61 protein-coding genes, 1 tRNA gene, 1 other RNA gene and 2 pseudogenes (1 of these 65 only partly in view) are annotated in these 56404 nt (G+C 49.2%); 6 read left to right on the top strand and 59 right to left on the bottom strand.

Annotation, left to right across the window (positions count from 1 at the left end):
- Positions 1-194 precede the first annotated feature (194 nt).
- The 7 genes from KNQ15_RS03585 to KNQ15_RS03555 form a co-directional block, all read right to left on the bottom strand.
- Positions 195-476 carry a thioredoxin family protein gene (locus tag KNQ15_RS03585; RefSeq protein WP_023469167.1) on the bottom strand — a complete coding sequence of 94 codons (282 nt, stop codon included), beginning with the start codon at positions 474-476 and terminating at the stop codon, positions 195-197.
- Between the two features lie 98 nt (positions 477-574).
- The gene (gene gcvH, locus KNQ15_RS03580) at positions 575-958 is read right to left on the bottom strand and encodes a glycine cleavage system protein GcvH (RefSeq protein ID WP_029342437.1); all 384 of its coding nucleotides are present in this window, start codon (positions 956-958) and stop codon (positions 575-577) included.
- A 64-nt stretch (positions 959-1022) separates the two neighbouring features.
- The gene (locus tag KNQ15_RS03575) at positions 1023-1385 is read right to left on the bottom strand and encodes an arsenate reductase family protein (protein WP_023469169.1); all 363 of its coding nucleotides are present in this window, start codon (positions 1383-1385) and stop codon (positions 1023-1025) included.
- 34 nt (positions 1386-1419) lie between these two features.
- Positions 1420-1872 (bottom strand): DinB family protein, encoded by a 453-nt coding sequence (locus KNQ15_RS03570; protein WP_047393402.1) that lies wholly within the window; start codon positions 1870-1872, stop codon positions 1420-1422.
- Positions 1873-1947: 75 nt separating this feature from the next.
- A complete protein-coding gene (locus KNQ15_RS03565) occupies positions 1948-3732 on the bottom strand; it encodes an acyl-CoA dehydrogenase family protein (RefSeq protein WP_214727827.1) in 1785 nt (594 codons plus the stop codon).
- Positions 3729-4919 carry an acetyl-CoA C-acetyltransferase gene (locus KNQ15_RS03560; protein WP_087681307.1) on the bottom strand — a complete coding sequence of 397 codons (1191 nt, stop codon included), beginning with the start codon at positions 4917-4919 and terminating at the stop codon, positions 3729-3731. The genes KNQ15_RS03565 and KNQ15_RS03560 overlap by 4 nt, the downstream gene beginning before the upstream one ends.
- 17 nt (positions 4920-4936) lie before the next feature.
- Positions 4937-7354 carry a 3-hydroxyacyl-CoA dehydrogenase/enoyl-CoA hydratase family protein gene (locus tag KNQ15_RS03555; RefSeq protein ID WP_214727825.1) on the bottom strand — a complete coding sequence of 806 codons (2418 nt, stop codon included), beginning with the start codon at positions 7352-7354 and terminating at the stop codon, positions 4937-4939.
- A gap of 183 nt (positions 7355-7537) precedes the next feature.
- Here KNQ15_RS03555 and KNQ15_RS03550 point away from each other — a divergent pair, with 183 nt between their 5' ends.
- Positions 7538-8185 (top strand): class I SAM-dependent methyltransferase, encoded by a 648-nt coding sequence (locus tag KNQ15_RS03550; RefSeq protein WP_214727823.1) that lies wholly within the window; start codon positions 7538-7540, stop codon positions 8183-8185.
- A gap of 722 nt (positions 8186-8907) precedes the next feature.
- Here the strand turns inward: KNQ15_RS03550 and KNQ15_RS03545 are convergent.
- The 12 genes and pseudogenes from KNQ15_RS03545 to KNQ15_RS03485 form a co-directional block, all read right to left on the bottom strand.
- Complete coding sequence (locus KNQ15_RS03545) at positions 8908-9825, bottom strand: proline dehydrogenase family protein (RefSeq protein WP_029342446.1); 918 nt, start codon at positions 9823-9825, stop codon at positions 8908-8910.
- An 84-nt stretch (positions 9826-9909) separates the two neighbouring features.
- Positions 9910-10584 carry a TVP38/TMEM64 family protein gene (locus KNQ15_RS03540; protein WP_214727821.1) on the bottom strand — a complete coding sequence of 225 codons (675 nt, stop codon included), beginning with the start codon at positions 10582-10584 and terminating at the stop codon, positions 9910-9912.
- Entirely contained in the window at positions 10581-11240 is a 660-nt protein-coding gene (gene trhA / locus KNQ15_RS03535) for a PAQR family membrane homeostasis protein TrhA (RefSeq protein WP_214727855.1), read from the bottom strand. The genes KNQ15_RS03540 and trhA overlap by 4 nt, the downstream gene beginning before the upstream one ends.
- 218 nt (positions 11241-11458) lie before the next feature.
- A pseudogene (gene hisIE, locus KNQ15_RS16730) lies at positions 11459-12074 on the bottom strand (bifunctional phosphoribosyl-AMP cyclohydrolase/phosphoribosyl-ATP diphosphatase HisIE).
- Entirely contained in the window at positions 12071-12820 is a 750-nt protein-coding gene (hisF, locus tag KNQ15_RS03520) for an imidazole glycerol phosphate synthase subunit HisF (RefSeq protein WP_023469183.1), read from the bottom strand. Before hisF ends, hisIE begins: the two are co-directional and overlap by 4 nt.
- Positions 12814-13518: a 1-(5-phosphoribosyl)-5-[(5-phosphoribosylamino)methylideneamino]imidazole-4-carboxamide isomerase gene (hisA, locus tag KNQ15_RS03515; RefSeq protein ID WP_029342450.1), complete on the bottom strand. Its 705-nt coding sequence runs from the start codon at positions 13516-13518 to the stop codon at positions 12814-12816. Before hisA ends, hisF begins: the two co-directional genes overlap by 7 nt.
- Entirely contained in the window at positions 13491-14078 is a 588-nt protein-coding gene (gene hisH, locus KNQ15_RS03510) for an imidazole glycerol phosphate synthase subunit HisH (protein ID WP_047393374.1), read from the bottom strand. Before hisH ends, hisA begins: the two co-directional genes overlap by 28 nt.
- A complete protein-coding gene (gene hisB / locus KNQ15_RS03505; RefSeq protein WP_047393370.1) occupies positions 14075-14656 on the bottom strand; it encodes an imidazoleglycerol-phosphate dehydratase HisB in 582 nt (193 codons plus the stop codon). Before hisB ends, hisH begins: the two co-directional genes overlap by 4 nt.
- Positions 14629-15600, bottom strand: a complete 972-nt coding sequence (locus tag KNQ15_RS03500; RefSeq protein ID WP_047393367.1) for a pyridoxal phosphate-dependent aminotransferase — start codon at positions 15598-15600, stop codon at positions 14629-14631. Before KNQ15_RS03500 ends, hisB begins: the two co-directional genes overlap by 28 nt.
- On the bottom strand, positions 15600-16817 hold the full coding sequence (gene hisD, locus KNQ15_RS03495; protein WP_035405944.1) for a histidinol dehydrogenase: 1218 nt from the start codon (positions 16815-16817) through the stop codon (positions 15600-15602). The genes KNQ15_RS03500 and hisD overlap by 1 nt, the downstream gene beginning before the upstream one ends.
- Positions 16814-17425: an ATP phosphoribosyltransferase gene (gene hisG / locus KNQ15_RS03490; protein WP_023469189.1), complete on the bottom strand. Its 612-nt coding sequence runs from the start codon at positions 17423-17425 to the stop codon at positions 16814-16816. The genes hisD and hisG overlap by 4 nt, the downstream gene beginning before the upstream one ends.
- Positions 17426-18247, bottom strand: coding sequence for an ATP phosphoribosyltransferase regulatory subunit (locus KNQ15_RS03485; RefSeq protein ID WP_047393357.1), 822 nt, complete (start codon positions 18245-18247; stop codon positions 17426-17428). It lies immediately after the preceding gene.
- Positions 18248-18368: 121 nt separating this feature from the next.
- Between KNQ15_RS03485 and hisJ the strand changes: the two genes are divergently transcribed.
- Positions 18369-19163, top strand: a complete 795-nt coding sequence (hisJ, locus tag KNQ15_RS03480; protein WP_214727817.1) for a histidinol-phosphatase HisJ — start codon at positions 18369-18371, stop codon at positions 19161-19163.
- Positions 19164-19199: 36 nt separating this feature from the next.
- Here hisJ and KNQ15_RS03475 read toward each other — a convergent pair whose 3' ends face one another.
- From KNQ15_RS03475 to hxlA, 3 genes are all read right to left on the bottom strand, one after another.
- Complete coding sequence (locus KNQ15_RS03475) at positions 19200-19973, bottom strand: hypothetical protein (RefSeq protein ID WP_214727815.1); 774 nt, start codon at positions 19971-19973, stop codon at positions 19200-19202.
- Positions 19974-20160: 187 nt separating this feature from the next.
- The gene (gene hxlB, locus KNQ15_RS03470; protein WP_214727813.1) at positions 20161-20709 is read right to left on the bottom strand and encodes a 6-phospho-3-hexuloisomerase; all 549 of its coding nucleotides are present in this window, start codon (positions 20707-20709) and stop codon (positions 20161-20163) included.
- Positions 20710-21345, bottom strand: coding sequence for a 3-hexulose-6-phosphate synthase (gene hxlA, locus KNQ15_RS03465; RefSeq protein ID WP_214727811.1), 636 nt, complete (start codon positions 21343-21345; stop codon positions 20710-20712).
- 204 nt (positions 21346-21549) lie between these two features.
- On the opposite strand from hxlA, the gene hxlR reads away from it, so the two are divergent.
- The gene (gene hxlR / locus KNQ15_RS03460; protein WP_214727809.1) at positions 21550-21915 is read left to right on the top strand and encodes a transcriptional activator HxlR; all 366 of its coding nucleotides are present in this window, start codon (positions 21550-21552) and stop codon (positions 21913-21915) included.
- A 55-nt stretch (positions 21916-21970) separates the two neighbouring features.
- Here the strand turns inward: hxlR and KNQ15_RS03455 are convergent, their stop codons facing one another.
- The 16 genes from KNQ15_RS03455 to KNQ15_RS03385 form a co-directional block, all read right to left on the bottom strand.
- The gene (locus tag KNQ15_RS03455) at positions 21971-22480 is read right to left on the bottom strand and encodes a GNAT family N-acetyltransferase (protein WP_214727808.1); all 510 of its coding nucleotides are present in this window, start codon (positions 22478-22480) and stop codon (positions 21971-21973) included.
- A 44-nt stretch (positions 22481-22524) separates the two neighbouring features.
- A complete protein-coding gene (locus KNQ15_RS16725) occupies positions 22525-23226 on the bottom strand; it encodes an RNA-dependent RNA polymerase family protein (protein WP_251137576.1) in 702 nt (233 codons plus the stop codon).
- A gap of 143 nt (positions 23227-23369) precedes the next feature.
- The gene (locus KNQ15_RS16720) at positions 23370-23921 is read right to left on the bottom strand and encodes an RNA-dependent RNA polymerase family protein (RefSeq protein ID WP_251137575.1); all 552 of its coding nucleotides are present in this window, start codon (positions 23919-23921) and stop codon (positions 23370-23372) included.
- 381 nt (positions 23922-24302) lie between these two features.
- Positions 24303-24661, bottom strand: a transfer-messenger RNA (tmRNA) gene (gene ssrA, locus KNQ15_RS03445).
- A 58-nt stretch (positions 24662-24719) separates the two neighbouring features.
- A complete protein-coding gene (smpB, locus tag KNQ15_RS03440) occupies positions 24720-25190 on the bottom strand; it encodes an SsrA-binding protein SmpB (RefSeq protein WP_029342464.1) in 471 nt (156 codons plus the stop codon).
- 32 nt (positions 25191-25222) lie between these two features.
- The gene (gene rnr / locus KNQ15_RS03435) at positions 25223-27580 is read right to left on the bottom strand and encodes a ribonuclease R (protein ID WP_214727806.1); all 2358 of its coding nucleotides are present in this window, start codon (positions 27578-27580) and stop codon (positions 25223-25225) included.
- Positions 27581-27594: 14 nt separating this feature from the next.
- Complete coding sequence (locus KNQ15_RS03430; RefSeq protein ID WP_023469200.1) at positions 27595-28335, bottom strand: alpha/beta hydrolase; 741 nt, start codon at positions 28333-28335, stop codon at positions 27595-27597.
- A gap of 101 nt (positions 28336-28436) precedes the next feature.
- The gene (gene secG, locus KNQ15_RS03425; protein WP_023469201.1) at positions 28437-28670 is read right to left on the bottom strand and encodes a preprotein translocase subunit SecG; all 234 of its coding nucleotides are present in this window, start codon (positions 28668-28670) and stop codon (positions 28437-28439) included.
- Positions 28671-28807: 137 nt separating this feature from the next.
- Positions 28808-29725 (bottom strand): ribose ABC transporter substrate-binding protein RbsB, encoded by a 918-nt coding sequence (rbsB, locus tag KNQ15_RS03420; protein WP_214727804.1) that lies wholly within the window; start codon positions 29723-29725, stop codon positions 28808-28810.
- Between the two features lie 27 nt (positions 29726-29752).
- Positions 29753-30721, bottom strand: coding sequence for a ribose ABC transporter permease (rbsC, locus tag KNQ15_RS03415; protein WP_050678685.1), 969 nt, complete (start codon positions 30719-30721; stop codon positions 29753-29755).
- Between the two features lies 1 nt (position 30722).
- The gene (locus tag KNQ15_RS03410; RefSeq protein ID WP_214727802.1) at positions 30723-32201 is read right to left on the bottom strand and encodes a sugar ABC transporter ATP-binding protein; all 1479 of its coding nucleotides are present in this window, start codon (positions 32199-32201) and stop codon (positions 30723-30725) included.
- 12 nt (positions 32202-32213) lie between these two features.
- Positions 32214-32603, bottom strand: coding sequence for a D-ribose pyranase (gene rbsD / locus KNQ15_RS03405; protein WP_214727800.1), 390 nt, complete (start codon positions 32601-32603; stop codon positions 32214-32216).
- Entirely contained in the window at positions 32600-33478 is an 879-nt protein-coding gene (gene rbsK, locus KNQ15_RS03400) for a ribokinase (protein ID WP_214727798.1), read from the bottom strand. The genes rbsD and rbsK overlap by 4 nt, the downstream gene beginning before the upstream one ends.
- Positions 33475-34455, bottom strand: a complete 981-nt coding sequence (locus tag KNQ15_RS03395; RefSeq protein ID WP_214727796.1) for a LacI family DNA-binding transcriptional regulator — start codon at positions 34453-34455, stop codon at positions 33475-33477. The genes rbsK and KNQ15_RS03395 overlap by 4 nt, the downstream gene beginning before the upstream one ends.
- 188 nt (positions 34456-34643) lie before the next feature.
- Complete coding sequence (locus KNQ15_RS03390) at positions 34644-34883, bottom strand: hypothetical protein (RefSeq protein WP_214727794.1); 240 nt, start codon at positions 34881-34883, stop codon at positions 34644-34646.
- Positions 34884-35188: 305 nt separating this feature from the next.
- Positions 35189-35533 (bottom strand): hypothetical protein, encoded by a 345-nt coding sequence (locus KNQ15_RS03385; RefSeq protein ID WP_214727792.1) that lies wholly within the window; start codon positions 35531-35533, stop codon positions 35189-35191.
- A gap of 135 nt (positions 35534-35668) precedes the next feature.
- Here KNQ15_RS03385 and KNQ15_RS03380 point away from each other — a divergent pair, with 135 nt between their 5' ends.
- Positions 35669-35989, top strand: coding sequence for a hypothetical protein (locus KNQ15_RS03380; protein ID WP_029342474.1), 321 nt, complete (start codon positions 35669-35671; stop codon positions 35987-35989).
- 136 nt (positions 35990-36125) lie between these two features.
- Here the strand turns inward: KNQ15_RS03380 and KNQ15_RS03375 are convergent, their stop codons facing one another.
- The 10 genes from KNQ15_RS03375 to KNQ15_RS03330 form a co-directional block, all read right to left on the bottom strand.
- Entirely contained in the window at positions 36126-36374 is a 249-nt protein-coding gene (locus KNQ15_RS03375) for a hypothetical protein (protein ID WP_231925650.1), read from the bottom strand.
- Between the two features lie 13 nt (positions 36375-36387).
- The gene (locus KNQ15_RS03370) at positions 36388-37299 is read right to left on the bottom strand and encodes an acyl-ACP desaturase (RefSeq protein ID WP_214727790.1); all 912 of its coding nucleotides are present in this window, start codon (positions 37297-37299) and stop codon (positions 36388-36390) included.
- Between the two features lie 269 nt (positions 37300-37568).
- Positions 37569-38861: a phosphopyruvate hydratase gene (eno, locus tag KNQ15_RS03365; protein WP_087681330.1), complete on the bottom strand. Its 1293-nt coding sequence runs from the start codon at positions 38859-38861 to the stop codon at positions 37569-37571.
- 59 nt (positions 38862-38920) lie between these two features.
- Positions 38921-40468 (bottom strand): 2,3-bisphosphoglycerate-independent phosphoglycerate mutase, encoded by a 1548-nt coding sequence (gene gpmI, locus KNQ15_RS03360; RefSeq protein ID WP_069940925.1) that lies wholly within the window; start codon positions 40466-40468, stop codon positions 38921-38923.
- Positions 40469-41221 (bottom strand): triose-phosphate isomerase, encoded by a 753-nt coding sequence (gene tpiA, locus KNQ15_RS03355; RefSeq protein ID WP_023469215.1) that lies wholly within the window; start codon positions 41219-41221, stop codon positions 40469-40471. It abuts the gene before it with no gap.
- A 27-nt stretch (positions 41222-41248) separates the two neighbouring features.
- On the bottom strand, positions 41249-42433 hold the full coding sequence (locus KNQ15_RS03350; protein ID WP_214727788.1) for a phosphoglycerate kinase: 1185 nt from the start codon (positions 42431-42433) through the stop codon (positions 41249-41251).
- A gap of 121 nt (positions 42434-42554) precedes the next feature.
- Positions 42555-43562, bottom strand: a complete 1008-nt coding sequence (gene gap / locus KNQ15_RS03345) for a type I glyceraldehyde-3-phosphate dehydrogenase (RefSeq protein ID WP_023469217.1) — start codon at positions 43560-43562, stop codon at positions 42555-42557.
- A gap of 53 nt (positions 43563-43615) precedes the next feature.
- Positions 43616-44641, bottom strand: coding sequence for a sugar-binding transcriptional regulator (locus KNQ15_RS03340; protein ID WP_029342479.1), 1026 nt, complete (start codon positions 44639-44641; stop codon positions 43616-43618).
- A 118-nt stretch (positions 44642-44759) separates the two neighbouring features.
- Positions 44760-45020 carry a glutaredoxin family protein gene (locus tag KNQ15_RS03335; protein ID WP_029342480.1) on the bottom strand — a complete coding sequence of 87 codons (261 nt, stop codon included), beginning with the start codon at positions 45018-45020 and terminating at the stop codon, positions 44760-44762.
- Positions 45011-46153 (bottom strand): RNA polymerase factor sigma-54, encoded by a 1143-nt coding sequence (locus KNQ15_RS03330; protein ID WP_214727786.1) that lies wholly within the window; start codon positions 46151-46153, stop codon positions 45011-45013. Before KNQ15_RS03330 ends, KNQ15_RS03335 begins: the two co-directional genes overlap by 10 nt.
- A 154-nt stretch (positions 46154-46307) precedes the next feature.
- Here KNQ15_RS03330 and KNQ15_RS03325 point away from each other — a divergent pair.
- Positions 46308-46383: transfer RNA gene (locus KNQ15_RS03325), tRNA-Arg, on the top strand.
- Positions 46384-46565: 182 nt separating this feature from the next.
- Positions 46566-47150: pseudogene (gene clpP, locus KNQ15_RS03320) on the top strand (ATP-dependent Clp endopeptidase proteolytic subunit ClpP); the annotation flags it as partial.
- Positions 47151-47270: 120 nt separating this feature from the next.
- Here the strand turns inward: clpP and KNQ15_RS03315 are convergent.
- The 11 genes from KNQ15_RS03315 to hprK form a co-directional block, all read right to left on the bottom strand.
- Positions 47271-47507 (bottom strand): hypothetical protein, encoded by a 237-nt coding sequence (locus KNQ15_RS03315; RefSeq protein ID WP_023469221.1) that lies wholly within the window; start codon positions 47505-47507, stop codon positions 47271-47273.
- Positions 47508-47589: 82 nt separating this feature from the next.
- Complete coding sequence (whiA, locus tag KNQ15_RS03310; protein WP_023469222.1) at positions 47590-48546, bottom strand: DNA-binding protein WhiA; 957 nt, start codon at positions 48544-48546, stop codon at positions 47590-47592.
- A complete protein-coding gene (locus KNQ15_RS03305; RefSeq protein WP_029342482.1) occupies positions 48543-49541 on the bottom strand; it encodes a gluconeogenesis factor YvcK family protein in 999 nt (332 codons plus the stop codon). The genes whiA and KNQ15_RS03305 overlap by 4 nt, the downstream gene beginning before the upstream one ends.
- The gene (rapZ, locus tag KNQ15_RS03300) at positions 49541-50410 is read right to left on the bottom strand and encodes an RNase adapter RapZ (protein ID WP_029342483.1); all 870 of its coding nucleotides are present in this window, start codon (positions 50408-50410) and stop codon (positions 49541-49543) included. Before rapZ ends, KNQ15_RS03305 begins: the two co-directional genes overlap by 1 nt.
- Before the next feature lie 111 nt (positions 50411-50521).
- Positions 50522-51484 (bottom strand): thioredoxin-disulfide reductase, encoded by a 963-nt coding sequence (gene trxB / locus KNQ15_RS03295; protein WP_023469225.1) that lies wholly within the window; start codon positions 51482-51484, stop codon positions 50522-50524.
- 61 nt (positions 51485-51545) lie between these two features.
- On the bottom strand, positions 51546-53030 hold the full coding sequence (locus tag KNQ15_RS03290; protein ID WP_214727784.1) for a tetratricopeptide repeat protein: 1485 nt from the start codon (positions 53028-53030) through the stop codon (positions 51546-51548).
- Between the two features lie 96 nt (positions 53031-53126).
- Positions 53127-53507: a sporulation phosphorelay system protein KapB gene (gene kapB / locus KNQ15_RS03285; protein WP_023469227.1), complete on the bottom strand. Its 381-nt coding sequence runs from the start codon at positions 53505-53507 to the stop codon at positions 53127-53129.
- Between the two features lie 30 nt (positions 53508-53537).
- Entirely contained in the window at positions 53538-54020 is a 483-nt protein-coding gene (locus KNQ15_RS03280) for an acyltransferase (protein WP_029342485.1), read from the bottom strand.
- Positions 54004-54660, bottom strand: coding sequence for a pyrophosphatase PpaX (gene ppaX / locus KNQ15_RS03275; protein WP_029342486.1), 657 nt, complete (start codon positions 54658-54660; stop codon positions 54004-54006). The genes KNQ15_RS03280 and ppaX overlap by 17 nt, the downstream gene beginning before the upstream one ends.
- Before the next feature lie 3 nt (positions 54661-54663).
- On the bottom strand, positions 54664-55497 hold the full coding sequence (gene lgt / locus KNQ15_RS03270) for a prolipoprotein diacylglyceryl transferase (protein ID WP_029342487.1): 834 nt from the start codon (positions 55495-55497) through the stop codon (positions 54664-54666).
- Positions 55497-56404: the 3' portion of an HPr(Ser) kinase/phosphatase gene (gene hprK / locus KNQ15_RS03265; RefSeq protein ID WP_023469231.1), read on the bottom strand. The gene runs 28 nt beyond the window's last position; the window shows 908 of its 936 coding nt (coding positions 29-936); its start codon lies off the right edge, out of view — the gene reads right to left on this strand; its stop codon occupies positions 55497-55499. The genes lgt and hprK overlap by 1 nt, the downstream gene beginning before the upstream one ends.

Here is a 56404-nt window from a genome sequence, read left to right as displayed (position 1 = left end):
GGAACAATACACCGGCTTAGGATGGGAGAAAGGGTTCAGGACTTGAATCGTATTGAACAATCATCTCTGCTAGACTTCCTATAATGCATTTCTAGAAGTTGTTATGAATATACCATTCATATTTCTGCGTTGTCAACGGATTATTGTAAATATTTCGACAATTTAACAAAAAGAAAAATCCAGTCGGACTTTTCTTACCGTTCTTGACAGAAAGCAAAGACGTTTTGAACGGACTGGAAAGCATAAAGTCGCTCTACGACTTGGTTTTCTTCAATTCGCAACAACGCAGGAACACTCATGACACGGGCTTCTTCTAAGAAATCCGGAATGAAATTCCCGTTCGCCTTCTGAATCGATTGACCTGATTCCGTCGCTTCGACGATATCGAGCATACGTTCCGCAATGGCGCATGTCCCGCACATCGGTGCATAGACATACAATAGCCCGTTTTCTGGGACGGTCGTGACCTCTTGCATGACGGTCGCTCCTTTCTTCGTGGTATCTGTCGTCAGTATACAAAAAAAAGAGAGCGGACGAAACGCAAGCGCCTCGTTCACTCTCTTTTCGTTAAGTATTACTCGTTGATCATCGATTTGTACGCTGCAGCGTCCATCAATGCCTCGACTTGTGAAGCATCTTCGATTTCGATGTCGACCATCCAAGCGCCTTCGAATGGTGACTCGTTGACGAGTTCTGGGGAATCCGAAAGGTTTTCGTTGATGGCAACGACTTTACCAGAGATCGGTGCGTATAATTCCGAGACTGTCTTGACCGACTCGACTGAACCGAATGGCTCGTTTGCTGAGATCGTATCCCCGACTTCAGGCAATTCGACGAAGACGATATCCCCGAGTTCGTGTTGCGCGAAATCCGTGATTCCGATGCGCGCCTTGTTTCCTGATACTTCGACCCATTCATGTTCTTCCGAATAGCGTAAGTTGTCTTTTACTTGACTCATTTCCGATTCCCCCTGTGGACTAATTTGGACTAACGTGTTCAGTATACCAAAATCGACTCTGAACTTAATACCATTTTCCTTGATACATTTCTTCCTTGAAACCGATCGTAACGTCTTTCCCGTCTGTGACGATTGGACGCTTCAGCAACATGCCGTCACTTGCGAGCAACTTGTATTGCTCGTCTTCCGATAACTCTGGAAGTTTATCCTTGATTCCTTGCGAACGGTACGATTGACCACTCGTGTTGAAGAATTTCTTCAACGGCTCTCCACTTTTTTGATGGAGTTCCTGGATCGTCGTTGCAGATGGTGTCTCCTCGACGATATGTTTGTAGTCCACTTCGACACCGTGCTGTTCGAGTGCTTTTTTCGCTTTGACACACGTACTACATTTCGGGTAGCCGTACATCGTGACTGTTTTTGTCATGTTCATCACCTCACCTTAAAGAGTAGCAGATGGATCACTTCTGCTTCAAGCGTGCGAGCGCCCCGTCAATCTGATCTTGGTGATGGGCGTCATGGGCAACGAACGACTCGACGAATGTAAGTGGTCGGAAATCCTCATAGGTTGCTTCAAACTGCTCGTCAGACAGACGGTCAAGGTGATTGACGATGTCACGCCGGACACTGATCGCTTTTTTCAACAAAGCAAGCGGATCGATATGATGCGCATATTCGACCGCCAGTCGATTGAACTGATCAAAATCCGTCTCGACGAGTGTCAACGGTTCGTCCGGTAATTTCGAGATGGCATGATCGTAATAAAACCGGTCCCATAAATACAGATGACTGACGCACTCAAGGACGGTCCACTTGTTAAGGGCGAGCGGCAGATCCCACTCTTCCGGCGTCAAACGTTCAAGGGATTGATAGTAGGCAATCGCAAATTGCAGTTCAACCAATTCTTGGCGCATCTCGTTTTCCTCCTCCAACCAAAAACTTCGCCTTTACAGAGATTTTCCCTGCAAAGGCGAAGCGGTAAACCTGACTTAGACCGTATATTTGTTTGACTCGATGAGGCGTTTCGCGATGTCACGTTTCGTACCGATGACGTTGATTGGCTGATAACGGCTGAATTTTTTCAGCGCTGAGAGCAACATCCGGAGTTCGTCGCCACTCGCTGCCGCGTAGAGTGTCTCTTTCGCGTCACGCTCGACAGCTTCGAACGCTTGTTGCGCGAAGACTTCCGTGTAACGGACTTTCAGTTCGCTCTTCTCGATCCCTTTGTCGGCAATCGCTTTGTCCGTCCGAACGATTGCTGACTCCAGCGCATAAATCGCACTCATGATGTCGGCTGTGTTCGCTAAGATTTCTTGCTCACCTTGGAGTTTGTCCTGGTATTTCTGGACCGCTGTTCCGGCAGTCAACAAGAAGATTTTCTTCATCATCGCGAGTAAGTGGCGTTCGCGATCAAGTGGTGCTGTTCCGATTTCTGTCGGCATGAAGCTCATCACTTCTTGTTGCAGACGCTGTGCTTCCGCAAGCAACGGCAACTCGCCTTTCATCGCCTTCTTCAGCAATGTCCCAGGCACCAGGAGACGGTTGATCTCGTTCGTTCCTTCGAAGATTCGGTTGATCCGCGAATCGCGGTACATGTTCTCGACTTCATATTCTGCCATGAAGCCATAACCACCGTGAATCTGGACCGCTTCATCGATGACGTAATCAAATGTTTCCGAAGCAAAGACTTTGTTCATCGAGCACTCGATCGCGTACTCCGCGATTGCATCGGCGATTTTCTTACCGTCCTTGCTCTCTTCTTCAGACAACTGATCGAGACTGTCTTGGAACAGACCACCCGTCCGGTAGACCGAACTCTCCATCGCATACGTCTGTGCTGCCATCGTCGCGAGTTTTTCTTGAATCAATGGGAACGAGCTGATTGGTGTCTTGAACTGTTTCCGTTCGTTCGAGTACTGGACTGCGAGATCGATCGCCCGTTTTGACGAACCGACAGCACCGACAGCTAATTTGTAACGACCGACGTTCAAGATGTTGAAAGCGATGACGTGACCGCGTCCGATCTCACCAAGGACGTTATCGACTGGTACTTCTGCATCTTGTAAGATCAACGTCCGTGTCGATGATCCTTTGATTCCCATCTTCTGTTCCTCGACGCCTGTCGAGACGCCTGGATACGATCCTTCGACGAGGAAGGCTGTGAACTTGTCACCGTCGATTTTTGCGTAGACGACGAACAAGCTTGCGAAACCAGCGTTCGTGATCCATTGTTTTTCACCGTTCAAGATGTAGTGCGTACCAGCTTCGTTCAAGACAGCCGTCGTTTTGGCACCAAGAGCATCCGAACCAGAGCCTGGTTCCGTTAACGCGTACGAAGCGATCCACTCCCCTGAAGCGAGCTTCGGCAAGTATTTATGCTTTTGCTCTTCGTTTCCGAAGAAGACGATTGGCAACGAACCGATTCCGACGTGTGCGCCGTAGCTGAGGGCGAATGAACGACCACGTGCGAACTTCTCCGTGATGATCGAAGACGAAATCTTATCCATCTGATAACCGCCGTATGCTTCCGGAACGTCTGCTCCGAGTAGACCAAGCTCGCCTGCTTCGCGGAGGAGACCGACGGACAATTCGAACTCATGTTTTTCGATCCGGTCAAGAACTGGAACGACACGATCTTCAACGAACTTCGCTGTCATGTCACCGACCATTTTGTGTTCTTCCGAGAAATCCTCTGGTGTGAAGAGACGTTCTGGTACTAACTCATCTAATACGAAACTGCCACCTTTGATTAATTCGTTTGTCGTTTGGCTCATTGTCCTGTTCCTCCTTCAACTAGTTCGAATACACCTGCTGCGCCCATTCCGCCACCGATACACATCGAGACGACACCATACTGGACATTCCGGCGTTTCATTTCATGCAAGAGCGTCAATGTGAGTTTTGTTCCTGTACAACCGAGTGGGTGACCGAGGGCGATCGCTCCACCATTAACGTTGACGATGTCTTCGTTTAATCCAAGTTCGCGGATGACACCGAGTGACTGCGAAGCGAACGCTTCGTTCAACTCGATCAACCCGACGTCCTCAAGCGTGATACCTGCGAGGTCAAGTGCCTTCGGAATCGCGACGACTGGTCCGATCCCCATCACTTCCGGACGGACACCACCGACCGCGAACGATTTGAACTTACCGAGAATCGGTAACCCTTGCCGTTCTGCTTCTTCTCGTTCCATGACGAGGACGGCAGCGGCACCGTCTGACGTCTGCGAAGAGTTCCCTGCCGTGACGCTACCGCCAAGACGGAACGCTGGGCGAAGTTTCGCGAGACCTTCCGGTGACGAATCCGGACGAACACCTTCATCGTGCTCGACGACGAATGTCTTCTCTTCGATTTTCAGTTCATCGTTGACGAATTGTTCCGTCACCGTTACCGGGACGATCTCGTCAGCAAACTTACCCGCCGCGATGGCTGCTGCTGCTTTTTGGTGACTCTTCAGGGCAAAGGCATCTTGATCTTCCCGTGAGACATTATAGGTTGCAGCGACTTGCTCTGCTGTATGCCCCATGCTCATGTAGTACTCTGGTGCCGTGTCGACGATCGACGGATTAGGTCGGACGACGTGACCCGGCATCGGAACTTGACTCATCGATTCAAGTCCACCAGCGACGACCGCAGTTGCTTGCCCTGTCATGATCTTCATCGCCGCGTCAGCGATCGATTGTAGTCCACTTGAGCAATACCGGTTGATTGTGATCGCCGGTACCTCATGTGATAATCCACCGAGGACGGAAGCGTAGCGGGCGATGTTCATCCCTTGCTCTGCTTCCGGTAAGGCACATCCGAGGATGACGTCATCAACCGCTCCCGTATAACCGGACCGTTTCAACGTTTCCTGGATGGCGATGCCTGCTAATTCATCCGAGCGCATCGACTTGAATGCGCCCTTTTTTGCTTTTCCGACCGGTGTCCGTGCACCGGCGACGATTACTGCTTCCTTCATCCGAATCCCCCCAGTCCTCAGTTACGAAGCGGCTTGCCTTTGACGAGCATGTGCTGCATCCGTTGTTGTGTCTTCAACTCACCGATTAGGCTCAAGAATGCTTCCCGTTCGATGTCGAGCATATATTGTTCATCGACGTGGCTACCGAAGGCGACGTTTCCGCCGGCGATGACGTGTGCGAGTTTACTTGCGATTTTCAAATCGTGTTCCGAGATATAACCACCGTAGAACATTTCGCGTGTTGCGAGTTCAAGCGTCGCTTTCCCAGCACGACCGACGACTGGAATCTTCGCTTTTGCTGGTGCCGTGTAGCCAGTCCGGTCGAGGTCAAGAACGAGTTGTTTCGCATCATACGTCAAGTGATCCCGGTTCATCGAGATTTGATCAACGGAGCGGACATATCCGAGTTCGCGTGCTTCAAAGGCTGATTTTGAGACTTTTGCCATCGCGACGTTCTCGAACGTTTTTTGCGCCGCTTTCTCGATATTAACGAGTCCGTCCGGTGTGTTTTCTAGCAGTCGACGGTACGTGTTGACGTTTCCGCCACCTCCCGGAATCAGACCGACACCGACTTCGACGAGACCCATGTACGTTTCAAGTCCGGCTTGCAGACGAGCTGCCGGAAGCGAGATCTCCGTACCGCCACCGAGCGTCATTCCTTGCGGTGCAACAACGATTGGACGCGATGCGTAGCGAATCTTTTGAATCGATTGTTGGAACTTGTTGATGATCCAGTCGAGCTCGAACCAGTTCTCATCTTCCGCTTCCATCAGCATCATCGCTAGGTTCGCACCGACACAGAAGTTCTTGCCATCGTTCGCGATGACGAGACCACGGTGGTTTTTCTCAACGAGATCGACCGACTGTTCGATCATCTGCATGATGTCGACACCGATCGCATTGCTCTTCGATGTGAACTCGAGGACTGCGACGTCGTCGCCGATATCAAGCAAGCGCGCCCCGTTGTTCTCTAGTAAAACACCGTTTGACTTCCGGACGTCGCGGAGGCGGATTTCCTTCGGATTGACCGTTGCTCCGACGTAGTCTTGTGTCGTTGCGTCATAATGACGACCGGACGCATCATAGAAACTCGTCTTTCCTGCTGCGAGCATCTCATCCACCCATGCCGGTACTGCGTAACCGTCTTGTTTCATCTTCGCGACCGTTTTCTCGACGCCGAGTGCGTCCCATGTCTCGAACGGTCCCATCTTCCAACCGAAGCCCCATTTCATTGCTTCGTCGATCGCTTTGATATCGTCTGCGATCTCTCCAGTCAGCTGAGCCGAGTAGAGCAATGTTTTCGCGTGGATCGGCCAGAGTAAGGCGCCGACACGATCTTGCGCGAAGACGACGGCTTTCAGTTTGTTTTTTGCGCCCGGAAGTGCTTTGGCTTGCCCGATCGACGGTTCAGTAAGCGCTTTCTTTTCAACGTACTCGAATGTTTCGAGATCGAGTTCAAGGATCTGTTTTCCGACTTTCTTATAGAAGCCTTGACCCGTCTTCGCACCGAGTGCACCTTGTTCGACAAGGCGACGCATCTCAGACGGAACCGCGAACGTCTCCTTCTCTTCGCCTTCTGGCAACAAGTCATAGACGTTGTTTGCGACATGGACGAACGTGTCAATGCCGACGACGTCGAGTGTCCGGAACGTCGCTGACCCTGGGCGACCAAGGAGTGGACCTGTGACCGAATCGACCTCCCCGATCGAATAGCCACCTTTTTTCATCTCATCCATCGTCACGAGGAGACCGTATGTCCCGATTCGGTTGCCGATGAAGTTCGGTGTGTCCTTCGCAATGACGACACCTTTCCCGAGTCGTTCCTCTGCAAATTGTTTCATGAAGTCAACGACACTCGGATCCGTGTCTGACGTCGGAATCAACTCAAGCAACTTCAGATAACGTGGTGGGTTAAAGAAGTGTGTTCCGAGGAAACGACGATTGAACGATTCCGAGCGCCCTTCGCGCATCGCTTCGATCGAGATGCCTGATGTGTTCGAACTGACGATCGCGTCTTCTCGAATGAATGGTTCGATCGTTTTAAACAATTGCTGTTTGACGTCGAGTCGTTCGACGACGACTTCAACGATCCAGTCTGCTTCCTTCAGACGTTCTAAGTCGTCTTCTAAGTTTCCGACCTCGATGAAGTCGATCAATTTCTTCGACGCGAGTGGTGCTGGGTTTTGTTTCAAGAGTTTTTCGCGGTTATCGCGCGCGATGCGGGAACGGACGCGCGGATCACTCAGCGTCAAGCCCTGCTTCTCTTCTTGTGCCGTAAGTTCTTTTGGTACGATATCAAGCATCAATGTCCGTATGCCAGCATTCGCAAGATGTGCCGCGATGCCCGCACCCATCACCCCTGAACCGATGATGACGGCGAATTGGATGTGTTTCGTCAACTGGATTGTGGTCGGCTGACCGATTTGACTCGCCATGATATACCCCCTGATTTTAAATTGAATGAACAACCATTCATTATACTGACAAAAAAAGAAGCCGAACGACTTTGGTGTGCTTCTTCTACATCTTCATCATAAATGAATAATGATTCAGTAGCAATAAAAAATCAGTCAATGGACAAATTTTCCTGTTAGACTGATAAAAAGGAGTGGATGCAAATGAGTCAAACCGAGCATGTATGGAATCAAAAAGCCGCTGACTGGGCGGATCGCGCTGACGATATGTGGACGAACGGCAGTCGGAAAACCATTTTGCCGTTCTTACGAAAAACGATCACCGGTGGTCGTTTGCTTGATCTCGGTTGCGGTGATGGCGCAGCCTGTCGCTTGCTGACACCGGACTTTCAGACAGTCGGACTTGATGTCTCAGACGAGATGATCCGGATTGCCCGTGAGAAGTCACCCGAGCAGACGTTCATCGTTGGAACGGGTGAAGCATTGCCGTTCGCCGATCATGCGTTTGATGTCATCCTTGCCGTCAACTCACTCGAATGGTCGACACGTCCCGTTCAAGTGCTGCAAGAAATCGAACGCGTCGCCCCACTTGTCGTCATCAGTCTACTCGGTCCGACAGCCGCTCCGCGTCAACTTGCTTATCGTCGTCTCTACGGTGAGGAAGTCGCGATGGGAAATACGATGATGCCGTGGGAACTGTTGCAATTAGCGAAAGAACGTGGCTGGATGTTACTCGATGAAGCGGTCATCCAAAAGGAAGGTGCCGTCATGACGGGGCACCGCTTACTTGATCAAGCACATTCTTTCTCATGTTTATTTGCTTTTCAGACGACAGCTGTGAGGGAGAGATAAAAATGTCACACAGTACCTTTTATACGTCTATATTAATAGCTTTATGTATTGTTTTTTTATTTTACATTGATGCTCTCGATGTTCTAGAAAGATGGCAATTCTTCCTACTCTTTATTGGTCTCTTATTCTGTATACAGGCATTGGGGGACCGTTTATTTCGACGTTATCGGGAGAAACGTTTCCAACCACAAACTACTGTCTTCTTAATGATTGGTTTATTTGCTGGGATGGTGTTTCTAGGTAATATCATTTGGCCATGATGCGAAATGATCGATGTAACGCACTATTCACCTCACTGTCTTCTCACCCGCTTTCCCCAGGCGAGACACAAGCCAGTCTTCCTCATCCCTCGGATGACGAATCCGGGTCTTGTTTGTCTCTGACAGCGCGATAAAACGTCGCGCTTTTTCCTGTAGGAGTCGGGTGAAGACATGTGAGGAGGGTGAACGTATTCAATACTAAAAGCGATCGATTTCCGTCAATGGAATCGATCGCTTTTAAGTTTAGTTCATTTAGGACGAACCGGGCATCTTCGACTCCTAAAGGAAAAGGAAGCATGAACCATGCTTCCGTCAGGGAATAGGAAGACCCGGCAAATCACATGGAATGTGAGATGCCGCGGCTTACTTCCCGCCTGAGGAAAGCGAAGATGCTGGGAACGTCCGGTATACTATGCATTCTGCATACAAAAAAGACGATGCAGCGTGCATCGCCTTCTCCACTTATCCTTTGACCATTCCCTTAAGAACGAAGGCAACGTTTGCCGGTCGTTCTGCTAAGCGGCGCATGAAGTAACCGTACCAGTCACGTCCATAAGGGACGTAGACACGGACTTTATAGCCTTGTTTGACGAGTTCGAGTTGACGCTCGACCCGGATACCGAATAACATCTGGAATTCGAACTGGTCTTTTTCAATCCCGTTTTCTTTAGCGTAACGGATAACTTGCTCAATCATCGCATCGTCATGCGTTGCGACGGCAGCATAGTTTCCGAGTGATAATTGTAATTTCACGAGCTTGATGTAATTGTGGTCGACGTCTTCTTTTTCTGGGAACGCCACCGTTGCCGGCTCTTTGTATGCTCCTTTGACGATTCGGAGATTCGTTTCGAAACGTCCGACACGTTTGATATCATCTTCCGACCGGTAGAGGTACGACTGGATGACCGTTCCGATGTTATCGAAAGATTGGCGCAATTCTTCAAACAATTGAATCGTCTTTTCACAACGTGGCTCATCTTCCATGTCGATCGTGACGAAGACACCAAGTTCTTTCGCTCGTGTTAAGATCCGTTCCATGTTCGAGCGGATCAAGTCGTCCGAAATATCGAGTCCGAGTGATGTCAGTTTCAACGAGAGTTGCGAGTCTAATTTTTCTTCCGCAATCATCTCAACCGCACGAATACATTCTTGTGTCATCATCTCTGCTTCAGCCACCGTCGAGATGAACTCCCCTAAATGGTCCATCGTGACGCATAACCCTTTTGCGTTCAATTCCTGGATCGCCCGTTTCGATGCTTCCAATGAATCCCCTGCCACGAAGCGACTTGCTCCGAATTTAAGCCCGTATCGCTTGGCGAGACCGTTCAATGTCTTGTTTTGCGATAAGAAGATAAAACCATCCCGTAGTACTTTTTCCATCACTCATGATTCCCCCTAAATAAATGCTAGGCTGTTTTACCGTATCGGTTCACATCTCTGCATTCATATTATGCCATAAAGCGCTTACATACGCTCTTTATTTCGTTTATTTTTGAGAATCCGTTGAGCAACAAGTCCTATAGCAAAGAATAGGACGTACAGCCCGATGGCAACGAAGAATTGCCAGGAAAACGGATCACGAAGGCTTGAGCCGATATTGTTGTAAACGAACGCACCGGGGATGATCCCGATGTAGTTGGCGATCGCGAACTGTTTAAAGCGAATTTTCGATAATCCGGACGCGTAGCTGATCGCGTCAAACGGGAATAGCGGAATCAACCGGACGACGAGCACGACGAGGAAACCGTTCGTCGCAATCCGTTCGTCAAGCACGTTCAGCTTCCCTTTGCCAATCAACTTCTCGACCCCACGGCGACCGAGCAACCGGGCGATCCAAAAGCTGAGCAAACCGCCGGTACCAGCACCAATGACGTCGAGTAATGTCCCGAGCCACGGACCATACGTATAGCCGCCGAACAACGTCAGTAAACTAGCGGGGAAAAAGACGAGTGGTCGAATGGTGTAGGCGAGCACGTAAAGCAACATCCCGGTCAGACCTTGATCCCGTACCCAGTCCGATAATGCTTGAATGTCGAATTGCTCCAGCATTCCAGACATCCGGAAGTACAGGAGCAACCCAAGACCAAACATAAAATACAGCGTAAGCGGGAGCCAGTCCCGGAGCCGTAATTTCTTCATGACATCGTCGCCGGAGCAACGTAATAGAAAATCGATAGGAAGATCAAGACACTGCCAGCAAGGACGAACAGATGCCAAATCGCGTGGTTATACGGCAAGCGTGCCCAAACGTAGAAGATGACGCCGAGGGAGTACGCGAGTCCACCACCGAGAAGGAGTAAGAAACCTTGTAACCCGAGTGCTTCATAAATCGGCTTGATCGCAAATAGACAACACCAGCCGAGAATCAGATAAGACGCATTCGAAATCCAGACGTATTTACCGGTTGAATAGAGCTTCCAGATGATGCCAAGCGTCCCAACACCCCAGACGATCCCAAGTAACGTCCAACCGAGCGGACCACGGAGTGTGATCAAAGCGAACGGTGTATAACTACCGGCAATCAACAGATAGATACCGGCGTGATCTAAAATTTGCAAGACCTTATTCGCCCGTGTATGCATCAGCGAGTGCATCAAGGTCGAGAACAGGTAGAGCAGAATCATCGTCGCCCCAAAGATACTGACGGCGGTGACGTTCCAAGCGCTCCCAGACTTCGTCGCCTGCAGGATCAACAGCACGAGCGCAACGATACTGAAAATGACACCCAATCCGTGTGTAATGGCACTGGCGATTTCCTCTTTCAAGGAATCACCTTTTGCGAGCAGCTCTTCGATCGTTTCCTTGGATTGTTCCTTGATCGTTTGCTTGATTTCTTTTTTCGTAACCAATCGAACACCTACTTTCTAAAAACAAAGGACTATGCTTTTGATTATACGCCCTCATGCGACAGCGTGCCTATCGAAACATTCTGTCGATTTGATGACAACTGTCATCTGTTTGTCTTTTCCCGCTCATACAAAAATCCACACCGCCTAAGCGATGTGGATATGCTTTACCATTGTTCAATATCTGGGCGATCCTTGAACGTCGACTTTGTTCCGTGACGTTCGTTCAGGACAGCTTCGACTTCTTTGAAGGAGACACCGCGTTCAGCGAGCAAGACTGTTAAGTGGTACAACAAGTCTGCGGTCTCTTCGGCTAACGTATCGTTCCCGGCGAGGACGACTTCAAATGCCTCTTCACCGAATTTCTTCGCGATCTTCTCATACCCGGAAGCAATCAAATAATTCGTATAGGATTCTGCTTCCTTGGCGTCAATCTTCGCTTTGACGGTCTGTTCCAGTTCGTATAACATCGGGCACCTCCACTTCTGTATAGAAACAACTGCGATTTCCGGTATGGCATGTCGGACCGTTCGCTTTGACTGCGATCAAAAGACTATCCTGATCACAATCGATCCACATCCGTTTGAGTTCAAGCGTGTTTCCGCTTGTCTCCCCTTTCGTCCAAAGACGATTCTTCGTTCGTGAGAAGAAGGTGACAAGACCGGTCGCAAGCGTCTTATCATAGGCGGATTGGTCCATGAAGCCGACCATCAGGACATCGTTCGTCTGCTCGTCGACGACGACAGCAGCGACGAGTCCTTTTGAAAAATTCAATGTCGTCATCGGACTTCGACTCCCCGTTCTTTGAGGTAGGCTTTCGTTTCCGGCATCGTGTACGTCGCTTCATGGAAGATCGAAGCAGCTAAGGCTGCGTCAGCTCCTGCTTCCAACCCTTCCGCCAAGTGATCGAGTGTTCCGACACCACCAGAAGCAATGATCGGCACGTTGACGACTTCACGCAGACGACGAATCAAGGCAAGATCATACCCGTCCTTCGTGCCGTCAGCATCCATCGACGTGACGAGTAACTCACCGGCACCAAGCGCGACCGCTTCCTGTGCCCATTCGATTGCGTCACGTCCGACCGGTTGTGTGCCACCGTGTGAGAAGACTCCCCATGAGTCGCCGGTCTGCTTGGCATCGATCGCGACGACCGTCGCTTGGACACCGAACAGGCGGCTGACTTCTTGAATCAGTTGCGGATTTTGAAGCGCCGACGAGTTGAGCGAGACTTTATCAGCCCCGGCACGAATCAACCGTTTTGCGTCTTCGATCGTCTTGATTCCGCCACCAACCGTAAACGGCATGTAAATGACTTCCGCAACGCGTTCGACGATATCAAGCATCGTCTCGCGCCCTTCTTGCGTTGCTGAGATATCGAGCAGGACGAGTTCGTCCGCCCCTTGCTCGTAATAGTACTTTGCGACGGCGACCGGGTCACCAAGATCGCGTAAGTTCTGGAATTTAACCCCTTTGACGACACGTCCTTCCTTGACGTCAAGACAGGGAATGATCCGTTTCATCAACATACGCGTAACACCTCTTTTAAGGCGAGTGATCCGTCAAGTAACGCCCGACCGACGACGGCTCCGTCCATCCCGATTTCTTTCAGACGCGCGACGTCGTCAACTGTCGTCACACCACCGGAAGCGATCAATTCGACCCCTTCCCGTTTCAACCGATCGAGTCCATCAACGTCTGGTCCCATCATCATTCCGTCACGCGAAATATCCGTATACAGGAACGTCTTGATGCCTTTACCAATCAAGTGCGTCATTGCCTCTTCGAGCGTCCAACCACTCGCTTCAAGCCAGCCGCGTGTCTGGACGATGCCTTCTTTTGCATCCAAGGCTACAGCCAGTTTATCACCAGCGAGGGCAATCATCTGCTCAAGTAACGCTTCGTCTTCAAGAGCGACCGTGCCGACGAGAATCCGGTCGATTCCGGCACCGACGTACGCTTCGACGGTCTCGATGTTACGGACACCACCACCGGCTTCCACGAACAACCCGGTTTCTTTTTTGATGTCGGCGATCAAGTTCAAGTGCAACGGCTCACCGGCTTTCGCACCGTCAAGATCGATCAGGTGAATCGCCGTCGCCCCGTCTTCCTTGAAGCGCTTCGCGATCGTCAACGCATCACCGAAGAATGTCTGTTGATCAAAATCTCCTTGCTTCAGGCGCACCGCCTGTCCGCTCATTAAATCGATTGCTGGGTAGAGTTGCATGTCGTCTCTCTCCATTCCTTCAGTAGTTTCAATCCGACTTCGCCACTCTTTTCCGGGTGGAACTGCATCCCCGTGACTTGTCCTTTTTGGACGATCGCTGGGACGAGGCGTCCGTATTCGACCGAATCGACGATCCATTCTGCATCACAGACGGCACCGTACGAGTGGACGAAATAGACGGCTTCGCCATGGTTCGTCAGCTGGTGCCAACCCATGTGCGGCAAGCGGACGTCGCTCGGTAATTTTTCAATCGTTCCCGGTAAGATGCCGAGACCTTCCGTCAGTCCATCTTCGTCACTCGATTCAAAGAGCAGTTGCATCCCGAGGCAAATCCCGAGGAACGGCTTCTTTTCGGCTTGTTCTTTTAAGAAGTCGACCAGTCCCGTTTCTTTCAAGCGCTCCATTGCCGGTGCATAAGCACCGACACCCGGTAAGACAAGTGCTTCCGCTTGGTCGAGCAACTCCGTGTCACTCGTAACGATGACTGCTTCGCCGAGCTCCTTTAACGCCCGCTCGACGTTCGCGATATTTCCGACGCCATAATCGACGATTGCTATCATTGATCAATCAACCCTTTCGTAGACGGTACGCCTTCGCTCGTCACGGCAACTGCCTGACGGACGGCCCGACCGAGTGCTTTGAACAACCCTTCGATCATGTGGTGTGTGTTTGAACCATATAACACTTCGGCATGAATCGTCATCCGGGCACTCCGGGATAAGCCTTGGAAGAACTCTTCTGCGAGTTCCGTATCAAAGTCACCGAGCTTCGGATTCTTGAAACTAGCACGGAAGACTGTGAACGGACGACCGCTGAAGTCGAGCACGACCGACGCGAGTGCCTCGTCCATCGGTACACGCGATTCACCGTAGCGTTCAATCCCGGCTTTATCGCCGAGCGCTTCCGTCAATGCTGCCCCGAGGACGATCGCTGTATCTTCGACCGTGTGATGGGCATCGATCCACGTATCACCTTTGGCTGTTACCTTCAGACCAATCCGGGCCTGGAAGGCGAATAACGTCAACATATGATCAAAGAAACCGACACCCGTCTTAATCTCAACCGGACCTCCTGCGAGATCGACCTCAACCTTGATGTCTGACTCTGCACTTACTCGTTCGCTTGCGCCACGCCGCATCGTAATTCCTCCTCTACACACGTTTCTAATACTTGCATTGCTTCTGGTGATCCACAACTGACACGGAATGCCTGGTTAAACAGACGGATCCGTAATCCGGCGTCAGCACAACGCTGCGTAAAGCGTTCGGCTTCCGGATACTCGACGTAGACGAAATTCGCCGCACTGGGATATGTCTTGCCAATTGGCGCGAGAATTCGTTCGATTGCTTCACGGCTCGCATACGTTTCGTCTAAGACCCGATCGAGTTCCGGTTCTGCCATGATGGTGATGCCGACAGCTGCTGATAGACCAGAGACGTTATACGGTGATTTAATCTGTTCGATTTCTTCGATGATCTGTTCACTCGCGATGACAAAACCAAGTCGAAGCGATGCGAGTCCGAACGCTTTTGAGAGTGTCCGTAAGATGATCGCTTTCGGATACTCTTCTAATAGATGAAGCATCGACTGCTCGAGCGCAAAGTCGATATACGCCTCATCGATGACGACGTATTTGCCACTGTCGAGCAAACGACGGATGTCTGCTTCCTTGCGAAGGACTCCGGACGGATTGTGCGGGTGACTCAAGAAGATGATTTCACCCGGTGCTGCGATCAATCCCTCAACGTCAAGCGCCATCTCGTCCAGTAACGGCACGCGTTCAAACGGTGCCCGTGCCCGATCAGCATAGAACTGATACATGACGAAGTCAGGTTCCGAGGCGATGACCGGCATCCCAGGTCCGCCGTAGCGGGCACATAAGTAGCCGATCAGCTCATCCGAGCCGTTTCCGGCGACGAGTTGCGTCGGACGGACACCGGCGTACGTCGCGTACGATGCCTTGACTTGGTCGATGATCTCGACAGGATATTCATTTAAAGGGAACGTTGCGATCAATTCCTGGATCGCTTCAATCCCGACTGGACTGTGGGTCGTGAATCGTTCGTTTTGGTGTAATCGCATTAGTCTTCCCTCACTTCGATGGCTTGTGCGTGTGCTTCGAGTCCTTCGACTCGGGCAACGGTCTTCGCTGCGTTCGCGAGACGTTGTACGCCTGCGCGTGTGGCTTCGAGCATCGTCTGGTGACGCAGGAACGTCCGCGCTGATAATCCAGACGCAAAACGGGCTGTGCCGGATGTCGGCAAGACGTGGTTCGTTCCGGCGACATAATCGCCGAGCGTTTCCGGTGTCTCGTGACCGAGGAAGATCATCCCGGCGTGACGGATCGATTTGACGACTTCTTGTGGATTGGCAACGGCAAGTTCCAAGTGCTCCGCTGCGAGGCGATTCGCTTCTTCGATTGCTGTCTCGAGTGGAGCAACGAAGACGCCACCGTTTTCCATCGCACGACGGGCAATCTCTTGACGCGGCAATTGCTGTAAGCGTCGCTCGATCTCTGCATCCACAGCTTGTTTCATTTCTTCCGTTGGCACGAAGGCGATCGCGACAGCGTCACGGTCGTGTTCGGCTTGGGCAAGTAAATCGGCTGCGATCCGGTCCGGATGCGCTGTTTCGTCCGCGATGACGACAACTTCCGATGGACCAGCAACTGAGTCGATGCCAACGATCCCGTAGACTTGGCGTTTGGCTTCAGCGACGAAGCGGTTCCCTGGTCCGACGATCAAATCGACGGCTTGGATACTTTCTGTTCCGAATGTCAGCGCGGCGACAGCTTGCGCTCCACCAATCGTATAAATTTCTGTCACACCAGCGATGCGTGCCGCAACAAGAACCTCGTCACTTAAGTTCGTCATCGGCGTTACCATGACGACGCGTTCGACTCCGGCAACTTTCGCTGGAATCGCGTTCATCAAGACCGTCGATGGATAACTTGCCGCACCACCTGGTACATAGATCCCAACCGAATCAACAGGAACGAAGCGTTGACGTCGTGTCACGTCTGCTTCGACGAGTTCGATGTCAGACGGCAGTTCTTGTTCATGCCACTCGACGAGCCGTGTCGCCATCAACTTCAACGAGTCGATCAAGTTGGCGTCTGCCTGTTCGAACGCTTGCGTGATCCGTGTTTCACTGAGACGGAAATCTTCGAGATCGACCTGATCGAATTGGTTCGTGTAATCGCGGACAGCAGCGTCACCGTCTGTTGCGACGCGTTCGAGAATCGCACGGACCGCGAGTTCCGTGTCGCGATCGATGCTGAAAGGTTTTGTCGGTGTCATGATCGTGTCACTCCTTCTGTCAATTGCTCGAGCAAGCGGATGACTTCAACCCGCTTCCGTTTTAACGTCCATTCGCTCGTAAAGAACCGAGCGCTAATATCGATGATTTTTTCGTATTCGTTTAGTCCGTTCGCCCGTAACGTCTCACCCGTCTCGACGATATCGACGATTGCGTCAGCAAGTCCGAGTAACGGTGCCAACTCGACCGAACCGTTCAACGGTACGATGTCGACGTCGACACCGAGTTCGCTGAAGTAGCGTTTTGCGATGACCGGATACTTCGTCGCAATCCGGACGCGGCGTCCGCCTTCAAATTGCAAAGGCTCCTTCGCACAGACGGACATCCGGCAGACTCCGAACGGTAATTCTGCGAGTTCCGATAGTTCTTGATCCGATTCGAGTAAGATGTCACTGCCGGTGATTGCAACATCGAGAACTCCTTGAGCGACGTACGGGATCAAGTCCGATCCTTTCATAAAGACGAATTCGTGCTCGCCCCGTTTGACGATTAGTTCGCGTTCGATGGCTCCCCATGTCTCGACGCCAGCTTCTTTTAAATAACGTTCTGTCGCTTTCGACAGCCGTCCTTTCGTAATTCCGATTCGCATTTAGAGCACCTCCGCCAACCGTTCGACCGAGAATCCGATGCCGAACGCCTGTTGTTCTTGTCCGAATTGTTCATAGAGCCGGTCGTAGCGTCCACCGACGAGGACGGGTTCCGTCACACCTTCGATGAAACCATGAATCGTGATCCCGTCGTAGTACGTCTGTAAGCCCATTTGACCGAAGTCGAGATCGGCATTAACGGCTTCCGCGAGATCAAGCACGGCATTGAGTCGTGTTTCGTCGACGTACGGTAAGATCGTTTCTGCCCCTTCACGTCCGAATAATAAAGGAAGTTTCGCAAGTAAGGCATCATCGAGTTGACCCGCGATTCGCTTCAGTTCGATGACGTTACGTAAACGGAGCATCTGCGTCACTTGGTCGCGTAAGTGGTGATCACCGACACGCGTCTCAATCAAATGCTCGATTAGACCGGCATCGCCGATTGAGAGTGTGACTTCTTTTCCTGTCAGTTCTTCGACGAGTCGGACCGCGAGTTGAATTGCTTCGACTTCTGCGATTTGTCCCCGTTCTTCGAACCCGACTTGGAACTTCTCTTCCGGTTGAAAGACCGAGCCGCTGTAGAAGACACGTTTATATTGTTCGCGACCACGTTCGCTGAGGGCACGCGCGACACTAGTCGTAAAATCCATCCGAATCTGTTCCCGTCCACCGATTTCCTCAATTAAGGGGGTGATTAATCGGGTATAGTTAGATTGTTCGAGTCCATCTTCGAGCTGACGGATGACCCGTTGAAGCCGCGTTGCTGAGGCACCGACGTAATCCGTCGCTCCATCCTTGAGTCGAATCGTAGAAAATGATTGCATACTCCCACTCCTTTATCTTATTATCACTGTACCACGCTAAATTATTTAACGATAAGATACCGCGTTTCGGGCACATTGTCAATCGCTTTGCTTGCCAATTCTAAAAATCGGAGGGTTTATCATGCAATTATTGAAATGGGACGGTCACGTCCACAGTCCATATTGTCCACACGGTACGAAGGATCCACTTGAAGCCTACATCGAGCGTGCCTTAGAGCAAGGCTTAGAACGGATCAGCTTCACGGAACATGCCCCTTTACCTGAAGGTGTGACGGATCCTGCGCCAGATAATGATTCCGGGATGTCGTTCGCGACAGCCGATGCCTACCTGAAGGAATTGACGCAACTCCGCGAGACATACAAGAATGAGATTGATATCCGAATCGGGATGGAATTCGACTATTGGGAAGGGCATGTCGACGGCACGCGTGACATCATCGCCCGTTACGCTGACGTCTTGACCGACGGCATTCTCTCACTGCATTACTTATATATTGATGACAAGTACTACATGGTCGACTTCAGTAAGGAAAGCTTCGGTGAGATCGTCACGAAACTCGGAAGCGTCACGGCGGTCCATGAACGGTATTATGAAGGCATCCAAGCCCTCGTCATGACGGACCTCGGTGCACATCAACCGAAACGTCTCGGTCACTTGACGTTACCGACGAAGTTCATCCAAGCCTATCCGCTCGAATCGAATCCAACGAACCTCGACGACACGTTACGGAAGATCCGTCAGGCAAACTTCACGCTCGACGTCAACACGGCAGGACTCCGGAAGCCGTTATGTGGTCTTTCCTATCCTTACCCGGAACTCTTGCAAGTCACGCAGTCGTTATCGATTCCGCTCGTCTATGGATCAGATGCCCATCTCGCAAAAGATGTCGGTGCTGATTTCGATTTCAAATGGTAAACAAAAATCCGGATGCCGCAGCGTCCGGATTTTTGTTTAAGAATATGGAAAATCAGCAGAGTCGACAGGAGCAATCGATCGTGCAAATTTTTTTAATTGTGCTAGCGACACGTTACCGGACAGGAGGACGATTTGATTGTCCTCGACGTAATAGAGGTTCGTTCTCTTTTGTTTCTGCTCGAAATAAGCTGTCTGTCCGTTTGCAAGTGTTGTTTCCTTCCAGTCTTTGCTTTGAACGTCTTGCTTCGGAACAACGGTTAGCAGAATCGTTTGGGACTTCGTGTGGAAGAACCAGACACTATCGTCCCCATTAAGAGTTGAACTACTCATAATCGCTTGGAATGTTGAGAACGGTAAATTCAAACCGCGAGTCGAACCATCATCTTTTTTTATATTTTGAACGTCGTCATGTAAACCGCCTTTTAAAATCCAGTTCTTCTCTTGCTTGGTATACTCTAATACAGCAAGACGATCTGCTCCTTTTGGGTAATGCAGCGTCACGTAAGCATGATTCCCGAGGGCGACACTACTCCAGATATCGCCTTCAGTCGGATGCGCTTTTGTTCCATCTTTAAAGTAAAACGTCACGTGACGACGGAAATCCGCTTCAAACGAATCCTTTTCTGAAAAGTCTTCTGCTTTAATACGTTGTACGATGGCATTAGGTTCAGCACCATCCTCAGCAGTGTTATCATCAATCCATCGCGTTTGAAGTTGATTCAAAGGCGGAACTTTGTCCGGTTCTGCACAACCGGTCAAAATACTTGCAGCGAGTAATGCACTGATTACACCAATCCGTTGAAATCGCATAACAATCTCCTTTTCCTCTTTTTTCCTTTCTTTGAGTATCTCACGTTGCGGGACTAAGTCTTTAAGGAAATTACGAAAAGAGGGAAAGGAGAATTTCTGATTAATACGCATTCATACATGAAAAGATCTACAGACAAAAACAGACTAGCCCTCTTCTATTGAAGAGAACTAATCTGTTTCATATGCATCACTCTAAGTTGGCATGTTTCCCGTACATCGTTTGCGAATCAAGCTGCTTATCTTCCATGATCTGCAGAATCAAGGCATCATAGAACAACAACATCGTCTGTTCAAACAACGAGCCCATCGGTTGAACCGTCTCGTCCGCTGATGCCGTTTGTTCTTTCGGAACTCCGGGCAGTTTGACGACTAAGTCTGCTAACCGTGCTAACGTCGACGTCGAATTAATCGTGACGACGGCAACCGTTCCACCGAGTTGCTGTGCTTTCTCGACGATTGGTACCAACGTTTTCGTCTCACCTGATCCGGATCCGACAATCAACAAGTCACCCTCGCGTAAATTCGCCGTGACCGTCTCGCCGACGACATAAGCATCGAGTCCCATGTGCATCAGCCGCATGACAAACGCTTTTCCCATCAAGCCGGAGCGACCTGCTCCTGCGAGAAAGATTCGGTTCGCTTGAAGGACAGCATCTGCCAGTTCTTTCGTCTCGGTCGCATCGATTGCTTTGACCGTCGAAGTCAGCTCTTCGATAATCGTTTGAATGTGTGTCATTTACGCCTCTTGTAGCATCCGGTGCATCGTTGACGCTGTCTCTTGTTTATCATCTTGTCCCGTGATCCCACCACCGACGATGATCAGATCAGGACGTGCTGCGATGACTTCCGGTAACGTCTCCATCTTGATACCACCCGCAACAGCCGTTTTTGCGTTTGTCACAACCGATTTGATTGTCGCGAGATCTTCGAATGAGTTTTGACCGACTGCTTGGAGATCGTACCCTGTGTGGACACAGATGTAGTCGACGCCTAACGCATCAAGTTCTTTCGCACGTGTTGCGATATCTTTAACAGCAATCATGTCGACGAGAATCTGTTTACCTGATTTTTTCGCTTCTTCGACTGCTCCTTTGATTGACATGTCTTCCGCCGCACCAAGGATTGTCACGATGTCGGCACCATGTGCGACAGCTTGGCTGACTTCGTACCCAGCAGCATCCATGATTTTCAAGTCAGCGAGGACTGTTAAGTTCGGGAACGCGGCTTTCATTTCTTTAACGGCGCGGAGCCCTTCGTTGATGACGACCGGTGTGCCGATCTCAACGATATCTATATTGTCTTCCCCGATTTCTTTGACTAAAGCAATCGCACCTGCTGTATCGACTAAATCAATTGCGAGTTGTAATTTCATTTTATATCTCTCCCATTCTTCTCTGTATTGTCGTACCTGACACTTCCTTCGGACGTTCATGAAGGAACAGGACTAAATATAATCCTGATAGACGAACTTGAGAAGTACGCACTTTTAATTTACATAGTGCGGTTTTTCATACATAGTGCGGAAAAGTATACTGTCGACCGAAAGAAAGACTATACTAGAGCAGGAGGTGGATCAATGCCACATTTTGAAGACCGTCAGTTTAACTGTGAGAAGGAATTGACCCTCTCGATCATCGGGGGCAAATGGAAGATGCTCATTCTTTGGCACTTAGGCAAGGAAGGAACGAAACGCTTCGGGGAACTGAAAAGTCTGATGCCTGGGATCACGCAACGGATGCTCGTCAATCAACTGCGCGAACTCGAGGAACACCATATCATTCATCGGGAAGTCTATCCGGTCGTACCACCGAAGGTTGAATACTCGTTGACACCGCACGGTCATAGCTTAATGCCGATTTTAGATGCGATGTATGACTGGGGTAAGGATTATGCGAAAAACGTCCTGGAGATTGATTTCGAACAACATAAAATATCGCCATAAAAAAGATGCTCATGGGCTCGTCTCTTTTCAGAGATAAGTCCACGGAGCATCTTTTTTAGGATTCTTCCGTCGTATAGATTTTCGACATCGCCAGTTCATCGACGTATTCCCCATCGATGAAGAGTGACGCGATGCGTGTTCCTTCGATGTTAAAGCCAAACTTATGATAGAGCTCGATTGCCCGCAAGTTATCCTTGCGAACCGTCAACTCGAGTCGGATAAGTCCTGCTTCAATCGCAAAGGCATCCACCGCTTCAAGTAGACCTGCACCGAGTCCACGACCTGTGTAGGCGTCAAGCATGCCAATGACAAGATTCGCCCGGTGACGAATCCGACTCGGCTCACCACCAACGACGAGCACATAACCGACGAGTTGCTCGTCGACATCCACGACGAAGATGTCCGAGTTCGCAGCCTGACCGAACTTCTCGATGAACGCCTCCGCCTGTTCCGTTGACAGGACGCGTTCCTCCGGCTCATACAACATATATTTCGTTTCCCGATCAATGCGTCGCATCAAGTCCGATAAGGCTTTTCCATCCATCAATGTGGCACGTCGTATCATAGGTGTCAGCTCCGTATAATTAGTAGACTTGAATCATTATCATTTTAACTTAATCTTTTATTTATTTTGAGCCAATGTCTTTTAACTTGCTTTTTTATCATACTTTTACTAGGTAGTTTAGACATTATTTTATGAGCTCTATAAGCATATGTTACAAAGTTGCCGTATTCTTTATAATCGTAACCGAGATGAGTATATAGATCATATAATTCTTTCTTCGGACCCGGTCTTTTAGTTGCGTAGCCGATTCGTTTACTAGCTTTTGCTTTTTTATAGGCCCTTGTAAAATATTTAAACAAGCTTTTTTCTCTTATTCTTAAAAACTTTCCATCTGTAACAAATCCTAAATAATCCAAGCTTGATAGTATTTTTTTATCTTTGTTGATATCACTAATTTTATAAATTTGGTTATTTTCAAAAAATCTAACTTCAGTTTTTTCATATTGAATCTCTAATCCAGAAGATTCATATCTTTTTATTATTTCAAATATTTCTTCTATACAAGTGGAAGTTTTCGCCTTATCTATATTGTTAATCGGAATAATTAAAATTAAATCATCACAATATCTTCTGTACAATGAGTTTACATTCTTGCTTTTTGACCATTCTAATATTTCTTTATCAAAATTTATAAGATGTACATTTGAGAAAACAGCACTTATACCTGATCCTTGAGGTATTCCAAATATATTTTTATTATAGTGTAGATTATCTTTTTTAAATTCTTTAAATTCTTTAAATTCCATAATACGAGAAAGTCTCATACTCTTTAATCTTTTTATTCCATATTTTCTTTTCAAAAAACTATCTATATCTATTTTGTTTACATAAGAGTACTTAGTTATACTTTTAAAAACTTTATACCAGTTTTTTGGTAATTCATTAAAATTTAAAACTCTTTTAAATTTCTTTTTAAATGAGTATGAGAAATTTTATCAAAGAATTTTGTAAAATCCATTGAAATTATTAAGGCACTACTTTGATTGTGCATATGTTCAAAAACTTCGTATGCAAAGTCAATATTATTTTTACCTGGCTTATTATTTCTATAAGCAGTCGCAATATTATCTATTCCATGAGTTAAAGCATACGCGTTATAAGCATTGTTTAATAATTCACCATAATATTTATGTATAAAACTATCTTTGTGCGCTGAATACATAATATTTCGTTCTTTTTTACGAATAATTTTTTCTTCTACAATATTTCCTTCTTGATCTCTATTTTTTAAGGTAATGTATTTTTTAAATACTATTTCAAATTTTATAAACGGCAAAAAAGCATAAGAAGATATCCATTCAGCATCTTGAATGTCTTTCTTTATATGCTCTATTTCAACATTCTTATCGAAGTGTAAATAATTTTTGTTTTTATATTTAGTCCAATCAATATCAGAGCTAGAGAGGTCATGTAATCTTCGTGGTCCATTACTCTGTTCCAACAGAAAAACCTCCTAGCATGATGTTTTGGGATTAAAAAGCAAGAGCCCGTTGACCACTAAATCACCCTAATTAATTGCAGGATGATCTTAATAAACAATTGATTATAATTATCTCAAGGAGGCAATCATAACAGTGATGTGTGAAGACTTCATCCCGGCAGAGATTAGAGTCGCTATTCTCAGCCTGGTGTTCGCCCGGATGGTTTGTCAGGTTATGCTTGACAAAACAGAAACATCATACTTCTAAGACCATTTTCCTAGAACTATCTATTATTTTACTACTTTTCCTTCTTTTTGTCTAATTAGTCATACTAAAAAAAGCACATCTTTCCTAAACATCAGGATAGAAGTACTTTTTTTCGAAATCCTTAAGATTTCAGGGTATGGAGACGGTGGGAGTCGAACCCACGTCCGAAGGCATCGTATACTTAAGCTTCTACGTGTGTAGTCAATTTATTGGGATCTCGTCGTCAGGCTGCCAATTGACAGGCGTCCGTCCGACCAGTCTGATTCCATCTCTTCTCTTTCCCTCCAGACGGAAGGGTCCAAGCGTAGCCTGTTTAAAGTGAGACCCTAGAAATCAGCCGACCAGGCGACAGCTGCTAGGATCCGTAGCGGCAATTAAGCTGCTGCGAGTTGTGTGTTAGTTTTGCCAGTTATGGCTGGTGCGTTTTAACGAGGCCGACCCCTCGACACGCCACAGAAGACCGAACTACCCCCGTCGAATCCGTAACGTCCCCAAGATATAAAATTGGGGCTTTCCGAATACTAATATTCTAGCAGAAAAGTGTTACGGGTTCAATACTTTTGCTTATCGCGTAGTGCTCGATCGATATCACGCTTCGCATCCTTCTTCTTCAGGTCGTCACGTTTATCGAATTTCTTCTTCCCGCGTCCGAGTCCGATCAAGCATTTTGCGTACCCGTTCTTGATATAGACTTTGAGCGGAACAATCGTATAACCATCGCGTGAGACCGCACCGATCAAGTTCGCAATCTGTTTCTTGTGCAGCAACAGCTTCCGCGGGCGGAGTTGCTCATGGTTGTACCGGTTCCCCTGTTCGAAGTGGGCGATGTTCGAGTTCCAAAGAATCGCTTCTCCCCCGTCGAACCGGACGAACGCGTCGCCGATACTGATCTTTCCTTTACGGACCGATTTGATTTCCGTTCCCGTCAAGACGAGACCGGCTTCAATCGTATCCTCGATCGCATAATCGAACGAGGCCCGTTTGTTGTTTGCTAAGACTTTCGAATCTGTTCCCTTTGGCATGTTCATTCACCACATTTCCGATGCGGAAGCGCTTATTTGCGCTTCCGTTTCTTATTCGAGACCGCCTTATGGAATGGCGGTTTATCTTTCTTATTCTTTAACGAGAATCCTTTTCCCTTGCTTTGGTCGCTCTTACCCGACCGTTTCTTGCCACGACGATCGTCCTTCTTCTTGTCGTCGCGTTTTTGTCCCGGACGTCCACCGCTTGAGCGGATCGTCTTCGACTCAAACCGTTTCTTCGGTTGTCGCTCTGGCATCCCAACGACGCTGAAGTCAATCGTCCGTTCATCGATGTTGACGTTCGTGACCTTGATCTCGACGACATCCCCGATCCGGAACTGTTGCTTCGTCCGCTCACCGATCAGCTGATAGTTCGCTTCATCGTAGCGGTAGAAGTCATCCGTCATCGCTTGGATGTGGACGAGTCCTTCGATCGTGTTCGGCAATTCGACGAACATCCCGAAGTTCGTCACGCCACTGACGACACCTTCAAACGTCTCACCGATGTGTTGCTCCATATACTCGGCTTTCTTCAAGGCGTTCGTTTCCCGCTCTGCATCAACCGCGCGACGCTCGCGTTTTGACGAATGATCGGCGATTTCCGGTAAAATCTCCGAATAACGGTCTTGCGTCTTTTGTGACTTATCGTTGTAGATGACATATTCACGCAATAGACGGTGAACCATCAAGTCTGGGTAACGACGGATCGGTGACGTGAAGTGCGTGTAGTAGTCCGTCGACAGACCGAAGTGACCGATTGGTTCGATGTCGTATTTCGCTTGTTGGAGCGAACGGAGCATGACCGTACTGACGACGGCTTCTTCTGGTTCGCCTTCGACCGCATTCAGAATCGATTGCAACGTTTTCGGTGCGACTGACTCCCCTTTGCGTTCGACATTGATGCCGAAGTTACCGATGAACTTGAAGAACGTATCGAGACGTTCTGCTTTTGGCTCATCGTGGATCCGGTACATGAACGGCAGTTTTTGACGCTGGATGTGCTCCGCGACCGTTTCGTTCGCTGCAAGCATGAACTCTTCGATCAGCTTCTCAGCAACCGACCGTTCCCGGAGGATGATCTCGCTCGTCTTGCCTTCTTCGTTGACGAGGACCTTCGCTTCTGGGAAGTCGAAGTTGATTGCCCCACGACGCGAGCGGCGTTCGCGGAGGATTGCTGCGAGTTCCGCCATCTTGTCGAAGTACTCGACGAGATCCTGGTACTTCGCGATCACTTCTTTGTCTTCGCGCTCAATGATTTTCCGGACGTCCGTGTACGTCATTCGTTCCGTCGTCTTGATGACACTCTGGAATATCTCATGGTTGACGACAGCACCGTTCGCATCGATTTCCATGATACAGCTGAGCGTCAAACGATCAACGTGCGGGTTGAGCGAGCAGATCCCGTTCGAGAGACGGTGCGGAATCATCGGGATGACGCGGTCGACGAGATAAACACTCGTTCCGCGCTCACGCGCTTCTTCGTCGAGTGCTGAATCTTCTTTGACGTAATGCGAGACGTCGGCGATGTGGACACCAAGCTCGAAGTTACCGTTCGCTAATTTCTTGACGTGAACCGCATCATCGAGGTCTTTTGCGTCCGCCCCGTCAATCGTCACCGTCAATTCGTTCCGTAGATCGACGCGTCCGACTAAATCCTTCTCATCGATCTGATCCGGTACAGCGTTCGCTTCAGCGATCGCTTCCGGTGAGAAGTCGACATTGATGCCGTGCTTATGGACGATCGACAAAATATCGACGCCTGGGTCATTCTTGTGACCGATGATTTTCAAGACTTTCGCTGTTCCGGCGTAGCGACCGTCTGGATACTTCGTGATCCGGGCGAGGACTTTATGGCCATCGACGGCACCGAGTGTATCGGCGTCGTTCGCAACGACCGGTAAGAACGTCAGCTTCGTATCATCTGGTTCGATGTAGGCGATCGATTCGATCCGTCCTTTGGGACTGACGAACGTGCCGACGAAATCGGCTGGTCCGCGTGAGAGAATCTTGAGCAGTTTCCCTTCACGACGGTCGCCGCCGTTTGACTCGGCAAACACTTTGACGAGGACACGGTCGCCGTTATAGACGTTCTTCAGTTCCGGTGCCGGCAAGAAGATGTCGCCTTCTGAACCGTCTTCCGGTGAGACGAAACCGAATCCGCGTTGGTGGACGGAAATCTTCCCTGCGACTTGACCGATCTGCGCAAGCGTTCCGTACTTGTTCGAGCGTGTCCGGGCGATCAACCCTTCGTCTTCCATTGCATTTAGCGTCCGGATCAATTCCTTGAATGCTTCCGTATCCGCTAGTTCTAGCTTTTTCGTTAATTGATCAATCGACAACGGACGTTCTTCCGTCGTGATGACCGTTAGTATTCGTTCACGTAATTCCAACGTGACACCTCCAGTTACTTGCTCCAGTTCAATGACTCCAGGAAGTCCAAGATGTCAGAGTGGAGCTGGTCTTTTTCTTTGTCGAGCGTAATGACGTGACCTGAGTTCTCATACCAGATCAGCTCTTTTTGGAAGGCACTGACTCCATCATGGATGATGTTCGCGGAGTCGGTGTTGATCATGTGATCGTTGCGCGCTTGGACGACGAGCGTCGGTGCGTAGACGTCCTCGAGCGAATCGCGTGTCTCACGCAGCAGTTCCTGTAAGTCCTTCAAGGTCGGCATCGGTTCGAAGGACGCCATCTCGTGATCGATCTCTTCTTGCGATTTGCCTTCTCGCTTCTTGAATTCTCGTGCGTACTCGGTGACTCCTGCATACATGACTTCTTCACTTTTGATGTAGGCGGGTGCACACATCGGGATGACCGCTTTGACCGGACGGTTCATCGATAACTTCAACGACATGACGCCACCGAGCGACAGTCCACAAACGGCGATTTCGTCATAACCTTTATCGACGAGTTCCTGATATCCGGCAAGGACATCCTGCCACCAGTCGGCTGGCCCGGTCTTCGTCAGCTCTTCGGGTGGGGCAGCGTGCCCTTTATATTGTGGTGCTAGGGACGTATAGCCTTGTTTTTGCAAGTAGCGACCGAGGATGCGGACATCCGCGCTCGATCCCGTGAATCCGTGTAATAGTAAAACGGCACGTGGGCCGGCTTCGAAAAAGAATGGTTTTGGTAAAGTGATTTTCATAAAATGATTCCCCCTCTAACTCTATACCCCATATCCGGAAAAAATGAATATCGAGAAATACAAAAAACGACAGCGCGATCATACGGCTGTCGTTTCAATGCTCACTTATAAAAAGCGACGAGTAACGCCAAGATGAAGAGTAATGCTCCTAAGATAGACGCCACACGATTTAGGACCGCATCCAAGCCACGAGCTTTTTGGCGACCAAATAATTGTTCTGCTCCACCCGTCAATGCTCCGAGTCCGGTCGTACGACCTGACATCAATAGAACGACGATGATGAGAAGAACGGAAACGACGATGAGGCCGACAAGAGCCACGTTATGAATGATCATCGATGATCCTCCTTCAGTAATATACGCTTCTTTCATTATAGAGAAAAACAAGTACGGGAACAAGGAATAGATTTAGGAACTTTTTCCTGCCTGACGAAAATAGACACCTGAATCGTCGACTCAGGTGTCTCATCTCCTTATTGTTTGATCAATTCGAGATCAACTGGGATGTTCTTCTCGACTTTGTCGCCTTTTAAGTGCTTGATCGCTGTCTCGACACCCATTTTCCCGATCTTAGTCGGTTTTTGAGCGATCGTTCCTGCCATTTTTCCGTCTTTGACGGCTTTGACGGCGTCATCCGTTGCATCGAAGCCGATGACTTTGACATCGTTGAGACCCGCTGCTTTTAACGCTTCGACCGCACCGAGAGCCATTTCATCATTGTGCGCGAAGACGGCTTTGATGTCTTTGTTGTTTTGGAGGATGTTCTCCATGACCGACAATCCTTTTGCCCGGTCGAAGTTTGCTGCTTGTTTTGCGACGACGTCAAGTTTACCATCGACTGCTTCATGGAATCCTTTACCACGGTCACGAGTTGCGGATGCTCCTGGAATTCCTTCGAGTTCCACGACTTTTGCTTTATCGCCAACGAGTTCAATCATGAACTCACCTGCTTGTTTCCCACCCGCGACGTTATCCGACGCGATGTGTGCGACGACGTCGCCTGCTTCTGCATTGCGGTCAACTGTGATGACGGGGATGTTCGCATCGTTTGCTGTTTGGACGGCTGCACCGACTGCTGCTGAATCCGTTGGGTTAATCAAGATGAGATCAACCTTCTTTTGCACCATGTCTTCGATGTCGCTTGCTTGTTTTGCCGCGTCATCTTGCGCATCCGCGACTTGAAGCGTTGCGCCTTGTGCTTTTGCTTCTTGTTCTGCCCCTTCTTTTAACGAGACGAAGAATGGGTTGTTGAGAGTTGAAATCGAAAGACCAATCTTGAAGTCCTTCGTCTTTTTCTTCGTTTCACCGTTGCTGCTGCCTGGTTGTTCCGTCGAACAAGCTGCTGCGAAGACCATTAATGCCATCATGACGACTGCAAGTAGTTTTTTCATCTGTAAATCCTCCTTTTTGAGTGTGGGTTATGCTGCTTGTTTCCGGTCCGCGAGTACCGCGAACAAAATGACTAAACCTTTGACGACGAGTTGGAAGAACGAGGAGACACCAAGCAAGTTAAGTCCGTTGTTCAGTGTTCCGATGATCAAGGCACCGATCAAGGTACCGACAATCCAGCCACGACCACCTGAGAGGCTCGTCCCACCAAGGACGACCGCTGCGATGGCGTCGAGTTCGTACGATGTCCCCGCCGTCGGCTGTGCCGAGTTCAGACGGGACGTCAGGATGATGCCGGCAAGTGCTGCCATCAAGCCTGAGAGTGAGTAGATCATGATTTTAACTTTATTGACTTGAATCCCCATCAGCTTCGCTGCTTCTTCGTTGCCACCGATCGCATACGTGTAACGACCGAACGTCGTCTTCTTCAAGATGAAGTAGAGAACCGCGAAGGCGATCAACATCGTCAGAACCGGTACCGGGAAAATCCAGAAGTAACCGCGTCCGAACAATTCGAACCAGCCACCTTGGCTCAGACCAGTGATTGGTTTCCCGTCCGTATAGACGAGTGTCAATCCCCGGAAGATCGTCATCGTCGCAAGTGTTGCGATGAACGGTGCGACCTTCCCGAGTGAGATGACCATTCCGTTTAAGGCACCCATGACAGCTCCGACGATCAGACCAGCCAGAACAGCGATCAACGCTGACGTTCCGTCCGTCATCAGACCGGCGACGAAGGCGGACGAGAGAGCGAGAATCGAGCCGACCGATAAATCAATCCCACCTGTCAGAATGACAAACGTCATCCCGAAGGCAATCAAGGCATTGATCGAGACTTGTCGTAAGATGTTAAATAAATTATTCAGTGTTAAAAAGTCCGGTTCCATGATCGAGACGACGAGGACGATCGCGAACAATCCTGCGAGTGGTCCAAGCTTTTGTCCGATCCCAAGACGTCTCGGTTTTGCTTCCGTTACCTTGCCTTGCATCAATTCCATATCATTGTCCTCCTGTCGCAAGTGTCATGATGCTTTCTTGCGTCGCTTCCTGTCGTGTCAACATGCCGCTCATCTTGCCTTCGCGCATGACGTAGACCCGGTCGCTCATCCCGAGAATCTCCGGGAGGTCCGAGCTGACCATGATGATCGCGACACCCGCCGCAGCGAGTTCGTTCATGATGAGGTAAATCTCTTTCTTCGCCCCGACGTCGACACCACGTGTCGGTTCGTCGAGAATCAAGACTTTCGGTTGGGTCCCGAGCCATTTCGCAAGAACGACCTTCTGTTGGTTCCCGCCGGATAGTGACTTCGCCGGCTGGTCCATCGAGCTGTGCCGGACCGAAAGTGATTTCAAATATCCTTCTGCGAAATCACGTTCTGCCTGATCCTTGATGACACCGGATCTTGATAACGAACGAATCGTCGGCAGTGAGATGTTCTTACGCAGTGAAAAGTCGAGGAACAAACCTTCGCCTTTGCGGTCCTCGGTCAAAAAGCCGATCCCCTGGCGAATCGCGTCGTACGGTGTCTTGATTTTTAGCGACTGTCCGTTCAGTTCGATCGTCCCTTCTTTCAGGCGATCAACCCCGAACAGTCCACGCATGACTTCTGTCCGCCCCGCACCCATCAAACCCGAGAAGCCGATGATTTCGCCTGCCTTGACGGAGAACGAGACATCGTCGAACCGTTTCCCGCTCGCCTGTTTGACTTCAAGGACGGTCGCACCGATCGACACATCACGATCCGGATACCGTTCCCCCATCTCACGACCGACCATCTCCCGGACGATCTGTTCGAACGATGTCTCGGGAATCGCGTGCGTCGAGACGGAAATCCCGTCTCGTAAGACGGTGATCCGGTCGCAAAGCTCGAAGATTTCCTCCATCCGGTGTGAAATATAGACGATCGAGACACCTTGGTTGCGTAATGCCGTCGCGACGCTGAACAAGGCACGAATTTCCCGCTCTGTCAGTGCCGCTGTCGGTTCATCCATGATGATGACCTTCGCGTCCGTCATCAAAGCTTTCGCGATCTCAATCATCTGTTGCTGACCGACCGATAACGTCCGGGCGAGTTGATCGACGTCCATGAAGACGTTCAATTCCGCGAGTTCACGTTCTGCCTGCCGCTTCATCTCCCCTTGCTTGAGAATCCCGAAGCGTGACTTCAACTCCCGTCCGAGGAACAAGTTCTCCGTCACCGTCAAATCCGGGAGGATGTTCAGTTCCTGATGGATGAAGGCAATCCCCGCCTCTTCAGCAAGCTTCGGATTCTTATACTCGACGTCCTGTCCATCGACGCGGATCGTGCCTGCGTCCGCTTTATGAACACCGGTCAAAATCTTCATCAGCGTCGATTTCCCAGCACCGTTCTCTCCCATCAAGGCGTGGATCTCACCCGCAGCGAGTTCGAAGTCGACACCCTTCAGGACAGGGACGGGACCGAATGCTTTTTTGATACCTGTCATCTCGATACGCATCGCATGACCCCCTTAAAAGATTACGCCGGAATGGAAGATGACATTCGCGTACGGTGTCGCTTCTCCGGTCCGGATGATGACCTTCGCCTGCTGCGTCTGTTTCTTGAACTCCTCATGTGAGACGAATGTCGTCTCGATCTTCATATCTTCCAGTGCCTCGAGCACGTTCGGGTTCGCTTCTTTGATCTCTGTTGCCAGAGTCAAATGTTCGATCGCCATGTCACCGGCGACGACACGGACGACGTCGAGAAATGATGGTGTGCCGAGTTCCAGTGCTAAATCGATTCGGACGACCCCGTCTGGAATCGGTAAGCCGCAATCAGCGATGACGATCGTATCGGTATGACCAAGATCGGTCAGGACCTTACTGATATGACTGTTTAAGATACCGTGTTTCTTCATGCGTCTCCCTCCATCTGATCCCGTGTTGGCATGCCGCCTTGTGCGCCGAGTGCGCGGATGGATAAGCCGGCTGCTCGGTTCGCGAAACAAATTGCCTCGACGAGCGGTTGTCCTTCCGTTAACGCGACGGCTAAGGCGCCATTGAACGTATCCCCTGCTCCCGTTGTATCGACGACAGTCGTCTCGATCGCAGGAATTGTCACGATCGACTCTCCGTCATAGAAGCGTGCCCCGCGACTGCCTTCGGTTACGATCAGTTTATTCGGGTATTCCATCAGCCAATGTTCGATCGGCTGGTCTTGTCCGAAGATCAAGCCACATTCATGTTCGTTTGGCGTTAAGTACGTCACGTGTTCAATCAATTCCGGACTGAGTGACATCGCGGGTGCTGGATTCAATACGACTGGAATGCCGGCTGCATGTGCTTCGCGAGCCACGGTCTCGACCGTTTCGATTGGAATCTCGAGCTGGAGTAAGATGATTTCACTGTCTGCGAGAATCGGTGCGAGTGCGTTATCTGCAAACTTCACATGTTGATTGGCAGACTGAACGACGACGATCGAGTTGTCGCCTTCAGCAAGCGTGATATGTGCCGTTCCCGTACGTTCGCCTTCAATCGTTTGCAAGTGCGTCGTCTGCACCCCTTGCGTCTTGAAGTTTTCGCGGATGGCTTCACCGTTCGCATCACTGCCGACGCAACCGATCATTTCGACGGTACTGCCGAGACGCGCGACTGCCACCGCTTGGTTTGCACCTTTTCCACCCGGTACGGTATAAAAGGCATCCCCGATGACCGTTTCGCCTGCGCCTGGGCGGCGTTTACTTTCAACGACGAGATCCATCGAGATACTGCCGATGACACTGATTTGTTTCATGCTTCCTCATCCTTCCGTTTCGTCGTTTCCCGTTCGATGATCTCAACCGTCAACTCATGATGGACGGCGGCAATTGGTGTGCCTTCAATCCGCTGAATCAGGAGTTTCGCGGCTAGTTCCCCCATTTGATAGATCGGCTGCGCAATCGTTGTCAACGGTGGTGAAATCATTTGTCCGAGTTCGATCCCGTCATAGCCGATCACTTGTAGCTCGTCTGGAATCGTGATCCCGCGTTCCGCAGCGACCTGCACCGTTGCTGCGGCAATGACATCACTCGCGGCAAAGATCCCGTTGCAATGATAGTGATCAAACAGATAATTCGCGGCATCGAGCGCCCCTTGAAAGTGGAACGGTGACTCGATGCTTGCAACGAGATGCGTTCCGGCAACCTCTTCGAAGCCGTCCCGTCGTTTCTTGATCGTCGGGAGTTTCGAGGGACCACTGATGACAGCGAGTTCCGTCGCACCAGATGCAAGTAAAAATGATGCCGCCTTCTTCCCGCCTTCGTATCCGTTAGAGGTCACCGTCGGAATCGCTCCTTGTAACACACGGTCTAACGCTACGACCGGCACTTCGAGTTCTTCATAGTTCGGATTGTTCGAGTAGTTCGTCGTGATGATCAATCCGTCGACATGCATCGCCTCGAGTGACTTGATATATTCGCGTTCTTTCTGAAACTGTTCGTCTGTGTTACACAAAATGACTTGAAAACCATGTTGATGTGCCATATCTTCCACAGCCCGTGCGAGTTGTGGGAAGAATTGGTTCGTGATGTCTGGAACGATCAAACCGATCAATCCGGATCGTTTTTGGAACAACGATCGCGCGACCCGGTTCGGTCGATAATCCAATTGTTTGATTGCCTGAAGCACCGCCTTACGCGATTTCTCACTGACATAACCCTTTTCGTTCATGACGCGTGAGACCGTCGCGACGGAGACATGTGCCGCTTTCGCTACTTCCCGGATGGTCGACATGTTTCGCCACCTCTTTCTTTTGATAACGCTTACAAGAATCATCATATTGTGTAACCGGTTACACATCAATCTTTTTTCTTTAAAATATATTTTATTTTTTTCGAGTCCTTGGATTGGACCATAAAAAAAGAAGCCTGACACCGCATCAGACTTACGATCATTCCATATGATCATGCACGAATCATGTCTTAAATAAAGACGATCAATGAGAGACCAATCAAAATATTAATGAATCCTAACCAGTCCGTCGCTTTCGTATATAACGATGGCTTATTTTTTTTGACGCTATCGTTCAGGAACATCAGTGTCACGGCAATGACTGTCGTTACGCCGAGTGGCGCATTTAGAAAACTATCGGAGTACGTAAATAAGTTATTCATAATGTAGACACTGTTCAAGATGGACAAACCAAATAATACTTTCTGCATACAAGTCACTCCTATAATCACCAGGATGTTACGAAACCAACTACGATCTGATTTCGCGCTCCTTTCATTATAGAATATTCTTCCAGTCATCCTGCCTTACACTATTGAAAGAAAGTATTTGGATGCATATGCAAATACACCGCAAGACAGCATCACGCCATCTTACGGTGTATTTCTTGTTCTCTCAGTAGCACGTTAGGTTAGATTATTGATTTCCGGAAAAGACGGAAACTCCTGCGGGAAGAGCGGAAAGCGACGTCTTGGACGGAAATCAACGAACAATCGGAGTCTAGCTGACAAGACTTTCATCTCTTTGCTTTCCCGGCTCTTTTTCGCTCCACGAACAAACGTCGAATCAAAGCAACAAAGAACGCAACAATTGCTAGCGGCTCAAATAAATAAATCAATAGGAACGTGACATCGATGACGGCATCCTCCGGATTATAACGGATGATATAGAGCGCACCGGGTAAGATGGCAATCAGTCCGCCAATTCCGAGTGCCGTTCCCAAAATCAGACTCTGACGTGAAAATCGGCTCGTGATTTGATACAAACCGATGAATAGTATGAGTTCCGTAAAATAGATGAGGCGCAACGGGATGTCACCAATCGACGTATCAAGCCCTAAAAACAAAAACCGAAATAGCATGTCGATTCCCCCTTCCCTCTAGTTCTACCCCAAACAGCGTCCTCGTAATGCTTCATTTCCAGTTTCCCTGCATATCCTCGCTTCAATTAGGGAATAGCTAGAGAGTTACAGTCACATACAGAGAGTTGGGATCGGATGAAAGAAGAACACTCGATGAGGGTCGTCAGTTGTCTGAATGATTATTTCGAACGTCATCAGCAGCCTCTTCAAGTCGACCTATTGCGGGGGCTACCGCCGATCGTATTATTATTACGCGACGATGCGAAGCGCGCCTTTCCAAAGGAAGCGAACCTGCATGATGAATTATTACAGGATATTAAGCGTCTCGTTCAAGAATGTCTGGAGCCGGATACACTACGTGAACTTGGAATCGATGTAGATCTCCCAGATTTTTTCGTGACCCGTGCACCCCTTCATTCCCCTCATCATTATCTCGTTACGTTTATTGAAGATTGATTTCATATTAAAAAGTAGCTATTTCTTCCATCACGTGCACGTGTTTGCGTGAAAGAAGAAATAGCTGCTTTTTTATAGACGTAAAAAACCGGTAGAGCCGAAGCACTACCGGTTATACTTCTATGAAGAAGATTCCTTAATTCTCGACCTCAAGAATCGCTTCGATTTCGGCTTCTACTTCTTTGTTGACCATTTGTGAACGTTTTTTTCGTAACTCCAGATCCATTTCCTGATCGATGAAATGGTTCGTATGTTTATCAAAACAATCAAAACAAATCGGATAAAAGTCTTTTGCTTCTTTGTTCAATGAGTTGAATTCCCACGTATCGAGTTCCAAGTAACTGACTTGGTTGTTCGTTTCGGTTCCACAGATTTCACACTTCATGTTCATTGCCTCCTTAGACGTCGAGCTTCGCTTTTTCGAGTTGGCGTTCCTGACGTTCCTTGATACGCTTCAAACGTCCGTGATACTTCATGATGTTCGCTTGAGATTGCTTCGCTTCTTCGCTTGTCGGTTCCAAATCGGCGATTCCCCAGAATTTGACGACGACGTCTAATACTTGGTCGAAGTATTGGAGTGGTCCATAGTTCGTATCGACGGCAATCGTCTTCATGCGTTCCGTGAAGTCCGGCATGACAGCACCTGGCATCGAGAAGTTGATGATGACATCTTCGAAGAAGACGATGAAATTCGGGTCAAGCTCTAGGTGTGCTTTGACCGTGTCACGATAGAACGCATAATGCAGTGCTTCGTCCTTCGCTAGACGACGGAGTAGCGTTGCCAAATCCTTGTCATGCGCCCCTGCGATTTTCGCGACGTTGTTATAAAAGACAAGTGTCGCTAACTCTTGCAGTGACGTATATGCCATCGTCGCTAACGGGTTCGTGAAGTCCGGGAACCAGCCGTTCTCAACAACACGTTTTCTCAGTTGATGGAGTCGTGTCGGATTGACGTTTCGCGTGACGAGTAGATATGTCTCGAGTAAGTTCGAGTGCTGATCTTCTTCCGCTGTCCACGTCCGGACGAAATCATTGATGACTTCCATCGAGTTCTTGAATGTATAGTCTAAGTGTGACGTATACCATGGTAAATTGACTTCTGTCAGTAATGCCGTCTCGATTGCGACGATAACACCTTCCGGAAGCGTGACTTGGCTCTCATCCCAAGGAACGCGTTTAAACGACATCGCCTTATCCCATGGAATGAACTCGTGGTAGCTCCAGTCAATATTAGCTGAACGTTCCTTATGCAGTCGATATAACTCTTGAATACGTGGTTCTAAACGGATATCTAAATCTGAATTTAACATGATCGTATCTCCTTTAAACGTATTTTTCACCTTCATTGATTAAGGTGTAATTAATCGCTATAACTATTTAATTTGCACTTATTTATGAGTATAACATTTTAGCCGTCTAATGAGATAAATCAATTTTTTGACAGTTCATTTTAGTTTTGATGACAAAAGGGATTTTCGCGTTTGACATCGCTTGATATGTAAAAAACCTCCTATCCGTGTGTACGTATCACACGAATAGGAGATTTTCCTTATAGCTTATTCAAACGATCAACCTGAAATTACTTCTTGAGGTTGTAGAATGATTTGATTCCGTCGTAGACAGCAACGTCTGAAAGCATGTCTTCGATGCGGAGAAGTTGGTTGTATTTCGCGATACGGTCTGTACGTGAAAGTGAACCAGTTTTGATTTGACCAGCGTTTGTCGCAACAGCGATATCAGCGATTGTTGAATCTTCTGTTTCACCAGAACGGTGAGAAACGACAGCTGTGTAACCAGCTTTTTTAGCCATTTCGATTGCGTCGAATGTTTCAGTCAACGTACCGATTTGGTTAACTTTGATGAGGATCGAGTTAGCGATTCCTTTTTCGATACCTTCAGCAAGTTTCTCAGTGTTTGTTACGAACAAGTCATCACCAACGAGTTGAACTTTGTGTCCGATACGATCTGTAAGGAGTTTGTGACCATCCCAGTCGTTTTCGTCACAGCCATCTTCGATTGAGATGATTGGGTATTTGTCAACGAGTTGTGCGTAGAATTCAACAAGCTCTTCTGTTGAAAGGACTTTGCCTTCGCCAGCGAGGTTGTATTTTCCAGCTGCTTTATCGTAGAACTCAGAAGAAGCGACGTCCATTGCAAGGTAAACATCTTCGCCTGCTTTGTAGCCAGCTTTTTCGATTGCTTCAAGGATAACTGTGATTGCTTCTTCGTTTGATTTCAAGTTTGGAGCGAATCCACCCTCGTCACCAACTGCTGTGTTAAGACCCATTCCGCTAAGAACTGATTTCAACGCGTGGAAGATTTCAGCACCCATACGAAGTGCTTCTTTGAATGTTGGAGCACCAACAGGCATGATCATGAACTCTTGGAAGTCCACGTTGTTGTCTGCGTGTGATCCACCGTTGATGATGTTCATCATTGGTGTTGGTAATGTTTTCGCGTTGAATCCACCGAGGTACGTGTAAAGTGGAAGACCAAGCTCATCTGCAGCAGCACGTGCAGCAGCCATAGAAACACCAAGGATTGCGTTAGCACCGAAGTTACCTTTGTTTTTCGTACCGTCGAGATCGATCATCTTTTTGTCGATTCCAGCTTGGTCGAAGACATCGTAACCGATGATTTCTGGTGCGATTTTTTCGTTGACGTTGTCAACAGCTTTCAAAACACCTTTTCCGAGGTAACGTGCTTTGTCGCCATCACGGAGTTCGACTGCTTCGTGCTCACCAGTTGATGCACCTGATGGTACGAGTGCGCGACCGAAACCGCCATCTTCTGTATAAACTTCTACTTCTACTGTTGGGTTACCGCGTGAATCAAGAATCTCGCGTGCGTAAATCTCTGTAATCATTGACATTTAAAGTCGCTCCTTTTGTGTATAAAGAATGTGTGGTGTAGCCATTTCGATCGACGGGATTATTTCTTCAATACGATTGATTTACCAGTCATCTCTGCTGGTTGGTCCGCTCCGAGAAGATCAAGGACCGTTGGTGCGAGGTCAGCGAGTGCACCTGTGAGTGGTTCAAGGAGTTCAACGTCCTCGACCGTCACGATACATGGAACGGGTTCTGTCGTATGCGCCGTCATCTTACTGCCGTCCGCATTGAGGACTTTATCCGCGTTCCCGTGGTCAGCCGTGATGACTGCCGCGCCGCCTTTGCTGAGAATCAAGTCAACGACTTTCCCAAGACACTCATCGACAGCTTCGATCGCCTTTTTCGTCGGCTCGAGCATACCCGAGTGACCGACCATATCCGGGTTAGCGAAGTTGAGGATGATCGCGTCGTGTTTGTCCGAGTTGATCGCGTCGACGAGCGCATCTGTGACTTCATAGACGCTCATCTCCGGTTTCAAGTCGTATGTCGCGACTTTTGGTGAAGGGATCAAGATCCGATCTTCCCCTTCGTATGGTTCTTCACGTTGTCCGTTGAAGAAGAACGTGACGTGCGGATACTTTTCCGTTTCCGCGATGCGTAGCTGTTTGAGACCTTGTTTTGACAATGTCTCACCAAGCGTGTTCTTGATGTCTTCAGGCGGGAAGACGATGTCCGTATCAATCGCATCCGAGTACTTCGTCATCGAGACGAGTAGCAGGTTCTTCGGTGCGTTGTCCGGAAGTTCGAATCCGTCGAAGCCACCTTTTTCTTTGTAGACTTTCGAAAGCTGAATCGCACGGTCAGGACGATAGTTGAAGAACACGATCGCATCGTTATCGTGGATCGGTGCGACTGGCGTACCGTCTTCCTGCACGACAACAGTTGGTTCGATGAACTCATCCGTTACGTCTTCTTTGTACGAAGCTTCAACCATGCCGATTGGATCCTTCGTCGTTGGACCTTCACCGAAAGTGATGACGTCATAGACTTTCTTGACGCGTTCCCAACGGTTATCGCGGTCCATCGCATAGTAGCGACCAGAGATACTCGCGAATTGTCCAACATTCAATTCATCCATCTTCGCTTGCGCGTCACGGAGGAAACCAGCGCCCGATTGTGGGTCGCAGTCACGACCGTCCGTGAAAGCATGGAGGTAGACTTTTTCGATTTCGTGAAGTTTCGCGAATTCGAGCACCGCATATAAGTGGTTGATGTGACTGTGGATTCCACCGTCAGAGACCAAACCGAAGATATGAAGCGCTGAACCGTATTTCTTCACGTGACCTGCCGCATCGTTCATAGCTTGACGCGAGAAGAACGAGCGATCCTTGACCGCGTTGTTGATTCGGGATAGCGATTGATAGACGACGCGACCTGCACCGATGTTCAGGTGACCCACTTCTGAGTTCCCCATTTGACCTTCAGGCAAACCGACGTATTCACCTTTCGCATTCAACAACGTATGCGGGTATTGACCCCAGTAACGGTCGAAGTTCGGTTTATTTGCCGCCGTAACGGCATTTCCGAACTCCTCGTCACGCATACCAAAACCATCAAGGATGATCAGTGCGACTGGACGTTTTTTCATTTAAATCGCCTCCAACAGTTTGAGGAACGATCCTGTCTCAAGACTTGCACCGCCGACGAGCGCGCCGTCGATGTCTGGTTGAGCCATATATTCTTTGATGTTTTCCGGTTTGACGCTACCACCGTATTGGATGCGGACAGCTTCTGCTGCTTCAGCACCAAATTCAGCTGCAACGACGTCACGGACGAATTTACAAGAATCTTGTGCATCTTGTTCTGTCGCTGATTTACCTGTTCCGATTGCCCAGACAGGCTCGTAAGCGACGACGAGATTTTTCACTTGGTCGACAGTAAGACCTTTGAGGCTGTTTGCTGTCTGTTCGCGGATGACGTCTTCGAACTTGCCGCCTTCACGCTCTTCCAGTGTTTCACCTACACAAACGATTGGAACGAGACCGTGCTCGAACGCTTTTTTCGCTTTGCTGTTGATGAACGCATCTGTTTCGCCGAAGTACTCACGACGCTCAGAGTGACCGAGGATGACGTATGTCACGTCGAGTTCTTTGAGCATGAGCGGGCTGATTTCACCAGTGAACGCACCGCTCTCTTTGTCGTACATGTTTTGAGCACCGATCTTAAGATCCGTACCAGCTGCTGCTTCTGTCAAGTGTGCCAAGAATACTGCTGGCGCACAGACGGCTGCGTCGACTGTCGTCGAAGCAGGTACAGCTCCTTTGACTTCCTCAACGAATGCGACTGCATCCTTGAGCGTCAGATTCATCTTCCAGTTACCTGCGATAATTGGTTTACGCATTGAGAAACACTCCCTTGTGAACTTAGATTACTTGTCGTTTAGCGCTTCGACACCAGGAAGAGCTTTCCCTTCCATGAATTCGAGACTTGCTCCACCACCTGTAGAGATGTGGCTCATTTTGTCAGCAAGACCGAATTTCTCTGCCGCAGCAGCTGAGTCGCCACCGCCGATGATTGAGTACGCATCGCTGTCCGCAAGAGCTTGCGCGACACCTTTTGTACCGTTTGCGTATTTATCGAGTTCGAATACGCCCATCGGTCCGTTCCAGACGACGAGTTTCGAGTTCTTGATTGCCTCTGCATAGAGTTCAACCGTTTTTGGACCGATATCAAGTGACATGTGATCCGCTGGGATCTCTGTGATGTCACGTGGTCCGACATATGTTTCTTCTCCGAATTCCTTCGTGATGACACAGTCGACAGGCATGAGGAACTTAACGCCTTTTTCTTCTGCTTTTTTCATGAATTCCTTCGCTTGGTCGATTTTGTCGACCTCAAGAAGTGAAGTACCGACTTCGATACCACGAGCTGTGAGGAACGTGTACGATAAGCCGCCACCGATGATCAACGTATCGACGATGTCGAGTAAGTGATCGATGACACCGATTTTATCCGCAACTTTCGAACCACCGATGATTGCCGTGAACGGGCGATCTGGGTTAGAAAGAGCTTTACCGAGAACTTGAAGTTCTTTTTCGATGAGAAGACCGGCAACTGCTGTGTCGACATGGTGTGCGATACCTTCTGTCGATGCGTGTGCACGGTGTGCTGCGCCGAACGCGTCGTTGACGAAGACGTCAGCGAGTTTCGCGAATCCTTTAGCGAGCTCTTCGTCATTTTTCGTTTCGCCAGAATAGAAGCGGACGTTCTCTAAGACGACGACATCGCCGTTTTCGAGTTTGCTGACTGCTTCTTCTGCAACTGGACCGTATGCTTCTTCAACGAGCTTGATGTCTTTACCAAGCAATTCGCTGAGGCGTGCTACGACTGGTGCAAGTGAGAACTCAGGGGTTTTTTCGCCTTTTGGACGACCCATGTGGCTAGCGAGAATGACTTTTGCTCCGCCTTCGATCAAGTGTTTGATCGTTGGGAGTGCAGCACGGATCCGTGTGTCATCCGTGATTTTACCGTCTTCCAACGGTACGTTGAAATCCACGCGTGTAAATACGCGTTTTCCTTGTACATCGATGTCGCGAATCGATTTCTTATTCATACATTCGTCCTCCGTCTCTTACGTATAGTGAGGGGCGAATGCCCCTCCCGCTTTTTTCCGCAATAAGAGCGGAGACTGATATCGTTTCCGCTCTTATTCAATTGCTATTTAATTGCTCGAATTACTTAGCGATTTCTGCGAAGTGTTTGAGTGTACGAACGAGTTGGCTAGTGTAAGACATTTCGTTGTCATACCAAGCAACTGTTTTAACGAGTTGTTTGTCGCCGACTGTCATGACTTTCGTTTGTGTTGCATCGAAGAGTGATCCGTAAGAGATACCAACGATGTCAGAAGAAACGATTTCGTCTTCAGTGTAACCGTAAGACTCGTTAGCAGCTGCTTTCATTGCTGCGTTGACTTCTTCTACAGAAACTTTTTTGTCGAGTACAGTTACGAGCTCAGTGAGTGAACCTGTAGCGACTGGTACACGTTGTGCAGATCCGTCAAGTTTACCTTGAAGTTCTGGAAGAACGAGACCGATTGCTTTTGCAGCACCAGTTGAGTTTGGAACGATGTTTGCTGCTGCCGCACGTGCACGACGGAAGTCACCTTTAGGGTGTGGAGCGTCGAGTGTGTTTTGGTCACCAGTGTAAGCGTGGATCGTAGTCATGAGACCTTCAACGATTCCGAACTGATCTTGGAGAACTTTAGCCATTGGCGCGAGACAGTTAGTAGTACAAGAAGCACCAGAGATAACTGTTTCAGTTCCGTCAAGGATTTCGTGGTTCGTGTTGAAGACGACTGTTTTCATGTCGCCAGTTGCAGGTGCAGAGATAACGACTTTTTTAGCGCCAGCTTTCAAGTGAAGCTCAGCTTTTTCTTTGTCTGTGAAGAAACCAGTACATTCGAGAACGATGTCAACACCGAGCTCGCCCCATGGGAGTTCTTCTGGGTTGCGGTTAGCAAGTGTTTTGATTTCTTTACCGTTGACGAGGAAGTAACCGTCGTGTACTTCAACTTCGCCGTCGAAACGACCTTGAGTCGTATCATATTTGAGAAGGTGTGCAAGCATTTTAGTGTCTGTAAGGTCGTTGATCGCGACTACTTCGATTCCATCGAATTGAAGAATTTGACGAAGTGCCAAACGTCCGATACGTCCAAATCCGTTAATACCAACTTTTACTGCCATGATAATTTTCCTCCTTTTAATGTAAAGCGAGTTATCTATTATTCAAAAGGGGGTTACCCTTTCAAAATCGAAGCTGCTGCGCCTTCATCCGTGATCAGGATGATGTCTGGCGACTGTTTGACATAGGCATTGATCGCTTCTGCCTTCGAATGACCACCTGCGACGACGATGACGTGTTCGACTTGCTTCAAGTCAGCCAGTTGGAGACCAACTGTCTTGACCCGGTGCACGATGTTCCCGTCTCGGTCGAAGTAATATCCGAATGCTTCCGCTACTGCCTGGTCATGTTCCAGTCGGGTCAGGAGATCCTCAGACGCACGACGACGTTTTGCCATCGTTTTCGCCTCACCAATTCCATGTACCACGATTGAAGCACCTTTAATCATTTGAAGCACATTTTTTATGCTCGGCTCTTCGATCATCTTGACGAAAGTCTCTGTGCTGACCATGTCTGGGATGTGAAGCAGATGATAATCACTTTGAGCGCGTGATGCCATCCGTGAGCATACTGTGTTCGCTTGTAGTTCGAGCGTTTCTCCCAGTCCTCCGCGTGCCGGAACGAACGTCATTGGACGGTGTTCCTTGTCTGGCGACATCATCGCCGCGACCGAAGCCATCGTCGTACCGCCTGTGACAGCGATCGTATTGTGATGGTTTGAAGAAAGCTCTCGCTTGAGTCGTGCGACGGTCGCCCGTCCCATGTCTCGTTGTACCCAGAAGGTCTCATCGGAATCACCCGGTACGATGACGACGTCCCGTACCCCGAGTCTCTCTTTCAAGGCTTTCGCCATGTCTGAGATCCCTGCGAGTTCTCCCATGATGCTGTGCATGCTGCGAAGAACGTTTCGTCCTTCATCCGTTAAGGACATCCCTTGCGTTGCGACCTCTAGGAGGTCTTGCTGCTTCAAGAAGTCGACTTCCCGCCGTAAGACGCGTTCCGTCAAGCCAAGGCTTGTCGCAAGTGTACGTCGTCCGATCGGTTGCATCAGTCGCACATAATGAAGGATGTCGTAGCGTGTCTGCATTTCTTCGATCAGATCAGGCACGATTCGTTTTTGGATCTGGACTAACTGCCGAATCATGTATTTCCCTCTCCTCTCAAGTAGCTGGACGCTTTTTGTCCCGCATGTCATAACGTGTCCCACTTGGTACACCGTTATCATAACAGTCCATTTCTCGCCTTGCAAGTCTCGTTTCTCAAGTTTTTTGAAGTAAGCGTTTTCTTACTGTTTCTGTCTCGAATTTGCCATAACTCCAGATTTCCTCGTCATGCATGACAACGGGAATCTCGTATAAGAACCGTAGACTGAGCGCTTCATCCTGATCAATGTTGACTTCCTCGAACGTCCATTCCGGAAACTCATCGAGTACGAAGTCGAGTAAGATGGCGGCCTCTTCACATAGCGTACATCCCGGACGTGAATAGAGTGTTAAGTGTCTGTGTCGTTTTAATCCCATTCTGATTGCGCCTTCCTTTGCTGCATCGTTTTTTTCGTTAAACCAAGCGCTGCCCGATATTTCGCGACCGTCCGTCGCGCGACTGTCAGACCGTCTGCTTGCAAGCGATCTGTCAATTGCTGATCACTTAACGGACGATCGCTATGTTGAATGTATTCGGCGATCCGCCGTTTAATCAAAAAACTCGAATCTCCGGTTGTCGTCCGTGAGACGAACAAGTCTTCTAGGGCAACGAGACCGTGGACCGTCTCGACATACTTCGCAGCAATCGCTCGACCAATCGTTGACGGATGATGCCCCGTCGCCTCAGCGACTTGTTTTTTCGTCAATGGCTCAAGATGCAGTTCTCCCTTGAACCAGCGTTCTTGCCGCTCAAGCAAGACCGAGAGGATGGCATGCATCGTGACACGGCGTCGTTCGTACGCGCGCAAAAAAGGCGTTGCCTCTTTTAATTCGAGCCACGTCTGATCCGTGTCGAGTGTCATCCAGTTGATTTGAAGTTCTCCATCTAACAGGTGAATCCGCGCTTCTGCTGTCACCGGTCGTTCTTCTTTTGGAAGATCCGGTGTCCGGCTCAACCGCGTCAATTGTTTTCGCAATCGTGTCCGGTCCTGTTCACTGAACTGAGCGAACACCTGACTTGCGGATTCATGTCGCAACCGATTCGTCAGTCCGATCAATTCCGCGTCGTCTAGCTCGATCGCCTGTAACCATTGGCACTCGCGTTCCGAACGGGCAGCGATGCCGACTGGTTCACATTGTTGTAAGAGTGTCCGTGCCTCTGTAATCGTAGCGACATCGGTCGAGAAGGATGCAGCAAGCTGCTCGTCCGATGTCCGCATTAAACCGTCCGCTTCTAAATACACGATGAGTTGTTCCGCCATATATCCTATTTCCTGTCTGACTGATTCTAAACGTATTTGTGCAAGAAGCTCGTCTTCATAGGACGCTAAATTACCCGCCATCTGCTCGAATTCTAGCGAAACCTGATTCGGGTAATGGCGATGCAACCGTCGTTTCAACCGTCGCCATTCCTCCTCGAGCTCTGACGCTGGTTGTTCAAGCACATGTAACTGATACTGTTGTGACGCCGATAACGTCATCTGTTGCGTCTGTTCCTGGCGTTGATCCATCGATTCCCCTCCCCCCACTTCTTATTATAGAAGAAACGTTTTAAAAAACGTGCTCTGAACCCCTTTTGAGTCGCTAGAGAAAAGAAAAGTCATGCTTCCCTATTGCTTTTCTGAAAAAATGTCGCTATACTATTAATTGTTCAGTACATCAGATGCACCCGTAGCTCAGGGGATAGAGCACTGGTTTCCGGTACCAGGTGTCGGGAGTTCGAATCTCTCCGGGTGTACCATTTATTCAACTACAAGGCAATGCCAGCAATGGCGTTGCCTTTTTTCTATACTGATATGTTTCATTTGCCCTTGTAATGGAAAAATACCTAAAAGTCGCATCGTATCTTTTGACCAATATTGACCAAAGGATTATGATAAGGATAAGTCGAATAGGAAGCTACATACCAACTATAAGGAGGCAAAGACTATGTTAATTCCAACAGTCATCGAACAAACAAACCGCGGGGAACGTGCTTACGATATCTACTCACGTTTGCTAAAAGACCGCATCATTCTTCTCGGGAGCGCGATTGACGACAACGTCGCCAACTCAGTCGTTGCCCAACTTCTGTTCTTAGCAGCAGAAGATCCAGATAAAGAAATCTCGCTTTACATCAACAGCCCAGGTGGTTCAATCACTGCCGGTATGGCGATTTACGATACAATGAACTTCATCAAACCACAAGTTTCAACAATTTGTATCGGTATGGCAGCATCGATGGGTGCGTTCTTGCTCCAAGCGGGCGCAAAAGGAAAACGTTTCGCGTTACCAAACGCTGAAATCATGATCCACCAACCGCTCGGTGGTACACAAGGTCAAGCATCGGATATCAAAATCCATGCGGAGCGTATCATCAAAATGCGTGAGCACCTCAATAAAATCATGGCTGAAAACACAGGACAACCACTTGAAGTCATCGAACGCGATACAGAGCGTGACAACTTCATGTCAGCACAAGCTGCTGCTGACTACGGTCTCATCGACCGCGTCATGGAACGTGCATAAGTCATCCAGAGTGTCTCCTTCGGGAGGCACTTTTTTTGTATCCATAGGAAAGCGAAGCCTTGTCGGTTATCGTTGCATACAAAAAAACCTCCCGTTCCTTATAGAACGAGAGGTCGATGATCAGTCGATCAAGTCTGTGATGTCTGAAACGATATCGTGGTTTTCACGAATCAGCGAGTAGATCGCGTTCGCATGTGGCGAAAGCTCTTCCTCTGCTTGTAATTGTTTCAGGAATAAAGATGTTGCGAACGCAACGAGTGTGCTTTTCGGTACACCGATTGATTTTGCTTTTTTTGTTAACACTTCATCAAACTTCGCATCGACTGTCAGCGAAATACGTTTCTTTTCGTTAGCCATTTCAAAAACTCCTTAATTCGAACATTTAGTTGCATCGACTATATATTATAGTAGACTATGGTTCATCCCGCAAGCGACCCTCTTATAAGGCCCCTGTCATCGACTCTCCATTTCGTACTTTTTCAGCGATTTGATCAATCTTCCGCAACCGGTGATTGATCCCTGATTTTGAGATGGAGCCGCTTTCGACCATCTCTCCGAGTTCTTGTAACGTCACGTCTTGATGTGTCACACGCAAGATCGCGATCTCCTTCAGCTTATCCGGTAAGACATCGAGCCCGACCGTCCGCTCAAGGAACTTGATGTTCTCGACTTGGCGTAATGCCGCACCGACCGTTTTGTTGAGGTTTGCCGTCTCACAGTTGACGAGACGGTTGACCGAGTTACGCATATCTTTTAAGATCCGGACGTCCTCGAACCGTAGCATCGATTGTGTCGCATCAACGAGCTTGAGGAAATCGGAAATCTTTTCGCTCTCCTTGATGTAGAGGATGTGTCCCTTTTTCCGTTCGATCGCCTTCGCGTTCAAATCAAAGACGTTTGATAAACCACGGAGCGCCGCATTGTGCTCCTCATATAAGCTGAAAATCTCCAAGTGATACGACGACGTCGCCGGATTGTTGAGCGAACCCCCGGCGAGAAACGCTCCTCGTAAATACGCGCGCGCTTTGCGTTCGTCGTTGAGGATCGTGTCACTGATGGAACGAATCATCGTGAACCCTTCCCCTAAAATCCCGAGGTCTTGTAAAATCTTGTCCGCTTGTTGTTTGACGCGGACGATATAGACATTATTCTTTTTCAGACGCATTTTCTTCCGCACGAGCAGATCGAGATGGACCCCGTATGCTTTTTTCAGCAATGAGTAGATCCGACGAGCAATCGAGGCATTCTCGGTCGAGATATCGAGTGTCAGACCACGTCCGAGACCGAACGAGATTGCACCGTTCATCCGGGCGAGCGCCGCGAGTTCCGCCTTCATCTCGTGATCGGTGATCGGAATCTGCGTTAATTCTTTTTTGACTTCTGAGGCAAAGCTCATGTCAGCTCCTCCTTTCCTTCGAGTTGACGCATCCGTCGAATCGACAACACCTTTCGCATGACGAGGCTTGCGACGGCATCTGAGTCATGACGGATGAAATGATGATTGTAGTCGACGATATCGTCTGCCAGCACTTCAACGCCAGCAAGCTCGAATTGTTTTTCATTATAGGTGACGATGTCAGCGTGATCCTTCTGGTATTTCTTCAGGTAACTCGCATCGATCGATTCGTTGTTGACGATGATCGTATCAACGACGCCTTGTCCGAGGAAGCGTTCGAGTGCCGCTAAATGCTCATTGGCTGTGAACGCCGTCGTCTCGCCGGGTTGCGTCATGACGTTACAGATATAGACGACCGGAGCTAACGATTGTTGGATTGCTTCCCGGATCTCATCGATCAGGACATTTGGGATGATACTCGTATAGAGACTACCCGGACCAAGGACGATGACATCGGCATCAAGAATTGCCTGAATCGCTTCCGGAACCGGTCGGACATCTTGTTCTTCGAGGAAGATCCGTTCGATCTTCTTGCCAACCTTCGGGATCAACGACTCGCCTTTGACGATCGTTCCGTCCTCGAACTCGGCACATAACGTGATCGTCCGTTCCGTCGCCGGATAGACCTTTCCTTCTGCGTTCAACAGTTGTCCCATGACGCCAATCGCTTCGACGAACGAACCGTTACAAAGCTGAGTCGCTGCTGTCAGCATCAGGTTTCCGAGCGAATGCCCGTGTAATCCTTCCCCGGTCTCGAACCGGTATTGCATGATTCGGTCCATCAACGTCTCCGACTTCGATAAGGAGACGATGACGTTTCGGATATCGCCTGGCGGTAACATGTTGAATTCCGTCCGCAGACGACCAGAACTGCCCCCGTCATCGGCGACCGTGACGATGGCTGTGATGTCGAGCGGGTAATGTTTCAGTCCACGAAGAAGCGTCGAGAGTCCTGTCCCGCCACCGATGGCGACGACTTTACGTTCCCATTTCATCACTTCTCCTCCTTCGCATACACATAATCCCGGTGATTGGTCTCGATGTGATACTGCGTCGCGAATTCTTTACTGATCGCTTCCGCGAATGTGATCGAGCGATGTTTCCCGCCTGTACAACCGAGAGCGATGACGAGTTGTGACTTCCCTTCCCGCTCGTATTGTGGAATCAGGAACTCGAGCAAATCGACGAGTTTTTTATAGAACAGCTTCGCTTCCGGCCACTGCATGACGTAGGACGCGACTTCCTCGTCGAGTCCCGTCTTTGGACGCAGCTCTGGAATGTAGAACGGATTCGGTAAGAAGCGCAGGTCAAAGACGAGATCGGCATCAAGCGGTAAGCCGTGTTTGAACCCGAACGACATGACGTTGACTGTGAACGGAATCCGTGTCCCTTCCGTGAACTCCTTCAAGAGACGTTCTTTCAGTGCAAGCGGCTTGATGTCACTCGTATCAATCAGCATCTGTGCCTTATCACGGAATCCTTCGAGCAACGTCCGCTCACGTTCGATTCCAATCAATGGGGAATCCGTCGGTGCGAGCGGATGCGAACGGCGCGATTCTTTGTAACGACGTACGAGGACATCGTTTCGTGCATCAAGATACAACATCCGGATTTGTAAGTCCGTTTTCTTTAAATCCTCATAGACGACAAAAAAGCTGTCGATGAAATCACGCGCGCGGGTATCGATGGCAACGGCGATTTTAGGACGCACTTGTCCAATGACTTCGATGAGATGCGGCAGTAACGTCGGGGGTAGATTGTCGACACAAAAATAGCCTAAGTCCTCAAAGCTGTTCATTGCGACAGTCTTCCCAGCCCCACTCATACCCGTGATGATGACAAGTTGCGGTTGATTCTGTTCCATCTTTTCGCCCTCCAGACAACAGTTCCGTGTGTATTTTTCACTTCTTTCTCAGTATATCATAAAAAAAGAGCCAGCTTCACTGAAGTCTCCTTCAATGAAACTGGTTCGATATTATGCGTGTGAGGATTCTTGTAATTCTTCAAGCAACGCTTCAATGAAATGCTGTGCATTTTGCGCTGCGATCGAACCATCATTTGTTGCTGTAACAACTTGGCGCAATGTTTTCTCACGAACATCACCGGCAGCAAAGATACCTTTGATGTTCGTTTCCATCGCTTCGTTCGTCACGACGTAGCCTTGGTCGTTTAAGATCCCGAGATCTTGGACGTAACCAGTGATTGGGTTCATCCCGATGTAGATGAAGACTCCATCGATCGGATGCGTCGTCACGTCAGCTGTTTTTGTGTTGATCAACTCGATACCGCCGACTTTCCCGTCTTGTTCGTTGATCTGTTTGACCGTATGGTTCCAGATGAAGTCGATTTTCGGGTTGTCGAACGCACGTTTTTGAAGAATTTTTTGAGCACGGAGCTCATCACGACGGTGTACGATCGTGACTTTTTTCGCGAAGCGTGTCAAGTAGACACCTTCTTCAACCGCAGAGTCGCCTCCACCGATGACGAAGAGTTCTTTTTCTTTGAAGAACGCGCCATCACAGACGGCACAGTATGAGACACCGCGACCGCCGAGCTCTTCTTCACCCGGTACGCCGATCTTCTTATATTGTGCACCGGACGCGATGATGATCGCCCGTGCGTAGTAATCTTTGTTGTGTGCATGAATCGTTTTGTATGCTTTACCGTCTTCGATGCTTCGAACGTCTCCGTACGCATATTCTGCGCCGAATGCTTTCGAGTGGTCGAACATTTTTTGCGAGAGATCTGGTCCGAGGATGCTATCGTATCCTGGGTAGTTCTCGATATCTTCTGTGTTCGCCATTTGACCGCCCGGAATCCCGCGTTCGATCATCAATGTCGAAAGGTTCGCACGTGATGCATAAAGTGCAGCTGTCATCCCAGCAGGACCTGCCCCGATGATGATGACGTCATAAATTTTTTGTTCTGTTTCCGCCATGATTCCACCCCATTTATCATAATCGTTGTAGTTTGAGTATAGGTGAGAATCGCCTAAACGTCTAACACTTTGCTTGCAGCGGTGCCAGCATCCGTTCATGTGTCCGGATCATTGATGCGACATGATCAAATGCACAATCGACGAGCGATGCACATTCTTCGATCAACATCCCGTCCCGTAAATCATGGAACAGATAAAGCAGCGATGCAGCGGATGCTTCGATCGAATCGAATGACTCACCGCTTAAGACGAGTTGTGCGAAGCGCTCGTAAAAATCACCTTCAAGACTCATTCGTTCTTCGTCTGAAACGAATCGTTCCGCAAGACGGATCGTCTGCAATGCCCGGTGAATGCGTTCATCCACGACATCAGTCCGACCTTCCATCTCAATGACAATCTGTTCTGTCAATAAGAGAACGTCTTCCCGGTCCGTCACTTCTGGCATCATCGATAACGCCAGTCGTGCCTCGGCATCGTTCAGTTTGCCAAGGAGCAGTGCCGTGAAGATGCGCGAGACATCATCTTCTGTCTTCAACGCTTGGATGAGTGCTGAACGGAATTGCAGGTTGTGGCGGATGTCATACGTATCCGTTTCTTCCTTTAACGCTTGTGCTTCGTCCGACTTCAAGAAAGCCGCCGCTTCTTCGACATGTCCCGTCTTATAGGCAGAGATCGATAACCAGTGACCGAAGAGTGGATCTCCTCGGTAACCGCGACGCTCGAGTAATTTCAACTCTTCATAGGCGATATCGTACCGTCCGATGATCGCTAAAGTTGAGGCAACCTTATAACGTGTCTCAAGATGCACGGAACGGACGTGTTCGAGCTGACGAGAGAGACGATGTGCCTCTTCGTCCTGTCCCATCTCGTGTAGCAAGACGAGCGTGTTACAGAGGGCATGCAAATTGCCCGGGTTTCCTTCAAGGACCCGTTCGAGGGAAGCGAATGCTTGATCATTCTCTCCTAAATAGAACTCGACGATCGCGAGGTTGTTGTAGGCAGGCCAGAACGTCGGGTACTGGGCAATCAGTCCAGTCAACGTCTCCTGTGCCGCGAACAGCATTCCTTTATCGATCTGGCGTTGTGCCTGACCGTGCAGACGAATCAATTCATCCTCTTCGTCGTCTTCCATCTCTTGTTCAAGATCAATCAGTTCCACGAGTGCGGCCGATGCCTCCGCGTGTTTGCCGTTTGGTGCTTGCTCTAAATATTCCATCGCATGTTGTCGCGCTTCTTCGTAAAGCGAGACGTGTGCGTAGTTATTCGCTAAATAAAAGAGTGCTTCCGTATTTGATGCGTCGAGTGCGCGTACTTGTTTCAAGACATCATTCGCATGATTGATTTCTCCAGTCTCGAATAAGACACGGGCATAACGGAGCAAATAACGGATGTCCGCTGGCTGAAGTGTCGTCGCCTCATCTAGATGATAGACGGCTTCGTCCAGTCGCCCTTCCCGGTGCGCCTTCCGTCCGCGGAAATAAAAAAGTTCCGCTTGGCGCGCTGTTATCGCAAAGGGGTCTGCTTTGTATTTGGTTAATTCCATCATGATTCAAGCCCCCATAAATAGTAAACTGGTTTCGTAGTTGCAGACACAAGAATACCCTATCTCTAGGAGGCATGCAACAGAAAAAAACGCCGGAGTTCATCCCCAGCGTTTTGCATAAATCGATTCCAGTTCTTTGTAATTCTCTAAGCATTTTCGTACAAAAGCATCCGTCTCTGGATTCAGTCCTTCAAGACGTGCCACGTCCTTGTCATATGCTTGCCGTAAGCTCGTCGCATAATCCGGAATCTCTCCGTCATATGCATAAACGACTGCGGGCGAAACCGTGATCTTTTCGTGCTTATGCAAGGCGGTCCGGATATGGAAGAGCGGGACATCGACTTGGTTCGGCTGATGAAGATCCCCTTGAACAGGATGCTTCTCGACAGCCAACACCTCAACGACGAGACCTTGTGGACGTTCGGCGAATAATCTTCCGAAATACTTTCCTGTCTTATACGTAAAGCGGATGTGCGTCATCTTTTTTCCTTCTTCCTTCTCACAGTTTTGTCACATTTCATGCCGGCGAAGCGGCTGACTCGAGACCCGTTCGTTCGGTGCAATGTCCCGGTGAACGACAGATCCGGCACCAACGACGGCACCATCTCCGATCGTTACGCCGGGTAGAATCGTCACGTTCGCACCAATCAAGACGTTGCTTCCGATGACGACGTCACCTAAACGGTACTCCGTCGTCAAATATTCATGACAGAGAATCGTCGTATTGAAGCCGATGATCGTATTGTCACCAATCGTGATCCTCTCTGGGAACATCGTGTCCGGCATCACCATCAAGGCAAGCGCCGTCTTCTCGCCGATCTTCATCCGGAGGCATGTCCGGTAGAGCGCGTTCTTGAAACGAAGCGACGGAGCGAACCGACCGATCGTGATGATCGTAAAGCACCACATCACTTTAAAGAACGACACGGTCTGGTACATGTGCCAGAGCGGATTCGTCGTACCGACCTGAAACCGATCAGTTCGCCGTGCCATTTTGTTCCTCCAGCCAAGTAGCAAGATGATCCATCGAATCAATGATGACATCCGGTTCGAGGGCTTCTAAATACGCACGACCTTTGATTGCCCAACCGACCGCGACCGTCTTCAGTCCCGCGTTCTTACCACCGAGAATGTCCGTATCGTTGTCACCGACCATGATCGTTTCGTCTGCCGTTGCTCCAAGCAACTGCATCGCTTTTTCGAATGGCTCAACGGCTGGTTTTTCTTCCGTTACGTCGTCGGCTGCAATGACAGCATCAAAGAGTGATGTCAATCCGAACAACTCGATACCGCGAAGAGCGACACGACGACTTTTCGACGTCACGACCGCCATCTTGTATCCTGCTTCATGCAGACGACGTAATCCGTCAAGCACACCTGGATACTCGAGCACGAGCGCGTCATGCATCGCGATGTTGTAGCTGCGGTAAAAAGCGACCATCTCTTTCCACTGTTCTGCATTCATCGCCGAGAACGATTTTTCTAGCGTCGGACCGATGAACGGAAGCAGTTCCGCTTCCGTGAACGTCCGGTCCGGATAATAGTAACTGAGCGTATGCTCGAAGCTTTTTAAGATCAATGGATTCGTGTCGATCAACGTTCCATCTAAATCAAACAGTAGCGTGCGAATCATCGATTACTTCGCCTCCTTTTTCGAACCGTCCAAGTAACGAACGGCGTTGCGGCGAACGACCATCATGATCACACCGAAGATGATCAAACAGATTGAGACGATTTGCGCCGTCCGGAGTCCATCTCCCATCAACAGACTGTCCGTCCGGAGACCTTCGATATAGTAGCGTCCGATTGAATACCACACGAGATAACCAAGGAAGATATACCCACGACGTGGATTGAACTTCATCCGCCAGACGATCAACAGAATGACACCGATGATGTTCCAGATGCTTTCATAGAGGAACGTCGGTAAATAGTATGTTCCATCAATGTACATCTGGTTAACGATCCAGTTCGGCAAGTGGAGCGTATCTTGTAAGTACGACCATGTCGTTTCGCCACCGTGTGCTTCTTGGTTGAAGAAGTTGCCCCAGCGTCCGACCGCTTGACCGAACAAGAGCGATGGTGCCAAGATATCGGCGATTTGCCAGAACGAGATCTTTTTCTTACGCGTATAGATGATGACCGTCAAAATCGCACCGATGATCGCACCGTGGATCGCGATCCCACCTTGGCGGATGTTGATGATTTGGTCAAGATGTTGACTATAGTAGTTCCACTCAAACGCGACGTAGTAAATCCGGGCACAGATGATACTGATCGGAATCGACCAGATGACGACATCAACCGCATACTCTTCGTTGAAGCCGATTCGCTTCGATTCGAAAATTGCAATCAACAGTCCAACGACCGCACCGAGTGCGATGACGATCCCGTACCAGTAAATCGGTACAGGACCGAGTTCGATCGCCACACGGTCAAACGTTGGTTGTACAGAGGCTAAAGTTCCCATCAAAGACCACCATTCCCATCTTCAATTGCTTGCGCGAGACGTCCCGCGAATTCTTCTGCTGTGTTGATGCCCATGTTCTTCAGACGATAGTTCATTGCTGCGACTTCGATGATGACAGCAAGGTTTCGTCCGGGACGAACCGGAATTGTCAGGAACGGAATTTCCGTATCGATGATTTGGAGTGTCTCTTGGTCCAGGCCGACGCGGTCATAGACTTTCGATTGATCCCAAATCTCGAGGTTACAGACGAGGCTGATCTTCTTGTGCGAGCGAACCGCGCCTGCACCGAACAACGTCATCACATCGATGATCCCGATTCCACGAATCTCAAGCAGATGCTGAATCAACTTCGGTGCTGTCCCAACGAGAATCCCGTCACCAGTTTGACGAATCTCAACTGAGTCGTCCGCCACTAGGCGGTGACCTCGTTTAACGAGTTCGAGTGCCGTTTCCGATTTACCGACACCACTTGCCCCTTTGATGAAGACACCGACACCATAGATATCGACGAGGACACCATGCATCGCTGTCGTTGGTGCGAGTTCCGCTTCGAGGAAGTTCGTGATCTGTGACTCGACCGATGTCGTATGCCCTTTTGTCGTCAACAGTGGCACGTTCGTCTCGTCTGCAGCTTGGATGATCGCTTCCGGTACGTCAAATCCACGTGTGATCAAGATACCAGGTGTTTCATCCGTACAGAGGACATTCGCTCGTTCGCGTTGTTCCTCGTACGTTAAATTATTGAAGAACGTCAATTCTGTTTTTCCGAGAATCTGGAGACGTTCTGCCGGGTAATAGGCATAATAACCGGCAAGCACAAGGCCAGGTCGGCACAAATCAGCCGTCAGAATCGGACGATGTAAGCCCTCTTCTCCCGTGACGATGTGGAGATTGAATTGTTTTACGA

The organism is Exiguobacterium sp. s168 (genome assembly GCF_018619035.1).
Lineage (GTDB): Bacteria > Bacillota > Bacilli > Exiguobacteriales > Exiguobacteriaceae > Exiguobacterium_A > Exiguobacterium_A acetylicum.
This window is presented reverse-complemented; position numbering and strand designations above follow the sequence as displayed.

Coding starts and splice junctions, on each gene's coding strand:
- KNQ15_RS03585 (WP_023469167.1), bottom strand. CDS start 476: ATGCAAGAGGTCACGACCGTCCCAGAAAACGGGCTATTGTATGTCTAT.
- gcvH (WP_029342437.1), bottom strand. CDS start 958: ATGAGTCAAGTAAAAGACAACTTACGCTATTCGGAAGAACATGAATGG.
- KNQ15_RS03575 (WP_023469169.1), bottom strand. CDS start 1,385: ATGACAAAAACAGTCACGATGTACGGCTACCCGAAATGTAGTACGTGT.
- KNQ15_RS03570 (WP_047393402.1), bottom strand. CDS start 1,872: ATGCGCCAAGAATTGGTTGAACTGCAATTTGCGATTGCCTACTATCAA.
- KNQ15_RS03565 (WP_214727827.1), bottom strand. CDS start 3,732: ATGAGCCAAACGACAAACGAATTAATCAAAGGTGGCAGTTTCGTATTA.
- KNQ15_RS03560 (WP_087681307.1), bottom strand. CDS start 4,919: ATGAAGGAAGCAGTAATCGTCGCCGGTGCACGGACACCGGTCGGAAAA.
- KNQ15_RS03555 (WP_214727825.1), bottom strand. CDS start 7,354: ATGGCGAGTCAAATCGGTCAGCCGACCACAATCCAGTTGACGAAACAC.
- KNQ15_RS03550 (WP_214727823.1), top strand. CDS start 7,538: ATGAGTCAAACCGAGCATGTATGGAATCAAAAAGCCGCTGACTGGGCG.
- KNQ15_RS03545 (WP_029342446.1), bottom strand. CDS start 9,825: ATGGAAAAAGTACTACGGGATGGTTTTATCTTCTTATCGCAAAACAAG.
- KNQ15_RS03540 (WP_214727821.1), bottom strand. CDS start 10,584: ATGAAGAAATTACGGCTCCGGGACTGGCTCCCGCTTACGCTGTATTTT.
- hisF (WP_023469183.1), bottom strand. CDS start 12,820: ATGTTGATGAAACGGATCATTCCCTGTCTTGACGTCAAGGAAGGACGT.
- hisA (WP_029342450.1), bottom strand. CDS start 13,518: ATGCAACTCTACCCAGCAATCGATTTAATGAGCGGACAGGCGGTGCGC.
- hisH (WP_047393374.1), bottom strand. CDS start 14,078: ATGATAGCAATCGTCGATTATGGCGTCGGAAATATCGCGAACGTCGAG.
- hisB (WP_047393370.1), bottom strand. CDS start 14,656: ATGCGGCGTGGCGCAAGCGAACGAGTAAGTGCAGAGTCAGACATCAAG.
- KNQ15_RS03500 (WP_047393367.1), bottom strand. CDS start 15,600: ATGCGATTACACCAAAACGAACGATTCACGACCCACAGTCCAGTCGGG.
- hisD (WP_035405944.1), bottom strand. CDS start 16,817: ATGACACCGACAAAACCTTTCAGCATCGATCGCGACACGGAACTCGCG.
- hisG (WP_023469189.1), bottom strand. CDS start 17,425: ATGCGAATCGGAATTACGAAAGGACGGCTGTCGAAAGCGACAGAACGT.
- KNQ15_RS03485 (WP_047393357.1), bottom strand. CDS start 18,247: ATGCAATCATTTTCTACGATTCGACTCAAGGATGGAGCGACGGATTAC.
- hisJ (WP_214727817.1), top strand. CDS start 18,369: ATGCAATTATTGAAATGGGACGGTCACGTCCACAGTCCATATTGTCCA.
- KNQ15_RS03475 (WP_214727815.1), bottom strand. CDS start 19,973: ATGCGATTTCAACGGATTGGTGTAATCAGTGCATTACTCGCTGCAAGT.
- hxlB (WP_214727813.1), bottom strand. CDS start 20,709: ATGACACACATTCAAACGATTATCGAAGAGCTGACTTCGACGGTCAAA.
- hxlA (WP_214727811.1), bottom strand. CDS start 21,345: ATGAAATTACAACTCGCAATTGATTTAGTCGATACAGCAGGTGCGATT.
- hxlR (WP_214727809.1), top strand. CDS start 21,550: ATGCCACATTTTGAAGACCGTCAGTTTAACTGTGAGAAGGAATTGACC.
- KNQ15_RS03455 (WP_214727808.1), bottom strand. CDS start 22,480: ATGATACGACGTGCCACATTGATGGATGGAAAAGCCTTATCGGACTTG.
- KNQ15_RS16725 (WP_251137576.1), bottom strand. CDS start 23,226: ATGGAATTTAAAGAATTTAAAGAATTTAAAAAAGATAATCTACACTAT.
- smpB (WP_029342464.1), bottom strand. CDS start 25,190: ATGCCAAAGGGAACAGATTCGAAAGTCTTAGCAAACAACAAACGGGCC.
- KNQ15_RS03430 (WP_023469200.1), bottom strand. CDS start 28,335: ATGAAAATCACTTTACCAAAACCATTCTTTTTCGAAGCCGGCCCACGT.
- secG (WP_023469201.1), bottom strand. CDS start 28,670: ATGATCATTCATAACGTGGCTCTTGTCGGCCTCATCGTCGTTTCCGTT.
- rbsB (WP_214727804.1), bottom strand. CDS start 29,725: ATGAAAAAACTACTTGCAGTCGTCATGATGGCATTAATGGTCTTCGCA.
- rbsC (WP_050678685.1), bottom strand. CDS start 30,721: ATGGAATTGATGCAAGGCAAGGTAACGGAAGCAAAACCGAGACGTCTT.
- KNQ15_RS03410 (WP_214727802.1), bottom strand. CDS start 32,201: ATGCGTATCGAGATGACAGGTATCAAAAAAGCATTCGGTCCCGTCCCT.
- rbsD (WP_214727800.1), bottom strand. CDS start 32,603: ATGAAGAAACACGGTATCTTAAACAGTCATATCAGTAAGGTCCTGACC.
- rbsK (WP_214727798.1), bottom strand. CDS start 33,478: ATGAAACAAATCAGTGTCATCGGCAGTATCTCGATGGATCTCGTCGTT.
- KNQ15_RS03395 (WP_214727796.1), bottom strand. CDS start 34,455: ATGTCGACCATCCGGGAAGTAGCGAAAGCGGCACATGTCTCCGTCGCG.
- KNQ15_RS03390 (WP_214727794.1), bottom strand. CDS start 34,883: ATGCAGAAAGTATTATTTGGTTTGTCCATCTTGAACAGTGTCTACATT.
- KNQ15_RS03385 (WP_214727792.1), bottom strand. CDS start 35,533: ATGCTATTTCGGTTTTTGTTTTTAGGGCTTGATACGTCGATTGGTGAC.
- KNQ15_RS03380 (WP_029342474.1), top strand. CDS start 35,669: ATGAAAGAAGAACACTCGATGAGGGTCGTCAGTTGTCTGAATGATTAT.
- KNQ15_RS03375 (WP_231925650.1), bottom strand. CDS start 36,374: ATGAAGTGTGAAATCTGTGGAACCGAAACGAACAACCAAGTCAGTTAC.
- KNQ15_RS03370 (WP_214727790.1), bottom strand. CDS start 37,299: ATGTTAAATTCAGATTTAGATATCCGTTTAGAACCACGTATTCAAGAG.
- eno (WP_087681330.1), bottom strand. CDS start 38,861: ATGTCAATGATTACAGAGATTTACGCACGCGAGATTCTTGATTCACGC.
- gpmI (WP_069940925.1), bottom strand. CDS start 40,468: ATGAAAAAACGTCCAGTCGCACTGATCATCCTTGATGGTTTTGGTATG.
- tpiA (WP_023469215.1), bottom strand. CDS start 41,221: ATGCGTAAACCAATTATCGCAGGTAACTGGAAGATGAATCTGACGCTC.
- KNQ15_RS03350 (WP_214727788.1), bottom strand. CDS start 42,433: ATGAATAAGAAATCGATTCGCGACATCGATGTACAAGGAAAACGCGTA.
- gap (WP_023469217.1), bottom strand. CDS start 43,562: ATGGCAGTAAAAGTTGGTATTAACGGATTTGGACGTATCGGACGTTTG.
- KNQ15_RS03335 (WP_029342480.1), bottom strand. CDS start 45,020: ATGGGATTAAAACGACACAGACACTTAACACTCTATTCACGTCCGGGA.
- KNQ15_RS03330 (WP_214727786.1), bottom strand. CDS start 46,153: ATGGATCAACGCCAGGAACAGACGCAACAGATGACGTTATCGGCGTCA.
- KNQ15_RS03315 (WP_023469221.1), bottom strand. CDS start 47,507: ATGGCTAACGAAAAGAAACGTATTTCGCTGACAGTCGATGCGAAGTTT.
- whiA (WP_023469222.1), bottom strand. CDS start 48,546: ATGAGCTTTGCCTCAGAAGTCAAAAAAGAATTAACGCAGATTCCGATC.
- KNQ15_RS03305 (WP_029342482.1), bottom strand. CDS start 49,541: ATGAAATGGGAACGTAAAGTCGTCGCCATCGGTGGCGGGACAGGACTC.
- rapZ (WP_029342483.1), bottom strand. CDS start 50,410: ATGGAACAGAATCAACCGCAACTTGTCATCATCACGGGTATGAGTGGG.
- trxB (WP_023469225.1), bottom strand. CDS start 51,484: ATGGCGGAAACAGAACAAAAAATTTATGACGTCATCATCATCGGGGCA.
- KNQ15_RS03290 (WP_214727784.1), bottom strand. CDS start 53,030: ATGATGGAATTAACCAAATACAAAGCAGACCCCTTTGCGATAACAGCG.
- kapB (WP_023469227.1), bottom strand. CDS start 53,507: ATGACGCACATCCGCTTTACGTATAAGACAGGAAAGTATTTCGGAAGA.
- KNQ15_RS03280 (WP_029342485.1), bottom strand. CDS start 54,020: ATGGCACGGCGAACTGATCGGTTTCAGGTCGGTACGACGAATCCGCTC.
- ppaX (WP_029342486.1), bottom strand. CDS start 54,660: ATGATTCGCACGCTACTGTTTGATTTAGATGGAACGTTGATCGACACG.
- lgt (WP_029342487.1), bottom strand. CDS start 55,497: ATGGGAACTTTAGCCTCTGTACAACCAACGTTTGACCGTGTGGCGATC.